Here is a 57,671-nt window from a genome sequence, read left to right as displayed (position 1 = left end):
CCTGATGCCGCGAGTACGGTCTGGCCGAAGTGCAAAGTGGCACCGTACGGCACGGCGTCGTAGACGGACCGGGGCACGGACATCCCGTTATGCGTGAGGTCACGGTAGACGGCCGGGTCCTGGACGGCCGTTCACTACGACGGCCGGGGGGCGTCCCAGGAGCTTCAGCCCGTACCCCTCATACATCGCGGCGACCTGGCTGGCGGGCATCTGAGCGCAGCTGGTGCCGCTGAGGAGGTCGAGCCCCCTGTGGAGCAGGGGATATGGCGGCCATGAGGCGGCTGAGACGATCACGTCCAGAGGGATCCTGCCGCAGTCGTTGCTCGCTGACACGACGGAGTGTTTGTCCGGGCGGGAGACGATGCCCGGTCCTTCTGTCCAGGGTCCGGGAAGTGCTGCGCCGGCGTACAGGTTTTTGGTGAGGTTGCCGGGATCACGGCACGTTGTTGCGGAACTCCCAGGTCTGCAGGTCGGTCGACCGGTACATGGAGACTGACTGGAAGCGGTAGTCCGAGTAGTGATTCTCACCGAAGAAGTAGTAATATTCGCCGACCTTGATCACGCCGCCGTCATGGCCGCGGACTTCTTGGCCGGCGATGTCTGTGAAGTGTGTCCCGTTGACGACAGCAATCATGGCGGCCTCGGCTTTGCCGGAAGTCCCCAACGGCAATATCAGTCCGATGCATGCGGCGATGAGGAATCTGAGTAAAGCATGCAGTGTCCTGCGCATGGCTATGCCCCTCCGCACGATATCCATGACGGGCGCATGACGCAGGATCGCTTCAACTGCCGCCCTGGTAGGCGCAATGTCGCATACACCCCGTCGGTACGCCAGTTGGCACCGACGTTCGGCAACCGCCGGCCGGTACAACCGGGCGGAGCCGGCGCGTGTCTCAACCGGGCTGAGCCAGCGCCTGCCTCTCAGCCCAATCTGACGTCCTGGTCCGGCGTTCGCTGCTCGGTGTTCCGGATAAAGCGGATGGCGTTGTCGACGCAAGTTGATTGCGTCCTGTCCCCCGTTCAGTCCAGCCAATCGTCAGCAAGCCCCCGGGGGAGCAGTCTGCATGAACATCTGTTATTCCGTGTGAAGCTTCAGGGATTGGTGGTGTGCTGATGAGGCGGAGTTCCATGCGTCGACTGCTGGCCGCGACTTTTTTGACTGTCTGCGCGGTCGGAGTGGGTGCGCCCACGGCCAGTGCTGCAGGCAGTGCTGACCTGTCCATCAAGATCGAGGGTCCGCAGCCGGGTCCACCGCCTGCTCCGGCCTACGGGACGAGTGTCACCTATCAGGTGACAGTGACAAACGATGGCCCGGACACCGCGACTGGCTGGTCGTTTTACCTACCGGTGATTGTTCGCGCGTACAGTGGGACACCTCAGGAGACAGCTAACGGCCTCGGGTTCGCTCCGCGCACCATGGACAGCCGCTGCAGCTATCCAGTCGGAGCAGGCTCCGCCGGCGTCCCGAGCGATGTTCTGTCGGCCGTCACCTGTGCCGGCGGTGCTTTGGCCCCCGGTGCGAGTACCACCTTCACCATCAGTGGAGACCAATTGTTCGAGATGAGCAGGACGGTCACCCTGGTCTCAGGAAACGAGACCGATCCCAATAACGCGAACAACACCGCTTCTTCCACGAACGTCGTACCGGTTCCGATGATTGATCCGGCCCTCGGAGCCGGCGCTGCTGCTGCCTCTCTGGCCGTTGTCGGAGTGTCTTCCTACCGTCGGCGCCGTGGCACCGGAAGAGCGTGAGCGTTGAGGGCTGGTCAGTGATGCGCATACCCGGAATCCCCTCACGGCCTCGGCGGTGAGGGGATTCCGGTCGTCACGGGCAACCCCCTGTTCGGCTACCGCTCGTCGATGGTGCCGAGGCTGTCGTCTAACGACAGAGATCGCTCAGACTGCGCGTCTTTGTTTTCTTCCCGCGCGTGACGGCCACGCCGCTGGGTCTGCTGCCATTTTTCCCCAGTCTCAGCGCCCCCGGACCGTTGCGCCTGCTCCCGCTTCTTGCCGACTTGGTGGGCGTCGTCCTTGTCCTTGTTCATCACATGACTCCTTCGGTTCAGAAGGCGGATTCAGTTCAGGTTCCCACCCGTCCCTGGCAGCCGCATCTTCGATGCGGCTGCCCCTCTGTGACAGTCCGTCGACCCCCTTACACCCCCAGGTATCGCGGTTGACTGACCGGCCACGTGCTGCGTCACGGACCGTCAGCACGGCAAACCGAAAGGAAGCGCATGGCCCCCGCAAAGAAGTTCCTCGCCCGTATGAGTATCCGCTCTACGATGATCGCCGCACTCGCCGTCACCGGCTTGCAGCCAGCCAGCGCCACCGCCAGCTCGACCGTGGGCCCCCCTGGCCCCACACCGGCTGCCACCTCCGCGCCCAGCCGGCCGGCCGCTCTGGCCGACGTGGTCGGCAACGACTGGCGGATCGACAGACTCACGACCGCCGCCGCCACCTGGGACACCGTCACGAACGCCCATATCCGCATGCCCCCCAACGGCCAGGTCTACGGCAGCCTGGGCTGCAACAGCTTCTTCTCGCACGTCACCATGAACGGCACTCAGCTGACCTTCGGGGAACTGACCACAACCAGAATGCTCTGCGCGCAGAATGAACGCGCGTTCGAAGTGGCACTCAGTAACATCTTGAGCCACCACACCTTCACGGCCCAGGCGGATGGCGGAAAACTGACACTCGTCGCCGACAACGGCAACCTCATCCATCTCAGCCGCGGTCCTCTCGCGCACGTGACCGGAGTCCAGTGGCAGGTGAACACCCTCACCACTCATGGGGTGTCCCGACGCCCCATCACTTCAGCACATATCTCCATCAACACAGGGGCCCACCAGGCCCGCGGCGATCTCGGCTGCATGACTGCATTCAGCGCACCGGTGACCGCCCGCGGCGAACAGATCACCTTCGGACGTCTGTCGACCAGCGACGTACCCTGCAAGGGGCCGGACCGGACCTTCAGGAATGCGCTTCACGGCACTCTGCACGAACACACCTTCACCACCGAGTTGCACAACGGCAATCTGACACTCACCGGCACCGACGGCGACCGCATCATTCTCAACCCAAGCGCCTGACGGGAGCCGATCGTACGGTGGTGGTCACGTCCGATGTTGCCTGCCCGTGGCCCCATCCTGTGCACCCGCCGGTTCCGCCGCCGGCCCTGTCGACCCGAAGGAGGCGTGAGCGATGTCGAAACTCGGCAACCTCGGCGCTCGACTGCACCGCGGCGAGATCAGCTACGACTTCGTCGGCAAACGCAACAACTGGTACAGCATCTCGTTTCTGATCACCATCACGGCCATCGTCGGCCTGGTCGTCAACGGCCTCAATTTAGGCATTGAGTTCCAGGGCGGCGCGGTCTTCACCACACCGAACAATATGAGCGTCTCCGTGGCCCAGGCGAAGGAGTACGCGCACACCGCCTCCGGCCAGGAGGCGATCGTGCAGAAGCTCGGCAACGGCAGCCTGCGCATCCAGATCGCCGGCATCGACACCTCCAAGTCCGACCAGATCAAGAACACCCTGGCCAAGGACCTGAAGATCGACTCCAACAAGCTCGCCGCCGACCTGGTCGGCCCGAGCTGGGGTGAGCAGATCGCCAACAAGGCCTGGGAGGGCCTCGGGATCTTCATGGTCCTCGTGGTGATCTACCTGGCGATCGCCTTCGAGTGGCGCATGGCCGTCGCCGCCCTCGTCGCGCTGATCCACGACATCACGATCACGACCGGTATCTACGCCCTGGTCGGCTTCGAGGTCACCCCCGGCACGGTCATCGGTCTGCTGACCATCCTCGGTTACTCGCTCTACGACACGGTCGTCGTCTTCGACAGCCTCAAGGAGCAGACCAAGGACATCACCAAGCAGACCCGCTGGACCTACGCCGACATCGCCAACAAGTCCATCAACGGCACCCTGGTGCGGTCCATCAACACCACGGTCGTCGCGCTGCTGCCGGTGGCGGGCCTGCTGTTCATCGGCGGTGGCTTCCTCGGCGCCGGCACGCTGAACGACATCTCCCTGTCGCTGTTCGTCGGTCTCGCGGCCGGTGCCTACTCGTCGATCTTCATCGCCACGCCGCTCGTCGCGGACCTCAAGGAGCGCGAGCCGCAGATGAAGGCCCTGCGCAAGCGGGTGCTGGCCAAGCGGGCGCAGGCCGCGGCCGAGGAAAGCGCCGCCACTGATGGAGTTGCCAGGGATGAGAGTCCCGATGACACCGCTCCCGCTCTCGCAGGGCGCCGAGTGCCATCCATGGCCCGCGGGCGAGGCCGTCGCCGAGCCCCCCGTAAGCACCGATGACTGGCATGGGCCAAGTCGCCGCTCAGGACGAACGCGCCTTCAGTTGTTTGTCATAGGGAGGCCGGAAGGCCGCAAAAAGAACACCCCCTCACTCGTTCGGATTGCCAGGCCGTCATGCACAGCGTGCATGACGCTCTCGTAAGGGTGTCTCTTCCCGCTCGCATGCAAAGCTCCAACGCGCCAAGCAGTCGAAGGCAGAGAAGAGCAGGTGGCATCACCACAGCGCCCCGGATCACTGGGGCGCCTGGGGGCATGAGCAGCTATCCGCTACTGGTCGGTTGCACGCGCCCGGCGGCGGTCGGCCATCCGCTCTTGGCAGCTGTGCAAGACCTCCGCAATAGGTCGGGCCACTGACTGGTGAAAGCGTCCACATCCACGTGACGCCCGCCGGGGAGCCCGATCCACGATCTCATTCCGACAAGGAGAAACGCCTCTCTATGCGCACTTACACCGCCGCTGCTGTCTCCGCCGCGGCCGTAGTCGGGGCTCTGCTGTCAACGACCCCCGCAGCGGCCGACGAACCCCCAACCGGTGCGAAGAACGTGCCCCTCACCGTCCTGGTGCTCACAAGTGCCCACGCCGGCATCAATCCCGCGTCCTCGCCGGACAGGGCCGCGCTCCTGGGCTGCCATCCCACGTGGGCTGCAGGGCATCACCAGCCCAAGCAAGCCTGCGCGACGCTCACGTCCGTCGCCGGGGACTTCAAGAGGCTCAACGTCAATCCTGACGCCATGTGCCCCAAGATCTACCGGCCGGTGAAGGTAACTGCCCAAGGGTGGTGGAAGGAAAAGAAGGTCTCCTACGAGAAGACGTTCACGAACTCCTGTGAACTGCAGGCAGCCACGGGCGCCGTCTTCGACTTCTGACTCTTCCTGCCCGGGAAACGCCGCTGGGGGCCGCCGGCGTTCAGACAGTTCCGCGGTCCTTCCTCTGCTGGAGCCCTTGATACGGGTCGTCAGGGCAGGGCCGCCATCGGAGCGGCCGACGACGAGTGCGGCCCCGGGTACTGCTCTCGGAGTCAGAAGCGCATGCTGGAGAGTGACATACATGAACCGATTCGCCTGACGGAGGCGGATATGCCATGTCCTCTCACTCTCGCCATCGTTCCCGGCGCATCGCGGCCACGGCACTGACCATCGTTTCCACTGGTGGCGTGGCCGCCGGCGCCGCGCAGGCTACGGCAGACGCGCAGGCGTCAGCAGTTCTTCGCACCTGCACGGTGAACGACCTCTACTTGTCGATGGGCCGTAAGGAAGTCGCAGCGGGGTCACTGTACTGGCCGATCACATTCACCAACACGAGCACCACTCGCTGTGCTTTACGCGGGTATCCGGGCGTCAGTGTCCTCGACACCGCGCATCGCCAGATCGGCCTGGCCGCTTCCGCCAGCGGGAGGCCATACACGACTGTCGTTCTCGCTCCGGCTCGATCCGCTGCGGCAGTCATCCGCACCAGCAATGGTCCCCTCGGCGGACCTTGTCTCACCACCGGCATCTATCTGCGGGTCTATCCGCCTGCCTCGTACCAGGCAGTCCTCGTTCCGGCCCCGTGGAAGATATGCTCCGCGCTCTTCCAGGTGGGCCCGGTCAATATTCGTGGCACCTTCTGACTACCGCTTGCCAGGTTGTGCCCGATGTCCGCGTGCAGCAGCGGAGCAGTGAGGGGGTGCTTGCGAACACGGCATGCGGGGCGCGTTGCGGAAGCGCTCCGCAGCGTTCCGGCTTACGGGCCCCGCAGTAGGGGTGCGGTTGACCAGCAAAGGTGACCCAGTTGGTCAGGGTCAGGGAGGCTTCGAGCCGTCAGGTGGAGCGGCTACCAGTCTCCCAGACCCTCAGGCAGCCCTTACCTCCCCTCGCGTGCCCGGTCCTGACGAGCCCGCTCGTCCCGGGCACGCCGGTCGGCTTCCTCCCGGGCCCGGCGGTCGGCCTCTTCCTTGGCCTTGCGGTCGGCCTCTTCCTTGGCCTTGCGGTCGGCCTCTTCCTTGGCCTTGCGGTCGGCCTCTTCCTTGGCCTTGCGGTCGGCCTCTTCCTTGGCCTTGCGGTCGGCCTCTTCCTTGGCCTTGCGGTCCGCCTCTTCCTTGGCCTTGCGGTCCGCCTCTTCCTTGGCCTTGCGGTCCGCCTCTTCCTTGGCCTTGCGGTCCGCCTCTTCCTTGGCCTTGCGGTCCGCCTCCTCCTTGGCCTTGCGGTCCGCCTCCTCCTTGGCCTTGCGGTCCGCCTCCTCCTTGGCCTTGCGGTCCGCCTCCTCCTTGGCCTTACGGTCCGCCTCCTCCTTGGCCTTACGGTCCGCCTCCTCCTTGGCCTTACGGTCCGCCTCCTCCTTGGCCTTACGGTCCGCCTCCTCCTTGGCCTTACGGTCCGCCTCCTCCTTGGCCTTACGGTCCGCCTCCTCCTTGGCCTTACGGTCCGCCTCCTCCTTGGCCTTACGGTCCGCCTCCTCCTTGGCCTTACGGTCCGCCTCCTCCTTGGCCTTACGGTCCGCCTCCTCCTTGGCCTTGGCGTCAGCCTCCTCCTTGGCCTTGGCGTCAGCCTCCTCCTTGGCCTTGGCGTCATCGTCCGTACCGGACTGCTCGGACGTCGGCTTCGACTCTATTGGGCCGGAGTTTTCATCTCCGGGCTTCGGCTGCTCAGGCGTCGATCGCTTCGGTCGCGTACTGGTTTCGATGGGATCAGAGGAATGCCCTACCAGTGTCTTCCTGGCTCCGTCGACCAGGTACACGGCGCCGTTCTTATCCGTTTGATATTTGTGTTCTGCGCCTTGACCGATGGACTGTCTCACGCCATCGAGTTCTGCTTGGGCCGTGGCCGCCGATGAATCGCTGGGAGCCTTCAGGAAGGCCTTCACTCCATTGATGGCCTTAGTGAGCTTTTCCAGTTGCACCGGCGCATCAGGGCCGCCTATCGTCGAGCTTACTTTGGCGAGATCATCCAGCTTCAGCTCATTCAGCACCCTGTTTGCCTCTGAGGTTGCGTTCTGATCACCCGGGTGCGACTTGACTTGATTCAGGACATCCTGAATATTCCGAATCGTAAATCCCAGGCTATTCTTGAACTGCCGGTTTTCCTTGGCGATAATTCCTTCGACGGTAAGGCCGGTCCGCACCTGATCCGCAACCGCTTGGCGCGCCTCCTCGGGCGTCTTAGACGGGTTGTGGAATTGCATGATCTTCACGGCGTCGCCGAGAAAACCGTCCTTCTGGGCCTGCTCCATGATCTTCGACACCTCGGCGGCCGAGCGCGGCTGCCGATCAGCAGGAGTCTTCCACATGAATGGGACATCGTACGAGATGTGGAAATTCCCGGTGCCAGTGTCGAAGAACTGGGTCTTGTTGTGCAGACCGAGAATATTCGTTTCGAGTGTGGGATTCATTCGCCCGCTGCCCACAATATCGAGCGTCCCAGTCTCTCTATTGAGGGTCACCTGAGAACTGGCAGTCAAGCCGCTGATCGTGGCACCGTAGCTTTTATCAGCACTAGTGAACGTAAGCTTGCCATCATACGCGACGCGGAGGCCGTCTACCGCAAGACCATCCTTCGATGAATACTTTATGTTAGACCCGACGCTCAGTCCTTCGAGCTTGACGGAACCGTATTCCTTGGATGTCGCGGTCGCTGTCGGCTTGATCCCGGCGTGCCCATTGAAGGTGAATCCGTCCGCCGCCGTGTAATTAAGCTTACCGTTGACGTCCAGCCCTGAGAGCTCAATACTGTCGCCGCCCTTGCTGAGCTTTACCTTTGCGTTGGCGCTGTCGAATTCGACTCCCTCGAATGTGAAGCCGTCAGTCGGTGAATACTTGAGCTTGGCCCCTGTCCTCATTCCATCGATCTCGGCCGTGTAGTCTTTGTAGGTCAGCTTCGCCTTTCCGCTGAGCTCGAAATTGCCACCTGCTTCAAGCCCCTTCTTCTCGGACCACTTGAAGTCCGCGCCAAGCTTCAACCCTTCGGCTTCGATGCTGGTTCCATTGGCGAAGTGCAGCCCCAGCTTCGGGTCGACACCACCATGGCCAGCAATTTCAATTCCGTTTTCCTTCGTCCATTTAATGCTGCCGCCCGCCTCAAGGAAGCGGCCCTCGACGCTGAGCCCCCCGCTCACAGGCACGGTCAGGTGTGGCTTCGCGTTGAAATGGCCTTCAAGCTCTGTGAACCCTTGCGCCTGAGACCACTTGAACGAGCCTCCGCCTTCCATCCCATCGGCCGAGAAGCCGTAACCACCCGGCTTGGTCAACTTGAGGCTTACGTCTCCTCCCAGGCTGCCTTCCAACTGCAGTCCGTCCTTGGGCGACCAAGCTATGGCTCCCCCGGCTTTCAGCCCCTTGACCTCCAGACCGTTGCCTTCGTTGTCAGTCGCTTTGAACTGTGGGGCGGCCCCGAAATTCGCCTTGAGTTCCTTTAGCCCATCCTTCACTGACCAGTCGACCTTGGCCCCACCGCTCAACCCCTGGACTTCGACCTTGCCCACCTTGGGGTTGGATACCTGTATGTTGGCCGGGAATTGTACTTCACCCTTAATCCCCGCGATATTGCCCGAGGCGTCATATACAACATGAGCGTTTTTGGTCACCACCAAATTTGCCTTCAGAGTATAGTCGCCGAGCTTCCATTCAATCGGCCGAAGCTTGGTCTCGACCTGAACGCCATCCGGAGTGGGTTTGACCGTCACACTCGTGGACTGACCCTTGTTTTCGGTTGACGCACCGTTGCCGCCCGTGGGTGAATTCGAAGCAGCCGTAGCAGCCGCAAGGGCAGGCGACGCGCCTGCCGCACCGATACCGAGCACAAGCCCCAGTGAAATAGCAGCGTATCGGCCTGCCACCATCGTGGATACCTTACGAACCTTCTTATGGCGTGCCTCAGCCATCGCATCCTCCTGGAAAAAGAGAGTCAGGTGACCTCCGGGCAACGGGCAGCCACCTGAGCTACGTTGAGTGTGACGAGCATCCGTTCGTCATGTCGCGGCCTCGGCTCTGAGCTTCGCTTTCCCTTTCTGTCCGCCGAGGGTTCCGTTCTCCGCGCGGATGAGACCCGCCTTCGGCGTTCCTGTTACGCAGGTTTCGCAGTCACGTGTGTGACCTTTTCCACACTCTTTCGCCGCGGACCAGCCCTTCCGCGGCATGGGCCGGTCGCACTGCTGCGCGCGTTTGAGTGAACTATTCGTGATCACCTTGCGTCGCGGTGAACTGCCTCACGTTGAAACGCATGGCTTACCTCGTGAAGTGTCAGGGCTACTTGGATATCGAGCATGCGCTGCGGATCCTGCCAGCCCGGGCCGAGAACGACGGTAATCCGGCTCAACCTCTGGGCAGCGGTGTTGATGTGGATGTGCAGCTTTCTCGCAGTCCGACTCAGTTTTTGGCCGCTGTCCAGGTAAGCGCGCAAAGTGTCGCGCAGCGCCGTGCCTCGGCGTGCGTCATACCTGAGCAGAGGGCCTATCGTCGCGTCGACGAAGGGCGCGAGTTCGGGCTTTCCCTTGAGCAGCAACCCGATGAACCCCAGCCCCTCGGCCACCGCCGCTTCGGCGGTCCGTCCCAGCGCGAGCAAGACCCTGCCGCAGGAGAGAGCCTCTTGGTAGGCACCATGAACGTGCTGGAGTGACGTCACCGGCCCCGCCGCGCCGGCGGTGACCGGGTGACCGATGGCGCGACGCAGTTCCACGACGACTCGGTCGGCGACTGCCTGCGGATCCTGCCCCGGAAGCATGATGATCAGCCAGCCGTGTCGTTGTGTGGTCAGCCCCCTGTTTCGATGCGCATACGCGGCAGCCCAGGGCCAGGAGCGTTCCGACTTCTCTTTCACGACATGTACGGCGACGAGCACATGCGGGGACGCCAGATCTCGCCCCAGGCGCTGTGCCCGTGCGCACAGGTGCTCGGTGTTTTCGGGCGGAGCGGCCAGCAGGTCTTCAAGAAGGTCGCCGGCGACTCCGTTCTCGGCCTCGGCCGCCGCGCGCTGAGCCAACAGCAGCGTGACCAACATGGTGGCGGGGCTCATGCCGACGTCAGACATCGCGTGTTCCTTTGCTGCATGTGTGATCGCGGTACACATCGCTGTCTCTACGACGCCGTAACCGGCCGCGTGTTACGCCCGAGGGCGGACATGTGATCTGTGGCACACGACTGTGCAGCCGTCAGGTGGGCGAGCGGGACCTGGCCGGGCAGCGCCCAGCGAGAAATCGCCGGCGGATCGGATTCCAGGGCGGAACGGGGATCACGTGGGCCCGGCGGGCGGCCGCCTTGGTGGACCTTTGGTGGTGGCGCGCGTCCTAGTGATCTGGGAACCCGGATCACTGAGTGGACGGTGCGCGTCTCCAGGCACGCATGACGGGTCGTCCAGTGGCGAAACCCCGGGTAGGGACTTCCAGCGTTCGCGGAGGCTGTAGCAGCTTGGAGCGGAGGCCGCTCACGGATTGAGCCGGATGAGCTGTTGATCTTCTGGAGCCGACACTGCCGGCAAAGGCTGGTTGCCGGTCCCAGGGACCGGCAACCAGCGAGGAGATCACCGATCGGCAGAGGCTCGCCGTCGGCGTACGTACATCACGCCGCCGACTGTCATCAGGCCCACGGCTCCCGCACTTACGGCCGACCGCCATAACTCGTCGGTGTGCGGGGTGGCTTCGAGCGTTCTGGTGTGGTCGGTCCCGCCCTCCTCGGTCAAGTCGGCGTATCCGCCGGCAAGGCCCTTGTGGTCGTACTCAGAGCCCGGCAGCTTGTCGCCGTACCGCTTGTTCACCAGCTTCTGGTACTCGCTGAGGGGAAGGCGGGTTCGGCCGCGCAGGCCGGCACGTGCCTCGTTGTTCAGCGGTTCGACCATGCCGCTGTCGGTGAGCTGGTACCAAGCGTTGATCTGTGGCTCGGTGAACGTGCGGGTATGCGGATTGCCGCGTTCCGCGAGGGTGATCTCTCTGTCCCCGTCACGGATGCCGGACAACTGCCAGCCTCCGCTCCCGGCGGACGGGCCGCCGGCGTTCTCGCTCCGGCCGGTCGGCGAGAGGAGTACCGATGCCTTCTGACCGTCGTCGGCAGTGACGCGGGAGGCCAGGAACGAGAGCCGCAGGGGCTCTTGACGGGCGCTCTTGGTCTCCCCCTCGACGAACTGGGGGCTTATCTCGTAGATCGGCACAAGCCTCTTGAGATCGAATATGGGTGCTGTGCCAGTTGTCTCCCGGTTCTGCGCAGGGCCGCCTCCCTGCGCGCCACCGTCCGCTGCCCCCATGGTCTTTGCCCGCTTGTCCGCGGCGAGGAATCGCGAAACGGTCTCCTTGACCTTCTCGGTCTGAAGGACCTTTCGGGCCGACTGGTATCCAGCGATCCGGTCACCGCTGTCGGCGGCATGCGCCGGGGTGACGGACAGCGCGGCGAGGGCCGTTGCGGCGAGGACACCGCCGCAAGCGACCGCGTGCTTGGAGCGTCGCATGATCTGCATGGTCGGTCGTCCTCTTTCAGTTGTGGATGTTGATACGGGAGTGGGTCCATTCGAACTGGCTATTGTTCGCGTACTTGTTGTAGTCCCACCACGTGTATGTCTGGGTGTTGGGCCATGGGTCTCCAACGGCGATCATCTGGCTGTGTGGGTCGTAGCCGTAGATGACGTTGATGTGGCCACCGCCGCTGCGCCAGCCGATCCTGACGGCGAACGGACGGCCGGCCTGGATCTGTCGAGTGGCTTGGGAGAAGGAAATCCGGCTGACACTGTCGCCGCTGTCGGCGATGCCCATCCTCGCCAGTCCGTTCGCCATGTCATCGAGCGTGGCGGGCCGGTTGTTGCAGTCCAGCCATCGACCGGATGCGGCCAGTTGGCAGAATTCGTGCTGGTCGTAGCCGGTAAAGCCCCAGAACTTCGCGATGGTCAGTCCGGAGGCGTCCCAGCACCACTGGCTTTCGACCTGCTTCTGCATCTTGATGGGGACAGTCTTCTGCCCGGTGGCAGGAGACTGAGGGCTGGTGCTGCCGCAGGCCGGCAGGCTGTTGGTGTTCTCGACGATGAAGGCGTCGGCGATGTAGTACGAACCTGCGCGCACCCACCGGGAGTCGTTCTCGATCCTGGTGCCGGTGGTGCGGCAGGTCATCAGAATCTGGTCGCCGGGAGAGGAGTGGCCGACGATCCGGGAAGAAGTCGAGGGTTGCGCACGATGGTTGATGTAGCGGTAATTGCCCTGACCGCTGTACACCGTTCCCGTGACCGCTGCGTGCGCTTGGGCCCCAAGGATCAGGCAGAGGGCAGCGCCGAGTGCGGCGGCGACGGTGGCTATGAGCGCTCTTATGCCGTTGGATAAGCGAATCCTGTGCACGATGCTCCATTCAAGAAGACGAGAACCCAATGACGGCGTACCGACGAAACGGGTCTTCGCATCGAGACATGACGGCACACCGAGGGATGGGTTGCGTGTGGACATCTTCTCAGAGAAGCGCGGCTGCTACGGCCCCAATATCCAGGCCATCGCGGTAGGTTGCTCGGGCGGTAGTTGCTGATGCGCAATCAAATACATGTCGTACAAAGGATTCTGGCGGCACGTCAGGTCCTGTGCTTCCCAGCGTCACCCACGGACCGATTTCCCGATGTGTGATCTTGTCTACACCCGGCGATGACGCACTGCGGCTCCCACGTCCGTCAAATGGTTACTGATGAGTTGTCGAATCTGATGGGCAGAGTCATCGATTTGCCGCGATACGGACTTCCCGCACGGTTGCTGTTCCGTCCCCGGCGGTGGCTGGACGAGGCTTGGGCTGGGTCGGGGAAATCTGACACCGTGGCCCGCGTGGTGGATGATGACGATCGATTGCCAACTGGCCGCGACTGTCTCCACCTCAACCGAATATTCGACTGCGACTCATAAGACTCAAGTCACCTGTAGGCGGGTAAACATGCGTTGCATTTTATGTCATTTAAATTCCTGGGGGTGTGGCCATTCAGACTCCCTCATCGCATCCCCTGACGGCATTCCTGTGCGGACCATCGTCACCGAGTCGGCCGATGTACTGCCTGCCCTTCTGGACAGTGATCTGTGCGGTGAAGGCACTGTCGTTTTCTCCCCCTCACGCGACACTCCATCCAGCGTCGGAAAAACCATCATTGCTCCTTACACTGGATCGCTCAGTGCACCGGGCGACGAAATGGTGGTAGGTGAGATCTGCGTAGTGAAGGTCCAGGAGTACGAACTGACTCCCTACCTCGCGACAGCCAGCCCGACCTTCGTACGGATCAACAATGAGGACGATTTCTACACCTTCCTGGAGCACGCGGACCACGCACACCAGCACGGTGCTTTCCTGCCGGCTCTGCTCCACCCCATGGTGCGGCTGGCTGACTTGTGCGCCCTGGGCGGCGCTCACACGTGTGGCGGTCCGTCCCAGCGATTGTTCGTCCGCGCCACCGGTCAGGCCAGCACCACCCCCTGGGGCATGCCCCTCGGCTCCGTCACGGATGGTCTGGCCTCTTTGACGGCGACATGGTCTGCCTTCCGTCGGCCCTCCGGATCCGGTTGCCCGGGCTGCCTCAGCCAAGCCGTGCCCGCGCCCCTCCTGCGCATCGCCCACCAGCAGCGTCCATGGCTCTCCCGATACCTCCAAGCCCTGGACGCACTGCGTACAGCGGCCGAGCGAGGACTGAGCCCGCTGAAGGTCTCCGGCTTCCCCCACCGCCTGACCGCCGGGGCGGACGACTACCTGCCCGCCCTCGACCTCATGCCCGCCGGGGCGGAGATGCCCCTACTGCTGTTCAGCGCCGACGTGGCGGTCCTCCACGACACGCACAGCCACCAGCAATTCGAACTGGGGACCGGCACCGCACGGCTCATTGAGCTACTCATGATTCATGGAGACAGCGATGCGGCGGTCTACGCGGCCACACAGCACCTCGGACTCGAGCGCCATGCCGCCCACGCTGCGCTGGCCCAGGTGAGAGCAGGTCTGGTCGGCTTCGGCATACAACTGTCCACTGCACGCGGCAGCGAGGACGCGTCATGCCCTCCCTCCAGGCAGGGGTCTGCCTTCGCCCACGGCGTGAACGCGAGTTGCTGGCTGGCTTCAGCAGGCATGGGGACGTCGAACCATTCGCTGCAACCGGTGCCGGGCCCCCGGTCTCAGAGTGATGGTTGATCAGCCAACAGGTAGGTCGCCCTCGTCGGACACAGAGAAGAACCCGTCATAGGCATCGAGCGTGGCGATGTCTGGGGCTCCGTTTCACCCCGGTGCGACCGCTACAGTGACGCTGATCATCCATGGTGCGGCCGTGGTGGCCGGGGAAGGGGAGCGCGTGTCGCTCGTGCAGCTGAACGGGTTGGACGACCTGTTCACCCGTCGCGTGGATGAGCACGAGGTCCAGTTCGTCCGCCCTGCCGGCACCGACCGGCCCATCTGGGCCGTGTACGACGCCCGCCGGTATTTGGGCACCCTGAACGCCGAGCATGACGGCGAGGGGGGCCCGATGTGGCGAGTGCTGGCCACCCGGGAGGGACACGCCAGCCTCGATGACGCGGTTCGGGCCCTCCGGCGGCCGGCGTCATGGCCGCGTGAGCGCGAGGAGGTGGCCCGCTGGGCCCGCCGGCTCAGCGAGGACGACTCGCTGCTGGCGGTCGACCTGCGGACCGAAGAACCGGGCAACGCACGCATGGTGCGGATCGCCGTGGTGGCGGCCAAGGACGGGACTGTGGTCTTCGACGAGCACGTGCAGCCGCAGCCTCGCGTCGGGCCCGCGATGCGAGACGCTCACCGGGTCGCGCCCGAACGCAATGCCCAGGCACCGGCCTTCGGCGCACTGCTGCCCCTTCTCGGGGACGTGCTCGGGGGGAGCACGCTGGTGTCGTACGACGCCGATGCCGACCGGGCTGTCTTGAAGCGCGAATTGATTCGCCACTACGGCGATCAGGCCCCGGCCGAGGAGTGGCTGGCCCGGTACCGGTGGGAGGACGCGTGGGAGCCTTGCTCTGTGTGGCGGGGACTGTGGTCGGCCAAGCTCGGAGCCTATTGTGCCCCGCCGCTGGGTGACCCTCAGGACGCGGCTGCCAACTGTCTGCTCTTACTCGCGAAGCTCGAAGAGATGAGTGCAGCAGTACCAGAGCCCCCTTGGTGAGTTTTCCCTCGGCCATCGGCGAGGACGAACGAGGCCGGAGCCGTCCTCCAGGTCAGTAGAGCCGGCCCGTCCCGGCAATCGCGTACATGACATAGTCTTTTTCGCGGTCTCTGCTTGGGCGCAATCCAGCAGGTGTGCATTTTCCACACATGCTTGCCGACAAGAACAGGCCTTATTCCTATAGCCTCGTGCGGCCGCAGCGGCGAGACTGCGATGACGGATATGAAATCGCCTACCTGAGGCCCATTATCAGTGACGAGTCTCACGGAGCTTGAGCCTGGCCGTGCAGCCGATCTTTGGCTGACAGAAGAGCGCGCAGCGACTGAAGTTCGGATAGAGCCATCGACTCGGGACATGGCAGGTTCCCGCCATGATGCCTCAGGCCGCTCTCTGCTGAGCCGCACCGGATCACGTTCGATCGCGCAGCGGCCGCGGGCAGCCTCAAATGAGGCGAGATCAATTCCTGTGGCGCACGTTCTCGGCGCTTCTTGAAGGCAAGGCAAACGCAGCACATGCTGATTCAGGGTGTTCGTTCCCCCGCAGATTCAAGCAAATCAATGCTCGCAGTGATGCCTGCCTTCCTGGTACCGCATGGAAATGCCTTCCATGCCAGCCAACGGGTCCTGCATCGGATTCGACTGCCATCAGGCAAACACATATACCAGAGAGGTGAATATGACTGCTTCCAGGAAGAGGCATGCCCGGCACCGCTTAGAGGGGCAGGCCAGGAGGGGAAGCCTGCATATGAAAAGCAAGAGCACCGTCTCTGCGATGCTCGCCACACTGGCCGTAACTGGCGGCCTTCAGTTGGCAAACGCCACCATAAGTTCAGCCGATGTCAATCACAGCGCCCTGAACGGATACCTTCATATACCGCTCACCGTCCGAAGGGCCGGCGCCAGCACTATCACCTGGGGAGTCAGCCCCGAGGTTCCCGCCAGTATTCGGAATGACATAAGGAAGGCGCTGAGCTCGTGGTCAGTGGCCATGAACAACCCTCAGTTGTTCCGGGAGGCCAAGCCGGGGGAACAGGTTGGCTTCCAATTCAGTATGGCCAATCTCGGGCATAACGGCCCAGCAAAGATCCTTGGCAGCTCTCCTTACGTCGGATGCTCCGGAGCGGCGCTGCGTGGTTGTCTCACAGCAAAGCTTGACAATGTGCTGACCGGTATGACCGAAGATCAAGCTGTCTCGGTCATCGCGCATGAATTCGGGCATGCTCTCAATTTGAACCATTCCGTCAATGGGCGCACTGAAGAGATCATGCTCTCTGGCGTGGGAGACAAACCGTCGGTCCGGCCCACCTCCGACGAAGCCATCATGGCGAACCACTTCAACAACGGTCTCCTCGGAAACCCCCGGCCAAACGACCCGAATTGGCCCCGTCCAGAATTCGGAAATCAGCGCGGGTGGGATCCAAAGACCCAGTCATGGTTACCGTACGCGGAATGGTATGCCACATACGCGTCAACTCCGCACCTCACCAGTGACGGATGGTACGGCTACGACCCGAGTACCCATTCGTACGTGCCGCGTACAGATTGGAACAGGAAGTACCGGTCACCTCAGGACGGCCCGGGGACGAAGGGTACGGGGCAGGAACCCAAGGCCCCGACTGAGCCGGCGCCCGGGGACGAGGGGAAGAACGGCTACCAAGACACACGCTTCTACGCCCAGACCGCCGATGGCGCGTGGCATCCCTTCACTCCCGGGGCCCCCACCAAGGACTACGTCGGTTTCACCGGCTACGGCATGAAGAGCGGCGTCTGGCAGGAGATCAAGGATCCTGGGGGCTATGTACGGCGCGCGGAGCAGCCGTCAAAGGCCGGGGAGAACGAGTACGACAAGACCCAGTTCTACGGCCAGACCGCTGATGGTGCGTGGCATTCCCTCACAGCTGGGGCCTCCACCACGGGCTACAGCGACGTCAAGGGCTACGGCATGGCGAACGGCGACTGGCAGGAGATCAAGGACCCCCGGAACTACATCGCCGACCACAAACCGGCAACCGAGGAGCAGAAGGCAGCGGACGAAACCCGAGCCCAAGCTCAGGTAGAGGCCGACGCCAAGGCGAAGGAAGAGGCGGACCGCAAGGCGCAGGAGGAGGCCGACCGCAAGGCGAAGGAGGAAGCGGACCGCAAGGCCAAGGAAGAGGCCGACCGCAAGGCCAAGGAGGAAGCGGACCGCAAGGCCAAGGAAGAGGCCGACCGCAAGGCCAAGGAAGAAGCCGACCGCAAGGCCAAGGAAGAAGCCGACCGCAAGGCCAAGGAAGAAGCCGACCGCAAGGCCAAGGAAGAAGCCGACCGCAAGGCCAAGGAAGAAGCCGACCGCAAGGCCAAGGAAGAAGCCGACCGCAAGGCCAAGGAAGAAGCCGACCGCAAGGCCAAGGAAGAAGCCGACCGCAAGGCCAAGGAAGAAGCCGACCGCAAGGCCAAGGAAGAAGCCGACCGCAAGGCCAAGGAAGAAGCCGACCGCAAGGCCAAGGAAGAAGCCGACCGCAAGGCCAAGGAAGAAGCCGACCGCAAGGCCAAGGAAGAAGCCGACCGGCAGGCTCGCGAGGAAGCGGACCGGCAGGCTCGCGAGGAAGCGGACCGGCAGGCTCGCGAGGAAGCGGACCGGCAGGCTCGCGAGGAAGCGGACCGCAGAGCCCGTGAGGAGGCGGACCGGCGGGCTGAGGAGCACCGCCGGGAGGAGCGCCGGTAACCCGGTATTGCCGCGTACGAGAAGCCGGTAACACGCCCGAGCGGGCGCGTTCCGGCTTCTCTTCGTCTTCGCGCGGAGGAGGCTCCCCATACCTCTCACCCGTCCGGATCACCTGATCGTCACCCCGAGAAGGGGTGGCCCTCTGGTGTGGAGATGTTCCTCCGAGAACGGATCGGTGAGTCAGGCAGATGAAGAAGTGCGTTTCCACGCGATTGCTCACAGTGGTGCTCGCCGCCAGCGCGGTGGGACTGTCGGGGACTGTCCGCGCCGCGGCGGCCGTTCCCGACTGGGCGGCCGCCTCGGCGGCAACGGACGCCATTTCGGTCAAGGGTGTCCTGGGAAAGAGGACTGATCCGCCACACGACGGGCGGGATCGGGCGGAAGCCGAAAGGAGGAAGCGGGAGGAACTCCAGAGGCAGCAACAGGAGCAACGGAGGCAGGCGCAAGAAGAGCGGCGGAGGCAGCAGCAGGAGGAGGAGATCGAGGCGAAGCGAGAGGCCGAGATCAAGCGGCAGCAGAACGAGGCCGAAGAGGAGCAGGCGAAGAACATCCGGCGGAAACGAGAGATCGAGGAAACCGACCGCACGTCGGCCAGGGAGGTGACCAACGAGCGGCTGGAGGACCTGGGGGCGCGTCAGGAGCTGCGCGACGAGGACGGCCTCGACATCACGCGGCGGAATGAGACCGAACAAAGGACGAGGGAGGAGCGGCAGAAAACGGCAGAGGAAGAGGGCATTGCCGCTTGTGAGTCGTTTGACCCGATCACCTGCCCCAGATTGCCTGGCGAGTGAGTGTCCGCGGAGGTTGCCGCGGCGGGGCCGGACCGTCACCGCCGCGCTCCTGGCCTGACTTGGCTGATGTTCCTCCCGTTCGAGAGGGCTGACCGTACCGGTGGAGCCACACTGTGTCCCATGTCACACACATTTGGGCTGATATCGTCGTAATAGTCTGCTCGTACCGGTGTCATATAGACAGGCGGGTGCAGGCCACTACTTCGCACCTACATGACACATGGAAAAGTGTGGTCTCCCCCGCCTCCCTGATCCCTCCGCGTTCGATTACGAGAAGGAGTTGATTGACCTGAGTGAGGAGCCGTCGAGTGACTCCGGGGCGCCCGGCGACGGCGGGGAGGCTGGTGAGCGGCGCCCGGCCCACGGACACCGGTTGAGGCGGACGTCCCCCCAGCCGAAGAGACACCGCTCCTTATGGAAGGAGCTGCCCATCCTCATTGTCGTCGCCCTCGTGCTGGCACTGCTGGTCAAGACGTTTGGGGTGCAGGCATTCTCGATCCCCTCGGCGTCGATGCAGAACACGCTCCACGTGGGGGACCGCGTCCTGGTCGACAAGTTCACGCCGTGGTTCGGCTCCGAACCGGAGCGGGGTGAGGTCGTCGTCTTCCACGATCCGAACAACTGGCTGGCGGACGAGCCGACGCGGAAACCCAATCCCGTCCAGAAGGTCCTGGGCTGGATCGGCCTGATGCCGTCGGCGCAGGAGAAGGACCTCATCAAACGAGTGATCGGTATTGGCGGCGACACCGTCGAGTGCAGGGGACCAGGGCCACTGCGGATCAACGGCCACGCGCTGAAGGAGCCGTATGTGTATCCCGGCAACACCCCATGCAGCGTCGACGACTTGGGCGGCCAGTTCAGGGTGAAGGTCCCCCTGGGATACGTCTGGGTCATGGGTGACCACCGCCAGGACTCCCGCGACTCGCGCTACAACCAGTTCGACAGCGACCGCGGCATGGTCCCTGTGAGGAATGTCGTCGGCCGTGCCATTGTCATCGGCTGGCCGATCAGCCGATGGGACACCCTGCCCATCCCGGGCGCCTTCGACAAGGTCTGAGCGCCCGGCCCGTGACGGTCGCGCCGCGCCGGCGCCGGGCGGAGAGTGGCCGATCACGAACGCCGAGGCGCCCTCACTTCATCGTCCCGCCTGTGCACGGGGCACCCGGTTCGGGCGTCTGCCTCCCCTGGGCATACGCCGCGAAGAACGTCTCGACGTTCGGATCGCTCGCGCTCGTCACCGTGCGCTGGTGCCCCCAAGCGGTGAGCATGATGGGGTCCTTCTGATGCTCGTACGGACTCATCATCGTGTACGGCGTCTTCCTCACCTTTGCCGCCAGCGCCGTGACGTCTGCCTTGGACGCCTTGCTGTTGTACGTCACCCAGACCGCGCCGTGCTCGAGCGAGTGCACGGCGTTTTCGTTCCGCACCGGTTCCGTGTAGACCTCGCCGTTGCAGTCCAGCCACACGGGGTTGTGCGGGCCCCCGACGGGTGGGTCGGTCGGGTACGTGACGGTACCGGTGACGTGGTTGCGTGCCAGTGGCCCCAGCCAGGTCTTGACGCCGTCGGCACTGACGGACCATCCGGTGGTCCCGGAGTCGCCTGCCGCATGATCGGAGCCGGACTCGTGGCGCAGGGTGATCTGCGCGTGTCCGTGCCGTTCCTGTGGGGGCTGCAACGAGTGCGTCCGCGGAGCGAGTTCACCGGCGGACGCATCCGCGCTGACGGCGAACATGAATCCCGCCGACACAGAAGCTGCCACGGCGCCGACTCTCAGCACCCAATTCCACCTCCAGACCAGCCCTCCACACGGCTTCATGTGGCATACCATCGCTTCATCCTCCTTGCATGCCGGAATAACAGTGCCGACTCCATGCCCATATAGAGGCTCCGGAATTCTTCGAGAATACCCTGTCACTCCCCGAAGAATAGGCATGCAGAATCCGCTTTACGGCTTCAGCCCGATCTCCCGCCGAGGGAAAATGGCATGATATTTATTCCTCCGGGAATAGGCGGTCAAGGTCGCTCCGTCTTGAGCTCTCTCGCCTTGAGGCCTATCTGCCAGCGGTAGAAGCTCATGGCCAGCGCGTAGTCCAAGCCGGCCCGGCCGTCCAGGAACCCTCGCTTGTAGAGGTAGGCGTACACGAAGGACACGAGCGGCTTGAGGGGTGCCTTGTGAAAGAGCTGTCCCTGCCGGGACTTGGCCTGCCGGGTGGACTCCTTCACCTCCGGGTGGTGCTCCAGCCACGCCTCCCAGTCGGAGTAGCGGTTGTGCCGGTCGAACCAGGTGCGCACGGGGTCGAGGTCCTCGTGCTCGATCGGCGACTTCAGCCTCCGTACAGCCTCGGAGCTGTCCTCCGCCACCGGCTGGTAGTGGCCCTCCTGCTCACCCATGCCTGGCGCGTCCAGGTCGTCGAGCACCGGGAAATGACACCGTGTCCGGTCCATGAGGGCCCGTTTGACGATGGTGTAGCCGTGCCGCAGGCGGCGGCCCGCGAACCAGTAGTCCAAGGGGATATCGAACGCCGCGGCCTTCACCGGCCTGGAGAAGACGTACCGCAGCTCTGCCAGCAGCGCGAGGCTCACTCGTTCATCGCCGTCGAGGAAGAGCACCCATCGAGTCCGGGACCGCACGTTGTCCAGGCACCACTGCTTCTTCTTCGGATACGCGCCGTCCCACGCGTAGGAGACGACCTCGGCGCCCAGCGTTGCCGCGATCGAGCAGGTGTCGTCGGTGCTGTGGGAGTCGACGACGACCACGGCCTCGAAGTGATCGATGACGGACCGAATGGCCGCGGCGATGTTCTCGGCCTCGTTCTTGGTGGGTATGACCACCGTGATGGGCAGTTTCGTCACCCGTGCTTCCTTTCTCCGCCGCTTTCGGTCGCGGCTGTCGCTGTTCCCCGCCTCTGCGGTCGGTCGCGCCGAGGGCTCGTCCAGGCCGCGCGAGGGCGGCCTGGACGAGCGGTTTTCCTCCCTGGGTGGGGAGGTCAGGGGAGGGCGTAGCCGAGCAGGGATTCCCTGGTGTAGGGGCCCTCACAGTCGGACCGGGGAGACACGAAGTGGTCGCCGTTGCCGGGGATGTAACAGCGGTAGAGGGGGAGGGTTCCCGGTACCTGGCTGGTGTGGATGTAGCCGACCGGGCCCAGCGGGCGCTGGCCTTCGCACCCGGGGTCCCGAGTGAGCAGGGAGCCCTTGCCTCCTGCCTGGCATTCGTAGAGCCTGACCGTGCCGGGCTGCTGGCCGGCGTCGAGGTGCCAGGTCGCTTCGAGGGTGTATCCGGGCGGCAGGGGCCGGGAGGTCGCGACGTGGCTGCCGAGGGCGGGGTTGTAGCCACGGCGCAGCGGACCGCTGGGTGGCGAAGCGATGAGGGTGACGGGCGCGGACCGGCTGGTGTTGGTGCCGTCGCTCGCGGTGATCCGGTAGGTGTAGGTCGCCCCCGGGGTGACGTGGGTGTCGGTGAAGGTCAGCTGCGGGCGCTTCCAGAACAGCGATGAGGCGGTGACGGTGTGCAGGGGTGTGTGGGAGCCGTTGCGGTAGATCCGGTAGGTCAGATCGCTGTCGTCCAGGTCGAGGCTGGACGTCCAGCTCAGGTCGATCTGGCCGGGCCGTGTGCTGCTGGCGCTGGCCTGGGGGGCCGATGGGGCCGTGGTGTCGGGGCCGCTGGAGAAGCGGGTCAGGCCCTGCTGCGGCTTGTTGTTGACGGTGGTGAACTCGCCGCCGACCCACAGGTAGTCGGTGCCGTTCTTCGAGGCGGTGGTCAGCACGCGCGGCCCGATGTGCTCGCCGATGCCGTCGTTGGTGTCGGGGAACCAGCTCAGCAGTGCCGGGTTGTTGACCGATTCGGCGAGCAGGTGCTGGCGGTCGTTCCGCAGCTGCGGGAATTCGCCCATGCTGCTGCAGTCGTGCGCGTGTGAGGCGGAGTACAGGACGCCCTTGTAGACCTCGACCGCCTGGGTCGCGCCCGCGCAGGTGTCCCGCCAGCGCTGATTGAAGTCGGTGAGGTTGAAGGCGGTCCGGCCCTCGTCGGTGCCGCCGACGTCTTCGCCGCCTGTGTAGAAGCCGGTGGCGTCGGTGGTGATGTCCTTCACCACGGCCTTGGCGTCGATGAAGCCCGCGGGGTAGGTCTTGGTCAGGGCGCCGGTCGTGCTGTTGACCACGGCCAGGGCGTGGGAGTCGGCACCATTGAGATGGAAGAAGTCGCCGCCGAGGATGACGTTCTTCCCGTCAGGCGTGACCTTGAGTGTCCGCCCGACCTCGTCGGCATCGGCCGTCCACGGACGCAACGCACCCGAGGTCGTCACGGAAGCGAAGTAACGGCGCGCCTGACCAGCCACCTTCGTGAAGTCACCACCGAGATACACCGCATCCCCAGTGACATCCAGCGCCCGCACCGTCGCATTCACCGACACCTTGAAACCGGCCTTCGGCGCACACCTGCGAATATCGATCGCCGCGACATTACTGGTCTTCACACCATTGACCGCACCAAAGCGCCCACCCGCATACAACGTCCCGCCATCCGGCGACACCGCCAGCGCCCGCACCGTCGCCAGCCCCGAACCCACCGTAAAAGACAACCGGCACGACGTCGGCACACCCGTCGCCGCATCCAGCGCCACAAAATTCACCGCCGGACGCTCACCACTCCCAGCCGCCGCACCCGGCGGCCGCACCGCCGAGAACGTCCCCCCAGCGAACACCACCCCACCCGCCTGAGCCATCGCCCACACGATCCCGTTCGTCTGCCACGCCGGCAACGCACCCGCCGACAACCCGACCGGCGCGGTCACCGCCACAGCCGACGGCACCCCCACCCCGGCCAACCCACCCGCAGCCAACGACAAGACAGCCCCACACACCCCAACCAACCGTAATCGCATAAACCTTCCCAACCCCTTTTCCGATGTCATGCCACTGACGTCACGGTCAGAGCGGCTTTCACTTCGTGTCATTTCTTTCCCGCTGCTTCGAGTAATGGCTTGTACTGGGGGCAGAGCTGCGTGATGGCGTCCTTTGCCCCGGTGATCTCACCGCTCCGAATGGCTCCGACGGCCGCGTCGCGGTCGTGTTTGGCGGTACGGGCGATGCGGTCGCAGGTGTCCTGGCCGGCTTCCAGGATGGCTGCCGGGTCGATTCCCTTGGGGACCCGGTTGGTGAGGTACTTCTTCTGCTTCTTGGTGAACGTGCCGGTGGCGGGCGTGAGTTCGGCCTTGGGCACGGTGGGGCCCGGCGGGAGCTTGTCCGCGTCCTTCGCCGGGGACTTCGGCGTCGCCGAGGCTGTCGCCGAGGGGCTCTGGGCCGCCCGGTCGTGGTGGGCGTTCCCGCTGCCGCATCCGGCTGCCAGCAGCACCGCGGCCGCCACGCCCGCACATGCCGCGCTCACACGGCCGGTCATGGGACGCCTCGTGGGCTTGGTCTTCATCGTGACACTCCGTGGGTTCCGAGGCTGTAGTGCTGTGCGACCTGAGCAGGGGACAGCACGCTTGGGTAGATGGCTGTCTCGTCGATCTGCCCGGTGAAGTAGGGGCTTGAGGGGGCGGTCGGCCATTGCTTGACGGAGTCGCCGCCCACGTGCCAGTAGCCGGTGTAGTCCATGAGGCTGGGCGCGGCGGTGTTGGTGGCTTGCAGGTGGCCGTCCACGTACAGCCGCATCCCCTGGGGGCTCTGGGTGGCCACGACGTGGTGCCAGGTTCCGTTGTTCAGGCCTGGGCCGCTGCTGAGCGTCGGGTTGTTGACGACGCCGAAAACGACACGGCCGTCGTCGGTCAGGTAGACGTGGTCGTCGTAAAGGACGCTCGGCCGTTCCTGCCGGTCGCCGAAGCCGACCAGTTTGCCGCCCGACGTGGTGGTCGTTTTGAACCAGGTCTCGATGGAGAACGTCTTGGGGCGGCTTATGGGGCGTTCACTGTAGGTGTAGTCGCCGGCCGTGTCCTCCGGTGCGGTCGGTTGCTTGGGGTCCACGCCCCGGTAGCCGATGGCGGCATGGGAGCCCGGTACGGCGCCGGGGGTGATCCCGCAGGCGGGGGCGCCTCGGTGGACGCCGCCGTTGTCGGTGCCGGAGGAGTCCGCGGCGAACGAGCCGGACGTTTCTTCGAAACGCCAGTAGAGGCTGGCCCCGTCGGCGACGACCCGCCGGGCGTACCGGTTCGCGGTCCTGGCCGCGGTGACCTTGACGGGCTGGGACATGACGCTGGTGTTGGTGCCGTCGCTGGCGGTGATCCGGTAGGTGTAGGTCGCCCCCGGGGTGACGTGGGTGTCGGTGAAGGTCAGCTGCGGGCGCTTCCACCGCAGGGAGGTCCCGGTGACGGTGTGCAGGGGTGTGTGGGAGCCGTTGCGGTAGATCCGGTAGGTCAGCGCGCTGTCATCCAGGTCGAGGCTCGACCGCCAGTGCACGTCGATCCGGCCGGGCGTGGTGCTGCCGGCACTGACCTGGGGGGCCGAGGGCGCCGTGGTGTCGGCGCCGCTGGAGAAGCGGGTCAGGCCCTGCTGCGGTGTGTCGTTGACGGTGGTGAACTCGCCGCCGACCCACAGGTAGTCGGTGCCGTTCTTCGAGGCGGTGGTCAGCACGCGCGGCCCGATCTGTTCCCCGATCCCGTCATTGGTGTTCGGCGACCAGCCCAGCAGTTTCGGATCGTTCACCGATTCGGCCAGCAGGTGCTTGCGTGGCCCTCGGGGAAACTCGCCCATGAGATGGCAGTCCTGGGCATGGGAGGCGGAATAGAGCACACCCTTGTAGACCTCGACCGCCTGGGTAGCGCCGAAGCAGTCGTCCCGCCAGCGCATCGTGAAGTCCTTGAGGCTGAAGGCGGTCCTGCCGTCGAACCAGCCTTCGTTGGCGATGTAGAAGCCGGTGGCGTCGGTGGTGATGTCCTTCACCCGGGTGTCCGGCTCCCAGCCCGACGTTCCCTTCGCCATGGCGTGCGGGAAGAAGCCGAGTGGGTAGGTCTTGGTCAGGGCGCCGGTCGTGCTGTTGACCACGGCCAGGGCGTGGGAGTCGGCACCATTGAGATGGAAGAAGTCGCCGCCGAGGATGACGTTCTTCCCGTCAGGCGTGACCTTGAGTGTCCGCCCGACCTCGTCGGCATCGGCCGTCCACGGACGCAACGCACCCGAGGTCGTCACGGAAGCGAAGTAACGGCGCGCCTGACCAGCCACCTTCGTGAAGTCACCACCGAGATACACCGCATCCCCAGTGACATCCAGCGCCCGCACCGTCGCATTCACCGACACCTTGAAACCGGCCTTCGGCGCACACCTGCGAATATCGATCGCCGCGACATTACTGGTCTTCACACCATTGACCGCACCAAAGCGCCCACCCGCATACAACGTCCCGCCATCCGGCGACACCGCCAGCGCCCGCACCGTCGCCAGCCCCGAACCCACCGTAAAAGACAACCGGCACGACGTCGGCACACCCGTCGCCGCATCCAGCGCCACAAAATTCACCGCCGGACGCTCACCACTCCCAGCCGCCGCACCCGGCGGCCGCACCGCCGAGAACGTCCCCCCAGCGAACACCACCCCACCCGCCTGAGCCATCGCCCACACGATCCCGTTCGTCTGCCACGCCGGCAACGCACCCGCCGACAACCCGACCGGCGCGGTCACCGCCACAGCCGACGGCACCCCCACCCCGGCCAACCCACCCGCAGCCAACGACAAAACAGCCCCACACACCCCAACCAACCGTAATCGCATAAACCTTCCCAACCCCTTGGTCATAACTGGCCACTGCGGTAAATCTCTTGGCTATCTGTCGATACGCACCAAGGTGCCTGCCAATTCATCTTCGAGCAGCGATATATCCGCCTCCACCATGATCCGGGCCAGGTCCGGCCACAGAACGCGAGGCTTCCAGCCCAGCGTTCGCTCCGCCTTCGACGGGTCTCCGATGAGCGCGTCGACCTCGCTCGGCCGCTGGTACTTGGGATCGAAGCGGACGTGGTCGGTCCACTCGAGTCCGGCTACGGCGAAGGCGACTTCCAGGAACTGCCGTACGGTGCCGGCCGTGCCGGTCGCCACGACGTAGTCGTCCGGCTTGTCGTGCTGGAGCATCCGCCACATCGCCTCGACGTACTCAGGGGCGTACCCCCAGTCCCTTACGGCGTCGAGGTTCCCCAGGTAGAGGTGGTCCTGCAGGCCTGCCCGGATCCGGGCCACGGCTCGGGTGATCTTGCGGGTGACGAAGGTCTCGCCGCGACGGGGCGACTCGTGATTGAAGAGGATGCCGTTGACGGCGAACAGGTCGTAGGCCTCGCGGTAGTTGACCGTTGCCCAGTAGCCGAAGACCTTGGCGCAGCCGTAGGGGCTGCGGGGGTGGAACGGGGTGAGCTCGTTCTGCGGGGGCGGGGTGGAGCCGAACATCTCCGAGGAGGATGCCTGGTAGATCCGGGTGTCGATGCCGCTCGCCCGGATCGCCTCCAGCAGCCGGAGGGAGCCGACGCCGGTGACGTCCGCGGTGTAGAGCGGGGTGTCGAAGGAGACCCGGACATGGGACTGGGCGCCGAGGTTGTAGACCTCGTCGGGGCGCAGGTCGCGTAAGAGGTTCACCAGTACCACGCCGTCGGAGAGGTCGGCGTGGTGCAGCACGAGCCGGCGGTCGGGCTCCTGCGGACCTTGGTAGAGGTGGTCGAGCCGGTCGGTGTTGATGGAGGACGAGCGGCGGATGAGGCCGTGCACGGTGTAGCCCTTGGACAGCAGCAGTTCAGCGAGGTAGGAGCCGTCCTGTCCGGTGATTCCGGTGATCAGCGCGGTTTTGGTCATGGTGATGCGCCCCTCGGGGTGTGTTGCGTGGTTCCTGGTGTGCGGCGACGCGCGGTCGGCGCCCTGGCACAATCCGGAGCCATGGGTTCTATGACGCGAGTGAACGAGTTACTGCCGGACGGGTCCCGGATATTCGTGGCGGGCCACCGCGGCCTGGTCGGATCCGCCCTCGCCCGCCGCCTGGCGGCCGAGGGCTATGAAGTGGTCACCGTCGGCCGTGACCGGCTGGACCTGCGCGACGCTGCGCGCACGGAGGCGTACCTGCGGGACACGCGTCCTTGGGCGGTGGTGCTCGCCGCGGCGAAGGTAGGCGGCATTCTGGCGAACAGCACATATCCGGTGCCGTTCATCGAGGACAATTTGCGGATCCAGCTGAGTGTGATCGGCGGCGCTCACGCAGCGGGGGTACACCGACTGCTGTTCCTGGGGTCCTCCTGCATCTATCCCAAGCACGCGTCCCAGCCCATCCATGAAGACGCGCTGCTGACGGGCCCCCTGGAACCGACGAACGAACCGTATGCCCTTGCCAAGATCGCCGGAATCACGCAGGTGCGAGCCTATCGGCGGCAGTACGGCGCCTCCTTCATCTCCGCCATGCCGACAAACCTCTACGGGCCTGGTGACAACTTCGATTTGGAGACCTCGCACGTCCTGCCGGCGCTGATCCGCCGGTTCCACGAGGCGAAACGCGACGGTGCGAGCGAGGTGGTGCTGTGGGGCAGCGGCACCCCGCGCCGTGAGTTCCTCCACGTCGACGATCTGGCCGCCGCCTGCACGGTGCTGCTGCGCGCCTACGACGCGGATGAGCCGGTCAACGTCGGCTGCGGCGAGGACCTGACCATTCGTGACCTCGCACAGACCGTGGGGGACGTGGTCGGCTATCGGGGTTCCCTCACCTTCGACCCCAGTAAGCCCGATGGCACGCCCCGCAAGCTTCTCGACGTCTCGCGCATCACCTCGCTGGGCTGGCAGCCGAAGATCGCGCTGCGCGACGGGATAGCGGCTGTCTATGAGGACTGGCGGAAGACCGCCGAAGCCTGATCGTATGGCGTGCCCCCGCCACGCCACCGGCGTGAGATCCCCCGCGGGGGCCGCATCCGATGCGTCCGGCGGGTGGGCCGCGGTGGCGCCAGAGACCAGCGCGGCACGGCCTGGGGTTTTGGCAGTGAGCGGGCGGTGCCCGGCCCCCGCCGCGGGACGGGCACCTGAGTGGAGCGCCACGTCAGTACGCTCCGCGGCCGTCGACGACCGCCCGGAAGGTGCGGGCCATGACATCCAGGTCGCCGCCGAGCGACCAGTTGTCCGCGTAGCGCAGGTCCAGCGCCACGGTCTCGTCCCACGACAGGTCTGAGCGCCCGCTGACCTGCCACAGCCCGGTCATGCCGGGTTTTACCGCCAGCCGGCGGGCCTCAAGCTGGTCGTAGCGCGCCGCCTCGTCCGGCAGCGGCGGGCGCGGGCCCACCAGTGACATCTCGCCGCGCGCCACGTTCAGCAGTTGGGGCAGCTCGTCCAGCGAAGTGCGCCGCAACCATCGCCCCACCCGCGTCACCCGCGGGTCCTGGCGGATCTTGAACAATGGTCCGTCCTGTTCATTCGCCGCGGCGAGTTGCTGGCGCCGCTGTTCCGCGTCCGCCACCATCGTGCGGAACTTCCACATGGTGAAGGGCGCGCCCCACTGCCCGGTCCGGGTCTGCCGGTGCAGTACCGGACCGGGAGAATCCAGCCGTATCGCCAGAGCGATGGCCCCGCACAACGGGGCGAGGAGCAGGAGACCCAGGACGGCGCCCGCCCGGTCGAGCACCGCCTTCGCCGCTGGCTGGGCTCCGCGCCGCGCCGGTGGTGCTACATGCAGCAGTGACAGCCCCGCCACGGTGTCGGTCCGGAGCCTGTGCGCCGCCACGTCCGTCAGTCCCGGTGCCAGGGCCATACGCAGCCCGCCGTCATGCAGGGCCCATGAAAGGCGGCGCAGCCGCTCCCCGTTCAGCAGCGGTCCCGGCGCCACCAGCACCAGTCGCACGCCCAGTCGTTCGGCGGCCATGAGTACGGGCACCCCGTCGTCGCTCCAGACTTCCGGCCGCGTGGTGCCGAGCCGGGCCACGACCGGAGCCCCCGCCACAGGGTGGCCATCGCCCACCGGGACGACCCCCGTGACCACATACGGGTGGTGGGTACGCGCGGCCAGATGCTCGACCACCTCGTCCGCCGCGCTCGGCTCACCGACCACCACCACCCGGTGCAGCGCCCGCGCCTCACGCCGCGACGCGGTCAGATGCCGATGCGTCGCCTTCCGGCACAGCGCCGTCACCACCGGCGCCACGGCCAGCGCCAGCAGGGCCGGCGCCGGCTGGGATCCCTCGCCCGTGAGTACCCGTACCACCGCCAGCAGCCCGAGCAGGGTCAGCCAGTCCCGCAGCACGGGCAGGCCGCCCCGCGATTCGCCCAACTCCTGGGAGGTGTACCGCCCGTGCGACGCCCTTACGCCCAGCCAGGCTGCCGCCGCGGTCCCTGCGGCGAGCGCCGCGTGAGCCTGTTCCGTGGCAGTGAACACGCCGAGGACAGGTAGGCCGGCGCCCGTCGTGTCCGCGGCCAGTGTCATCGGCAGATAACACCGTGTCTTCGCGTTATGGGGCAGACGGGCGCCGTTGGCTAATCGAGGGCGTTCTGTCCCTGATTCCACGTGGGACGTGCTCAAACGCCGCATGGACTCCCCTGGCACATTGAGTGGTTTGCGATCGTGCAGCGCGCCGGCCCGTCCTTGTGTTGCTTGAGTGACGGGAGTTGCGATGTGTGACGGCAGTGACGGTAAGGCCATGTCATGGCCCTGAGGGGCCGTAGGATAACGCTTTCACGGTGGGAGCGCTCCTGGCCGGCAAGCGATGAGCCGGCCGCGAGGGCACCCCCGGAGGTCCGTGGGTCGAGGCGAACGTTGGCCCCCGGCGGCACCTCACGCTCGGCCTGCCGCCCCGGCGGTTCCCTCACGGGGCGGAACGCCGTACGTCACGCGACTCCGCTTATCTTCCCAGGTCGTTCGGGAGGATCGCTCAAGACCTCCTTCAGGTCGTGGCATCCCGGGTGTGGTGCGGAGACGGCGATTCCCGGCGCGCTGACAGAGCGCACATGGCAGCCCGCCGTCCGGCCGGAACGAGTGGATGCGGCGGCCTTGGCGCCACAGCTCCCGTCCGGCAGCGGTCGAAGCCCAGGGGATGTGAACTTGGACACTCACCTTGCAGCAAGCGCTTTCCGCAAGGTCGGCCTCCCGGACACCGCGCTGTTCCCTCAAGGGGCGTGGTCGTCGAGTCCCGGTATCGGCGCCCTGCGCGAGGCCCGTCCGCGTGTTCTCCGCCCGCGCCGCGAACGTGAGTGGCATGGCGGCGAGGCGCGTGCGACGTTACCCCTACCAGGCGGCCGTTGATGAGCTGAACCACACGCTCATCACTGAGTTCGCGAAAGAGGTGCAATCATGCGCGCCATGCTCTTACGTACGCCCCGGAGATCAGCCGTCGCCATCTGCCTCGGGCTATTACTTCCGTTACTGGCCGGAGCCCATGCCAAAGCCACGCCGGTCGCGATTACCAACGGAACCCAGTTCACCGATACCGCGGGCAAGGTGGTCCGCGGTCACGACGGCGGGGTGATCAAGGTGGGCCCGTACTACTACTGGTTCGGCGAGAACCCCTATTCCAACAACCGCTTCCACTACATCTCCGTGTACCGCTCGACCGATCTGCGTGCCTGGCAGTTCCGCAACAACGTGCTGAGCCAGGCCTCGGCTCCCCAGGTGGAGAATCTTCAGCGGCCCAAGGTCATCTACAACGCCCGGACCCACCAATACGTGCTGTTCATGCGCAAGGAGAACCATCCAGCGCCCCTGACCGAGGATCAGATCGCCATCGCCACGTCGGCCACGGTGGACGGCAGATACACCTACCGGGGCAGCTTCCGGCCCCTCGGGTACAGGTCCTTCGACATGAGCGTCTTCCGTGACACCGACGGCACGGCGTACGTGATCTCGACGACCAACCACCAGAAGGACCTCACCGTCTTCCGTATGACGGCCGACTATCTGAGGGTCGCCGCCCGGGTGACCACTCTCCACAACGTCAACCGGGAAGCGGCGACCCTGTTCAAGCGTAACGGCGTCTATTTCCTTCTGACTTCCGGTGTCACCGGCTGGCAGCCCAACCAGACGACATACACGACCGCGACACACATCGCCGGTCCGTGGCGGCCCATGGCCAACCTGGGTGACAGCATCACCTACGGCTCGCAGCCCTCGTTCGTCCTGCCGATCCAGGGTCGCACCACGACCTCGTACCTCTACATGGGCGACCGGCACGGGAACGCCTGGGGTGGCGGGATCAAGGACGGCGAGTACGTCTGGCTGCCCCTGCGGTTCGGGCCCGACAGGACGCTGTCCATGCCCTGGTACCCGCGGGTCTCCATCAACACATCGACCGGTGTGGCGTACGGCGTGGGTTCCGGGTACGCCTACGACGAGCTGGTGGCCAGGCACAGCGGACAGTGCTTGACCGCGCGCTGGTCCATGGCCGACGGGGCCGGGGTGACACAGCGGGCCTGTGGCACAGCCGCGAACCCGACCCAGCACTGGCAGGTGCTCCGGCTCGGGAACGGCTCTTACCGGCTCGTCGCCCGGTACAACCACAAGTGCCTCACCGTGCCGTCGTCATCCACCGCCAACGGGCAACGGGTGACACAGCGGACCTGCGGCACCGGCACCGACCAGCAATGGCGCTTCACCAAGTTTCCCAACGGATACCGCATCACGGCCGGGCACAGCGGCAGATGTCTGACCATCGTCTACAACCCCGCAGTCCCCGGCCCGCAGGCCGTCCAGTACACCTGCAAGGGCACAGCCAACCAGCGGTGGCAACTGGCGCGCGCGCCCTACTGACCGGCCACGGCCCCATCCGTCCTGTGCCCGGCGCGCCGGCGCCCAATGCCCCGGCTGCACACCTTCACGGTCGCCGGCCAGCACGACACCGCCTTCCGGCAAACGGAAAGGCCCTGCCCGGCGGGCGCACTCTGAGATGCTGCCAGCCACCCATCTCACACCTGAACCGGCGTTCGGCATTGTCCGGCCTGGGTCCTGTCGTCCAATGCCCGCCTGCCGCACTGCGGGCTGACGGCCGGAATTGGACGAGGGGGCCCAGGGGAGAACGCCCGGCCCGACTCTTCAACCGGAGCATCACCATGTTGACCAAGTGCGTTCTGAAATCCGTTCACTCCGCCCAGGCGCCCGTGCGGCCCGGCGCCCTCTGCGCCTCCGCCGCCGACTGGGGCCTGCTTCTCGTCAGGCTGACCTTCGGCCTCTTGATGGCCGCCCATGGGGCCCAGAAGGTCTTCGGCCTCTTCGGCGGGCAGGGCCTGACGGCGACGGGCAAGGGCTTCGCCGCGCTGGGCTATCACCCGGGCAAGCTGTTCGCCCTGGTCGGGGGGCTGTCCGAATTACTCGGAGGCCTCGGACTGGCCCTCGGGCTGCTGACTCCACTCGCCGCCGCCGCGTTGATCGGGGTCATGATCAACGCCATGGCCACGGTCACCGGCGCCCGCGGCCTGTGGGAGATGAACGGAGGCGTGGAATACAGCGTGTGCATCACCGTGGTCTCTCTCGCTGTCGCGGCCATCGGTCCTGGCCGGCTGGCAGCGGACCGGTTCTTCCACTGGGGTGCCGGCGGGTGGAAGCAGGCTGCCTTCGCCCTCGGTCTCGGCGGCGTCGCCGCCGCGATCGCCCTCAGTCTCTGAACGAACTGTGAGCCATCACCGCTCCGAAGGAGCAGTGAGTCCCGGACATACCTTTCCGCAGGCTGTGGGGAACATCCACATTGCTCAGCGGAGCCAAGGCGGCAGACTGGGACGCAGATCAAGGGCCGGCCTTCCGTGAGCCCATGTTCCCGCCCAGGTAGGACGATGCCCCCTGACTCAGCGCGATGTGGCGGTAATGGAAGGGCCGGAACCTCATGCCCGGCCATCGCCTGCTGCCCGGACCATGGCATGACCAACCGAACACCGCTGTCTCGTGAAGGGCGCTATGTTCTCCCGGAACGGTCGTCATCGCCGACCCGGCCACACTGCCGATCGCCCCGTCTCAGCCGACGCCATCGGCTCCGTGGCGGCAGGGGACGAGTTCGTGAAGGAAGCGTCACTGACCGCTCGCCGCCTGACCGTCCGGGTCAAACACGGCAAGGGGCATCGGACGCTGCTGGACAAGGTGAGCTTCACGGTTCCCGCCAAAGCCCTGATCGCGGTGATCGGTCCTTCTGGCTCCGGGAAGTCCACCCTGCTCCGCGCCCTCACCGGCCACCAGCTCAATGCCAGGGGCGAGGTCCACTACGGAAGCCAGAACCTTCATGAGCGATTCGCCGCACTGCGTCAGCGTATGGGGATCGTTCCGCAGTACGACGTCATCCACCCACAGCTCACGGTGCGGTCCGCGCTCCACTATGCCGCGCGACTTCGCTTCCCCCGGGACACGGGGCCGGCGGAACGCGAACGCCGGATCGACGAAGTGCTGACCGAACTCAGGCTCGACCGTCACGCCGGCCAACGCATCAACGCGCTCTCGGGCGGGCAGCGCAAACGCGTCTCGGTCGCGCTGGAACTCCTGACCAGACCCTCGTTCTTGTTCCTGGACGAGCCGACCTCCGGCCTGGACCCAGGTACAGGCCGTGATGTCATGCAGGTGTTGAGGGGGCTGGCGGACGACGGGCGCACGGTGCTGGTGGTCACGCACTCCGTCGCGGAGTTGGAGTTGTGCGACAAAGTACTGGTCCTGGCACCGGGCGGATCCCTGGCCTACTTCGGTCCCCCGGCCGAGGCACTGGCCTTCTTCGGCCGAACCACATGGGCCGACGTCTTCTCCGCTTTCGAGAAACAGCGTGGGCACGACTGGTCTCACAAGTGGCGCGCACACCAGCTGCGCACAACTGTGACACTCCCCCGGCAAACGGCGTCCACGGCCGCTGAGACCGTTTCCACTGCGAAGGCAGCCCGTTGGACGGCTCAAGTGTCCAGTCTGGTGCGTCGGCAGCTGGCGGTGATGGCTTCCGACCGGAGATTCGTCGGGTTGATGATCCTCCTGCCCGTTGTCCTGGGGCTGGCGAGCACTGTCATACCCGCCGTCCATGGCCTTCGCGGGAGTCCCGGCGGCACACCAAACCCTGGGGCCGGCACGATCCTGGCTTCCCTTGCCGTAAGCGTCTGTTTCATGGGTGCGGCGAATTCCGTTCGGGAACTGGTCAAAGAACGAGCGATCTATGAACGAGAGCGGGCCGCCGGCCTGTCGAGATCCGCTTACCTTGTGTCGAAGGTAAGCGTGTTGGGTCTGATATCCGCTCTTCAAGGGATCACCTTGTGCCTGATTGGTCTCCTCCCCCGAGCGCTGCCGTCCGAGGGAATCGTTGTTGAACGCGCTCCGGCCATTGAACTGACCTTCGGCATCACGGTGCTCGGATTCACTTCCATGATGTGTGGTCTAGTCATCTCGGCACTGGTGAGGAGCGCCGAAGCCGCCATGCCTCTGCTGGTGCTGTTCTCTGTTTTTCAATATCTGTTCTCAGGCATCACTTTCCATCTCTTCAATAATCCAGGAATCGAACAAGTGGCCTGGCTGGCGCCCGCACGCTGGGCCATCGCGGCGGACGGTGTGACACTCCATCTCGGTCGGCTACTCGGCCCCATGGACAGCTCGGCGCCCTCGGCCACCGATCCCCTGTGGCATCCCACGCTCGCACAGTGGCTGATCGATACCGGCGTGCTGTTGAGCATGACCTTGGCTTGCTACGCGCTCACCATGCGACTGCTGCGCCGGCATGAGCCCGCCGCGGTGCGAAAGCGCTGAGAAGCGCGTCCGGTCATGGTCTACGGCTGCCTCGGCAGCCCCCTGCGGGTGACAGCGCCAATGCCTGCGCGACCATCATCACTTCCTCCTTCACCCGCGTCAGCCGGTGAACTTCTTCCGCATCGAGACGAATCACCTCCTCGATGACGGCAGGGGAAAGCCCCAACCGCTTGAGCTCGTAGTGTGAGCTGCGCTTGTACCGCAGCATGTAAATCTCGCCCTCTACCTGACGGCGAGCCTGGCGGGCAAGAAGAAGAGGATGAGACACCAATAACCATTGATCGCGGCAATGAGTGGGAAGTAATTCCCACAGCCACTTGAATGCCGTTTTTTCCCATTCCGGAAAACCAGGCTTAGTGACTTCCTCCGGCCACGGATGCAGGCTTCTGCTCCTGCTGAGACTTGACACGGCAGCCTCCCGGTGATTCCGGCCCGAGCATCTCCGTTCAGCATGCATGACCCGGCTTCCGCCTGCTCGGCGAGCCGCGCCGGTCACCCCTGCGGGTGAAGCGTTCAGTAGCAAGGGCTTTGAGGGGGTACCTACGGCAGGTCTCTTTCCCCGTAGAAACAAGGAGCGGACGTTGCCAAGACTCACCAAGGCGGCTGTTGTCCTCGCCGCGGCTGCCCTCAGCATGTCGCTGCCGACGAACGCGTCGGCATCAACCGACCCCTATTGGCTGCGAGCGCAGGGACAGTTCGCACCGCCCACAGCGTTCATCCCGTCCCGTGCGGTCACCTACGACATGGCTCTGGTGCCAGCCGCCGCGTCCATCGAGGTCGACGAGTTCGCCGAAGACACGTCGACCCTCCTCGGGCTGGGGGTAAAGGGCTTAAAGCCGAACCACATGTACGGGGCGCACGTGCACACGAAACCGTGTGGATCAAGTCCTGATGCCTCCGGCCCTCACTATCAGAACCAACAGGACCCGCACCAACCCTCCGTCGATTCCGCCTACGCGAACTCGAGCAACGAGGCGTGGCTGGACTTCAAAACCGACCGCAAGGGGAGAGCCGTCGCCTTTTCCCACCACAACTGGCGCTTCCGCCCCGGCGGGACGGGATCGGTAGTGATCCACGAACACGGGACGTCTACCGAACCCGGCTCAGCAGGAAACGCCGGCGCGCGGGTTGCCTGTTTCACGGTCGCGTTCGGCTGACTCACAGGGAGGGTGCCTGCTGTCATGCGGGCACCCTCCCGCCGCGTCGTACCGGCGCCCATGGACCGGGCTTCCCAGCGCACCGCAACAGGAACTCATCATCCATGACCCGAGCTTCGATCACTTCGGTCACTGACCCGCGGCATCAGGGTGGACTCCGCTGTGGTTGCGGCACGTGCGGTCCCATGGGTTACTGCCCCTGCGCCTGTCAACCATGCGAAAGGTGCGGCTCATGGACTTACGCGGCGATCGGAAGCCAGTCGGCCTCTTCACCGTGCTGATCTTGTTGATGGCCGTTCTCGCGCTGCCCTTCCGGATGCAGCAGGCCCGTGCGGACGATGGGATGACCGACCTTTCCGGACAGAAGTACGGCCTGTTCGTCCACTACGTGCCGGGCCTCACCGTGAACTCCAACGGCACCGCCGTGACCGACCCCAACTCCCTCGCGAACAGCTTCGACGCGACGCGGTTCGCCAATGATCTGGCCGACGCGAAGGTGCAGTACGTCATCTTCACCGCTTGGCACTCCAAGATGGTGGCCCTGTGGCCGAGCCAGGCGATGCTCAAGTGGGGCCTGCCGGCTCACCGTGTCCAACGCGACCTCATCGGAGACATGATCACTGCGGTCAAGGCCAAAGGCATCCATGTCTACCTGTACACCCATCCCCGCGACGGCATGGAGTTCACTGCCGCCGACCGGCAGAAGACCGGCTGGGGCGTACAACCCCCGCCGCCCGGAAAGGGCTGGGACCCGGGCCCCGATTTTGACCGGCCGAAGTGGAATTCTTTCATCAACGACGTCTACCAGGAGTTGATGCAACGTTACGGCGACCGGATCGATGGCCTATACATGGATGAGGGCAGCCCCGCAGCCGACAGCCAGACCGTGGTCGACTACCCCCGGTTGCGGAGCACCATCAAGGCGGTCAGCCCGCACGCCGTCCTCATTCAGAATGATCACGGCAGCCTGTACGGCATGGACAAAGGCAGCAAGGAGTACGGGGGCTGGGCTGAGCTCTCGCAGCCCAACGAGAACTTGTGGCCTGGCTCCGCCGAGCCGGTAGCGGCGATCTTCACCGAAACCTGGTGGGCGCAACGCTCCCACAGCACGCTCCGGTACTCCGCGCGGAGCATGTTCCGCTATACGGTCCTGCAGGCGGCGACCAACACGGATGGCGGCGGCATCGCCTGGGGAGCGGGCCCCTATGCCGGCGGAGGCTGGGAACCCGGCGTCATGACGACACTGCGGCAGGTCGGCGCCTGGATTGACCAGATCAAGCCGTCGATCCTGGGCACCCGGCCCAGCACTTCCTATCCCGTCGAACCGGGAACCCGCATCATCGACCAGCCCTGGGGCGTGGCGACCAAGTCGCCCGACGACCGCACCGAATACATTCACGTGCTCAAGCCCCCGCGCGGACGGACCCTCACTCTGCCGCTGCCCCGGGACGGCAAGGTCTTCGGAGCGGCCTCGCTGGTGAAGGACGGCACCCCAGTGGCCCTCAGCCAGGACATCCGCGGGGTGAGACTCACCATCCCAGGGTCTTGGGACGCCAACGACACCGCGATCAAACTGACTGTCGCGAGCCGATCGGGCCCCGTAGCGCTGTACCGGTGCTACAACGGCGGCGACCACATGGACACCACCGACCGCACCTGCGAGTCACCCCGCTACGCCCTGGACGGACCCCTCGGATACCTCTACCCCACCCAGATCCCGGGCACCGTACCTCTCTACCGCTGCTACAACGGCGGCGACCACATGGACACCACCGACCCCAACTGCGAAACCCCCGCCTACGCCAAAGACGGCCCCATCGGATACCTGTACGCCACCCAACTCCCGGGCACCGTGCCCCTTTACCGGTGCTACAACGGCGGCGACCACATGGACACCACCGACCCCAACTGCGAAACCCCCGCCTACGCCAAAGACGGCCCCATCGGATACATCATCGCGCGAACCGTCCCTTTGTTCCGGTGCTATAACGGCAGTGATCATATGGAGACCACCGACCGCACCTGCGAGTCACCCCGCTACGCCTTGGACGGCGCGGTCGGTTACCTCTACCCCACCCAGATCCCGGGCACCGTTCCTCTCTACCGCTGCTACAACGGCGGCGACCACATGGAGACTACGGACCGCACCTGCGAGTCACCCAGCTACGCCCTGGACGGACCCCTCGGATACCTCTACCCCACCCAGATCCCGGGCACCGTACCTCTCTACCGCTGCTACAACGGCGGCGACCACATGGACACCACCGACCCCAACTGCGAAACCCCCGCCTACGCCAAAGACGGCCCCATCGGATACATCATGACCTGAGAACCACGCCGCTCAGCCGACCGGCGGCTCACCCTGAGGCCTATCGGCTCGTTCTCGGAGCAGGGCCGCCCGCCGGGCGAGGAAGCCCGCCGCGCCATCGGTCACCGAGCGATGCAACGCGCTGATGGTGGTGGTCGCCGACCGGAGTACGGCCACTTCCCCCGCCATGAACAGGCCGTCCGCCAGCTGACGCTCCTCATCGACGCGCACCGGCGCGCCAGCGGCGTCTGTCGTGACCCCCTTACTGGCGACCCGTAGCCGCGCGGTCAGCCGCTGCCGTTCCGCCCAGCACAGGCCTTCGGGGATGATCCGGCCGGATGGCGCCGTTTCGTGTTCCTCCTGGCGGGCCTGGGGATCCTGACTGAATGGGCTCGGGACGCATCGGGTGACGGTCAGGGGGCCGGTCCTCATCAGCGCGGTCCGGGACGCGGCCTGGACACGCTGTTGAAAGAGCGGCCGGATCGCCCGGAGCGTCACCGCCTCCTCAGTGAACAGATAGGCGGTTCCGAGAAGGACGCCGACGGCGGCTCCACGTGCGGTGAGCGGCGTGGCGAGCGCGGCGATCATCGCCGCCGAGCGCTCGTTGTGGATGCCGCCCGCGAAGAACACTTCCAGGTGCCGCGCCGCGTCCTCTCCCGCGGCGGACAGGAAATCCTCCAGCACCGCGAGTTGGGCCTCCCACAACGGGAAACTGGCCCACCGCCCGACGTGGCCGCCGGACTCGGAGCCCTGAAAGACGAACCTGCGGGCCCCTGCCGCCAGGCAGACCCGCAGGTCCTTCGGCCCGGGCACCTGCAGGAACGTCCGGATTCCGACGCGCTCCAGTGCCTCTGCCTGAGACGGCCGCCCGCCGGCGATGACCGCATGCGTGGGCTTCGACTGTCGTACGGCGTCGAACTGGGCGCTTTCGATGTACCCCGGCGCGCAGCCGAGCAGGCCGACGCCCCACGGCCTTCCGTCCATGGCGGCGCGCGTCTCCTCCAGCATCGTCCGAGACCGTTCCCCGTCGGCGAGGGCCAGCGCCATGAAGGGCAGACCGCCTTCGTCGGCGACGGCGTCGGCGAATCGTGCCTGATCGCTGACCGTGGCCATCGGTCCTTGAGCGATCGGCAGCCGGGTACCGAGCGCACGGCTCATCGGGGAGCCTTCGAGCAGTGCCCGGGCCGGCATGTCGTCCCGTACGGCGTCGCGCACGGAGTCTTTCAGGGCTTGGACCGCACGTCCGACGTCGCCCCAGCGTTCAGCGAAGCGGGCGGCCAGGAAACCGTCCTGACCCACGGGCAGCGGCTGCGTGCGCGGGTCTCCGCAACCCAGCATCGCCGCCACCGTCTCCGGATCACCGGCTGGGACACTCGGTCCGCCGGGGTGGCACAGCAGGCGATGTCCGGAGACGACCAGGGTTTCCGAACCGTCCATGGCCCGCAGCGCCTCGGCAGCCGCTTCAGCCGGAGTCGACTCGGCCAGGAGGGCCAGCTGGCTGTCCACGACGACCCCGGCCGCCCCGCCGGCCACGCTTGCCGCCGCTGTACGCGGACCGATACCGCCGCAGACCCAGATCGGTATGTCCAGGCGGAGTTGCTGTAATAGGACACAGCTGCTCAGCTCCCCGACTCTGCCCCCGCTCTCGGCGCCACGCGCGATCAGGCCGCCCGCTCCGGCGCGGACGGCTTCCAGCGCTTGCTCCAGGTCCGTGACCTCGACCAGCACTCTGTACCGCGGAGGGACATCCTCGACCTGCCACAGGGAACCGACTCCGAGCACCACCGTGTGCGGACCGGCCTCGCTCCGCGGGCCGGGCCTCCCCGTCGCGAGGTCCGCGGGTTTCATCCGGCAGCGTGGCCCGACGCGCACCCCGAACGGGCCGGGTGCCGAGCGCCGAAGGCGTAGCAGCGCCTTTCTGGCTCTTTGGTCGCCGGTTCCGAGATCGAGCACTCCGAGGCCGCCGGCCCGGCTGACCGCTTCGACCAGCCCCGCGTCGGGCTCCTCGAAAGGGGTTATTCCAATGATCATTTCCAGGGCGGGGGTCGCGGATATCATGACTCTCCGGTTAAACGCGAGGCAGTATGCCGTGAAGTCTCGGCCGTGCGATGGTTATTACCACGCCAGGCTGACGAGTGGGGTGCCGTCCGGCATGAGATCACAGTGAGCGGACGCGGCATGCGCCGGGAAGTATTCCCGCCTTGAGTGATCCGTCGCGGACCCCGAGATGCTGATGGAAAGGCGGGGAACTCCGAGTCTCTCTGGCATTCCACCGACTCATGGCCAAATCACCGAAGGTGTCGACGAGTTGATGCGCTATCGCCTGCGAAAATCCCGCATTCCGGCAGCCGGTCAAGATCACCACACCTTTTAGCCCTGTGAACGCCTCGGGCCCCAGACGCTCTGGAAGGCCGCCCGGCCTCTGCCCAGCATCATCACCATGAGCGACAATCCGATAACATAGAGTGGTCACAAATCTGATAAAACGGTGTCAACTTCCCAGGGGGAGTCCCGACACCTCCACGCCCACGGGAGACCCCATGCGCAAACGGATGCTCAATGCAGCGACCGCCACGACTCTCGCTGTCGCCGCCACGCTGCTCGGCACCACCACCGCCAGCGCCGAACAACACACCAGGGGCGACAGGCATTACTGCGCCCGAGAGGGCGGCGAGTATCACACCTATGTCCCATTGGCCGGCCAGGTCGGAGCAGGGCAGCCGCTGGGTGGCAGCCAAGGCCTCTGCGCCTTCTGGGACGAGGGGCACCAGACAAAGATCACCGTCACCGCCGAGGCACTCAACGCGCACAAGGCCACGCTGGCCGAGCTCGCCTACAACCACCCGCCCAAGCCCAACTCCCCGCAGGGGGTGCTGGGCCAGCCCGCACATGACTACTGCACCCAGCTCGGCGGCACCTGGAACATGGAGGGAAAGGTCGGCTACTGGGTCGTCAAGGGTCAGGAGAGCAAGGCGAATTTCGCGAACACCACAGACTTATGCGTTTTCCCGGACATGTCGGCGATCGACACGTGGGGCCTGCTCTACCACGCGCAAGGTGTCATCCGCGGCCAGGATCTCACGAGCAAGTGGCACGCGGCCCACGCCTGCCCTCCGGGGGAGACACCCGGCTCGGACAACGCCGATGACGAGGCAGGAGACTCCGACGACGACGCGTACACCGATCACGGCAGTCAAGCCATCGCCGTGGCCGAAGCCGATTGGTAAGACACCGACGACGGCGTCGGCCTCGGGCGGTTCACACTGAGAGCGCCCTCGGCAGTACTGCAGGCGGCTGGGAGGCCGCTGGCGCTTCACGCTCCTTGGGTACATGGGCGGGCGTCGGTGGACCTCCCTTTGCCACCGTAATCCCCGCTCCGCGCGTGCCGGTCGCGACAGCCGCTTTTCTGATCGCCGCCTATCCGGCACCGCCTGTTCCCCCAAGGCGGTGTCGAACGGGTTCGAAGGCTTTGGCAAACTCTGTCGCTGGCACAGCACTTACGAAGAGAGCAGAGCGGCATGGCTGGTGGGGGATTTGTCAAGCTTCCGAACGGAAACGTGGTGGTCGCGTTATGGCTGCCACGTCCGGACTTGAATTCGAACGAAGTCGTCCCTGAGCCGTTACGGGTCCGTGTGCTCGCGCACGCCCCGAACCGCACGCGGGCCCTGACCCGGCTGCGCAATCTGGGGCTGAAGGCGGTCTACCTCCGGGGAAACCCTGAGCCTCCGACAGACGACGAGGTGACGGCCGTACTTCACCACCCCGACGGCGCAGTATGGCGGGCCGATCCTGACGACCGCTCGGAACCCTGGCATCCCATCAGCACCCTCCTGAGCCTCAGGTCGCGGACCGCGGGCTCAGCCGGATCCAGCCCGGTCGCGGCCTTAGTCCCGCCACCGGCCGATATCTGGACGTGGGAGGACATACTCGCGAGCTGGGCGGCAGCGATCGGCCCGCGGGCCGGGGAGGCCATGGGGCGCGGAAGGCACCTGGCGGAATCCGGACACCACGACGACGGGTGTGAGGAACGGCGCTGACGCACGGCCTTGAGGGGCGGGTCAGTGGTCGTGATCGTCGCGGCGGCCCCTGAAAAGCACGACGCCAGCCACGTCGGAGGTGTCGCCGCGCCCGGCGGAAGGGGGCCGACCGTCGAGGCGTACTGCGGTCTGCCGGGAGACTTCCACCGGGCGCTGAACCCAAGATAGAGGCCCACTCGGCTTATCGGACGGATCAATGGTGTGGGCGCATTCGTTTGAGTTCGCACCCATTCGTGGGGGTGGTGGCGGGATCGCGTCCGCCCTCTCAGCAGATCAAGGGCCTGCCCACGGCGCGGCCTTGGTGAATACCGAGTCCAACCGAGGCCGACGAGGCATGCGACGCCTCACCTTCTCCCGCACACGAACTCGTGGCGTGCGAGGCCGTGATCCAAGGGAAGCTGGCCGGGACAGGACCTCCCGCTGTCACGTTCGGGGTGGTCCGCCCGAAGTGAGCTTCCCATAGACGATGAACCGGCCTGTGCTCCCATACCGGGGTGTACACGTCGTGAGAGTGATCAGGCGGTCCTTCGGGTTGGCGCCGCGGCCCTGGTCAGGCCGGAGGACCTGGACGCTGTCGGGTGTGACACGCTCCGTGCTCGTGACGGTATAGGTGTAACGCCCGGTAGAGGCCGTAACGATGATCTTGTCACCAGGTTTGACGAGATCAGGGAGCTCGGCGAAGGGCTCGAACCCCGAGTAGGAGGAGCGGTGCCCGGCGACCGCGTAGTTGCCGATCTGCCCCGGGCCGGCGGTACCGGCGTAGTGCCCCAAGCCCTTGCCCAGTTGCTGGTCGGCGGTGCCGTTGTAGACGGGGTAGGCCCAGTGATCGCCGAGGGCCGGGATGCGCATCACCGCGTTGGCATCCGAGCTGCTCTCGGCGCTGCTCTCCTGCGAGGGGGGCGAGGAGGCGCTGTGCGTCACCTCGGGATGGTGAGTCAGCTCGCGCTCGACCCGGGCAGTGCGTGCCTGCTCGACCTGGCTGGGCTGGGGGCTCGTGCCCCAGACCAACCAGGCCGCGTAGCCGCCCAGGAGCAGTCCAGCCGTGACCGCGAAACCAGCCAACGCCACGAGGAACGTGCGCCGCACGCGCGCCCGCCGTGGAACGCTGGTCACTGATGGGCCTCCGCCTTCTGGTGGTCGCTCATGTGCATCCGGGCCAGGTAAAGGGCCGCTGCGGTAGGCCCTGCGATCAACAGCACCGGGAGGACACTGTGGGTGAACCATAGGCAGGTCCCGGTGAGCGCCACCGCGAACAGCAAGTCCGGCCAGTTGGAACGCGCGGCTTGACGCCAGGTGATGCGGCTGCCCTTCTTGGGCGTGACGAGAAACACCGAAGAACCGAACAGGGACTTGAAGGAGGCCCGCAGGCCAGTGAAGAACATCGAGCCGAACAGCAGCGCCGAGTGGAGGAGGTAGGAGCCGAGTTGATCGGGCCGCATGGTCTTGCGGAGGCTGAGGATGTCATTGAGCATCGGGGCGAGGATGAACGCCACGGTCGGGATCAGCATCCATAACGGCCAGCGCACTGAGTAGCTCACCGCCGGCAGCACGATGACGTTGATGACCACGTAAAGGCTGAAGAGACTGGTCAGCGGGAGACTATACGTGAACAGGACGATGTCCAGCTTTTCGAACCAGCTCATCGGGCTGGACACGATCCGCCGTGTGTACTTCTTGATGAACTCCATGTTGCCCTGAGTCCACTTGTTGTGGCGCTGCTTGAACGCCATGTACGAGACGGGAAACTCCTCCTCGCACATGATGTCCGGTGCGAAGACAGTCAGGTATCCCGCTGTACGGGCCTCGATACTGAAGCAGAGGTCCTCTGCGACCAGGTGCGGGAAGCCACCGGCCGCCTGGTAGCAGGCCGCGCTGACCATGGCTCCGTGACCGAGCAGGGACAAGAACCCGAACCGGTTCTTGACGCACTGATAGGCGAGCCAGTGTGTGGCCACTCCGCGATGGAAGCGGCTCATGAACCGGTTCCGGTTCCGCGTCGCCACGTGGTTGGCCTGTACGATCCCCGCGTTCGGGAAGTGCTGGAAGTAGTCCAGGCAACGGGTGACGAAATTCGGGGGGATGATCTCGTCACTGTCAAGGATGACGAAGTAGTCGAAGTCGGCTCGGCGTAGGTAGTTGTTCAGGTTGCCCGCTTTGAAACCGACTCGGTCAGCGCGTCGGACGACTTCAACGCCGTGCTCCGCTGCGAAGGCGTCCACCGCGCGACGGTATGTGTCCGTCTTGGAATCGTCCAGGATCACCGTTCGCACCCCCGGGGCGTCCTGTCGCATGGACGCCTCCAGCGACTCCCCGCAGAAGTCGTCACAGGTGCAGTACACCAGCACCGTGCGCGGCCAGTCGCCGGGTTCTCGTGAACAGGCCGGGATCTGCGGCAGCAGCCGTTCACGTTGGCGGTGGAAGGCAGCGGTGTACACGAGGTCCTTGGTGCCGTTGAGCCAGAAATAGCCGATGAACAAGCCACTCGCTACGACTGTCACACCGATACTGGTGGATTGTGTGAACGCTCGTCGTACCTCCGGCTCGATCGACCAGATGAACGCCGCGAAGAGGCCCAGCCATAAGCCCAGAATCGCGACGTACAGGCCTGGATGGCGGGTCATCGCAGCCGCGGGCTCTTCTTTGACGGGTGACACCCGTGTCTCCGTCATGACCGAGCCGCTTTGGTGCCGCGGAGCCCATGGGCGGCCTCGGGCCGCGACCGGAACATTCCAGTCACGGCCCGAGGTGCGCGATGAGCGGCGAGGCCGTCGGTGCCGACGGGTAAGTCACACCAGCCGGCGTCCAGGAGTGCTGATCTCGGGGTGTTTGGCGGACGGTCAGACAGACGCATGCGCCTGTGCTGCCGGGCGGGATCCACCTGCTGAGACCGCCAATCCGAGTTCGTACGGCGGCCTGAACAATTCAGCCTCACGACCTCGCCAGCCCTCTCAGTTGTGCCCGTGCCGGTACTGAAGCGCAGTCAGCCCCAGTAAGCCGCTCACCACAAGAACTGCGGCGATCAACGTGAACCATCCCAGGCCTAGCGACATCCCCAGAACGGACACACCGGCACCGGTCACCGCAAGCTGCGAACCGTTGTCGTACAACGTGACCTCCTCAATGCGTGGAACTTGTCTTAAAGTCCCTTTAAATACGCATAGTAGGTCGCTTGGCGCGTGCGCCCTCTCAAGGCCACCCATCCGGGAGTCCGCCTGCTCCGTTCAGCCCAATCAATCCGCGAAGAAGGTCTCTTGCCACAGCAGATACTTCTTGAAGGAAGTCAGGCCGCGGGAGTCCCTGCTTTGAGTTGGGCTCATTCACGGCGCATGCAGCGAAGTCATGGACATGCGCGTCCGCCAAGTCCTTCAGCAGCTGCCAATCGCCGACGACTCCTGTGGGCCCCGGCTCCGGCCTGGTTGGCCCGCCGCACCCTGAGCTTTGAGGAGGCAGGGGCCCTTCCGCTGTAAGCCTTCGGATCGCCGGCCGGGACGTGCTCGGCGCCGAGGGCGAGCTGTCACTTCGGAGCGTGTCGCAGGTGGGCCATGTCATCGAGTCCGGGAACCTCGGTCCATGGGTCCCGTACCCCTCGACCGAGTATGAGGGGTACGGGACCCTGCGGAGGAAGGAGGGCTCAAGACCTCGTCCCACTAGGGAAGAGTCTCTCCGGTCGGATGTATGACGCGGAGATCGCCTAATGGGCGCCGTTCGGCCCCACGCGTTTTTTGGGGGGGGCGTCCGGGTTTGCGATTTCTCTCCGCCGTGTTCAATGCGGCAGCACGAAGGAGTGCGGGCCGAGCTGGGGAGGTGCATCAGCTCGGCCCGCACGTATAGGACGCACATAGGTCAACGATGAACCAGCGAGCGGGTCACACCGTTTTCGGTACATCGTCAACCTTAGCTGCCCATGGGCCCGGCAGCGAGGCGCAGCAGAGGCAGTGGATCACGGGGCGCCCGTCTCAGCCTCGATGCTCGATCCGCTCCCGGTCGGCCTTCTCCCGCTCGGCCCGGTCCCGGTCGGCCCGCTCCTGCTCGGCCCGGTCCCGGTCAGCCTTCTCCCGCTCGGCCGTGTCCCGGTCGGCCCGCTCCTGCTCGGCCTTCTCGCGCTCGGCCTTCTCCTGCTCGGCCTTGTCCCGGTCGGCCCGCTCCTGCTCGGCCTTCTCCCGGTCGGCCTTCTCCTGCTCGGCCTTGTCCCGGTCGGCCCGCTCCTGCTCGGCCTTCTCCCGGTCGGCCTTCTCCCGGTCGGCCTTCTCCCGGTCGGCCTTCTCCCGCTCGGCCCGGTCCCGGTCAGCCTTCTCCCGGTCGGCGCTCTGTTCCTCGGCGCTGGCTCGTTGCTCCTGGCCTGCGCCGCGCAAGTAGCCCGTCGGATCCTTGATCTCGTGCCAGACGCCGTTCTTGTCCATTCCGTAACCTACGAAGTGGCCGTAGCCGGCAGTCGCCGAACCGGGTTCGAGACTGTGCCAGGAACCGTCCTTCCCCTGGCCATAAAACTGCGTCTGCCGGTACTGCTGCCTCGTGTTGGGGTTCGGCTGTCCCGTGTTGGGGGTCGGCTGCCCCGTGTTGGTCGGGACCGACCGCCTGCCTTCGTTCGCCCGCTGCCAGGACTGCGGGTAGTACCGCTTCCTCACCGCTGCGATCTCGGCACCACTGGGCGCCTGTGGCGCATGGTCCGTAATGATCGGCCGCATGATTTCATCAGGGTTTCCCGGGTTATACCCGTTCGCCCCGCCAGCAGAGTGCCATAGGCCAAGAGCATGACCGATTTCGTGGACGGCTACGGAAATCTGCTTGGAGAATTGAGGCGAATTCTCAGCACGCACCCGGCCGTCGAAAAGATCGGGGTCGAACCCGATGTCGCCGTGCTGGCATGCACTGCCATAACAGTTGCTCAGCGTAGCCAGGCCCAGGATCTTGCCCTGCTGCGAAGTGCGCCCCAAATACCGCTTTCCAAAGATCAACGTGGGGTGTTGCCCGGGTCCAGCCGGCCTGAGCAAACTATTGCCCCCGATGCTGGTCTTGGCATTCCAGATACTCACAGCCCGAGCAACGGCTTTCTGCGTGACGCCGTCGACGCCTCTCTGAAAGCTGTAATAAATGACGGGAGTCTGCTTGGAGCCCGACGGCTGGAGATAGATTCTCCATGGGTTCACGTCGGCCGAACTTTGGGTGGCATTCGCTATTTGGAGGGCGCCGGTTACCGCCAGGGTGGCCGCCGTGGCAGAGAGGACGCGCTTTCCTCTTATTCGATGTGTCTTCCCAGGCTGCGTCTCCAGGCGGTGCCGACCATGCCGCTTCCTCGAACTCGTCATCTTTCCTTCTCTGTTGCCGTGCTCGCGTCATGCCGCCTTCGGACGCACCGGGCTGGCCCCGAATGTTTTGGATCAGCCCGTGATGGCAGACGCCGCCGGGCCATCGTCGTAGTAGTGCGGGTCAGGTTGGCATCTGCCGGTTGAACTGGAGGTGACACGGCCTCGCCCAAGCGCATGGCATTCCAACGACTCTTAAGCGCAGCCTAGGGTCACGTCTCCACGGAAATGCGGTCCTGATCTGCGGGGCCAAGTCTCGCCCCCTCGTGCGAACTTCACCATGTGGAGACATGCCACATCTGCCGGCCACCCGATATCCAGGGTTCACACGTCCCGTCCGATCAGGCGGGCGCTCGGCGATCAAGGGGACGCGGCGCCGCCACGTCCCGCTCACCAGGGGGCCGGCGACGCCTGAGCTCAAGGGGCCTTGAACTCGCGGTCGAGCACAAGGGCGCCATGGTGGAGAACGGCTGGGGAGTTCGGTCTCGATGGAGTCAGTAGGGGGCGCCTGCCACGCGCCACTGCTGGTTGGCACTGCGCTCACAGGTTGCCTGGACGGCTCGCGCCCCATTCGTCATCGAGGCACCGGCTATGGTCAGGCACTTGCCGCTGCGTCGGGAGGACAGCTCGAAGTAGCCGCCGGCGACCCGGGTGAACCGCCACTGCTGGTTCGTTCCGGTGCCACACGTCTGCTGGGCGGCCGGCAGCCCATCCGCGGTGGACCGCCACGGCGCGGTAAGACACTTGTGGCTGTGCCGGACGATGAGACGGTAGTAGTCGGGCGCTACCCGCAGAAGCTGCCAGTGCTGGTTCGGATCGGCAGCGGTGCCGCAAGTCTGTTGCTTCACCCATGTGCCATTGTCATTGGACGCCCCCGGCACGCTGAGACACATGTTGCTGTGCCGGACCCGCAGCACGTTGTACGCATGCCCCCCGCCGATGCCGCGCACCACACCGGTCGAGGTGTCGATGGAGACCCACGGATACCAGCGCAGGGAGATCGACCTGCGGGAGGGGAACCGCAACGGCAGCCAGACGTACTCGGAAGCGCTCAGGCTAGGTCCCCAGGTCCTCGCATGACGGTCTCCCAGGTAAAGGTACGAGGTGGTGGTGCTGCCCTGGACCTGCAGGACGGAGGAAGACTGCGAGCCGTAGGCGATGCTGTCACCGTAGTCGGCCATCGCGCTCCAAGGGCCGGCGATGCTGGTCGCTGTCGTGTACTTGGCCTGGTTGGGGAACCAGCCGGTCACGCCGGAGGCGACCAGAAAATAGACACCGTTGCGCTTGAACATCGCCGTTCCCTCCCGTTTGACGCCGGGCAGGGTAGCCACTTTCCCGGCCACCCTGAGGTAGTCGGGAGTCAGCCGGAAGATGGTGAGGTCCGTCTGGTCATGGGTGGTCGAGATCAGATAGGCCTTACCGTCATCATCGCGGAATGCGGTCATGTCGTACGACTTAATCCCCAACGGACGGAAACTGCCCCGATAGGCATAGTCCCCGTCCACTGTGCGCGACACGGCAATCGCTACTCTGCCCTTCTGGGCTTCGTTGGCGTCCGGCTTGGACCCCTTGCGCATCCACATCACGTATTGCTTGGTCCGGGCGTTATAGAGCACCTTGGGGCGCCAGAGGGAGGCATCGGCCGCATGCAGTTCGGGAGCGGATGCCTCGGTGAGTACATTGTGACGAAATTCCCAGGCGTGCAAGTCTGCTGAGCGATACACAGAGATGTATCGAAAGTGGTTGTTCGGATACGGATTTTCGCCGAACCAATAATAGTACCCACCCACTTTGATCATGCTTCCGTCGTGCGCGTGCACCACCTTGCCACCGGTGTCGGTGAACTGGACGCCGTTGGTCACCGTGACCGTCGCAGGACTGGCATCGCCTACGAACTGCAGCGATAACAACAGAGCGACTGAAGCCGCGAAGAATATCCTCAGGGAGTTGTACGCTTTTCTGGCCATGGGATACAGCCCCTTCATTCCCCTCGAAGCCTCGCGCGCCGCGGATACCGCAAAGACCTCCGCCTCTGATGGCTGCGGTGTCAGACACTACGAAAGCCGACGCCACTTCTAGATTGAGCGCGCGTCGAGTTCTGTCAAGTCCGGGCCGTACCCGGCCGCAGGCCATGCGCTCACCAGATGTTCTCCGCCGGAACGTCACAGACGAAGCTGCGTGTGCGTCGCGGTGGCAGCGTCAGACTTCGCCGAACCGTGGGGGCCGCCACCCCGGTACCGGCATCCGCTCGCTGGCGAAGTTGAGCAGCCGCCATCCAGGACCCGCGTCGTACTGCATCAACAGGGGCACCGAGGAGCATGGTTCGTCCGAGCGCCCAGCGCCGGTGGGCGCAGTCGACACCAGCCTGACGAGCATCATGTAGGGCGCCACCAAGTCTGGATTCGCCTGCATGCCCCATGCCTCCCGGTCCAGGGCCAGGGGAGTGCTGCGGCTGACCTGCGCATGAGCGAACGGCTCCCAGAATTCGTGCCGCACCTCGTCCTCGGCGAACGCCTCGACCACGGCTTCGGGGTGGCCGTCCACCCGTCCGTGTGCGAGGAGCGGCGATAACCAGGCCTGTGTCCAGCAGCGTCGCAGTGTCGGATGCGTCACCCGCCATGCCGCCCGCATGTCCCGGTCGATCCAATAAGCAACGGCGAACGCCCAGGCGGCGTTCATCACGGGTGTCTGTGCCACGTACATCGCGTAGTCGTGGTCGGGTTTCATGACATCAATTTCTTGGCTGAGAGCTGTGCACCTCTGGGACCGGGAAGGGCGCCCGCATAAGCCAGCGTGCGGCAGCCTCCCGGAGGGTGGAGCCCCTGGCAAGACAAGACGATGACCGCAACGCCGACGCCAGGTCTGCCGCGCCGGCGAACGGCGCATATGAACAAGAGGCAGTCGTGATGCGGCCGGACGACAGGACGCGTGGGTGCGCCCCCCCCAGAGAAGACGGCCGCCCTCTGTCTGAAAGGCAGTCTTCTCGGGCCCGGCTCAGTTGCTTCGGTCATGAGCGGCCGCTGCTTCTCCTTCCCCCGTTTGACGAGCGGTGCACGGCCTGCGCAGCCCACACGATGCCGCTCACGTCCACCATGTAATGCGATGATCACCGGAGTCCAGTCGGCCAACGAAAACCATGACAGGCAACAGTCCACAAAACGAAAGTCCTGCCAGGCGCCCGACGGCGTACCACGGCTGTGCCGCTGTCAGACGGCTGCGACCGGGACCCGGACGACCTGCGGGGCAGCGCGGTGCGTGCGCTGGTGTGTGCACGAACAGACCCATCGGCATGGCCTCTGACCGGGGACAGACCGGACAGCAGCGATCATGACGCCGGCGCGGTCGGTCACTGTACCGAGGCGGTCGTCCAGGACGGGACCCCTCGTGCCGGGGCACTGATCGTGGTAGCCCGCGCGGCATGGGTGGCAACGACCTCGTTCGCACGTGCACCACCGGTGAAAGCCGCTGGGATGTGCTTCCTCAATGCGGCGCAGCACGGGTGTCCAGGCATGCGAGCGCACCCAGGCAGCCTCTTGCTGGCTCATGGGAGAGGGCACGGACAAAGGGATCGGCTCACAGAGGGCGAGGATCGAGGAACTGAACGATCGCAGCCAAGTGGTCATGTCGTCTCCGAAATAGGCGGAATCGACGATCAGGCTAGAGGGTGGAAAGCCGATGCAATGAAAACCGAGGCGCGAACATTATGTGTCCGGCAGGGAAGCCACGCTTCGAGTCGGGGCGTACCGGTGGTGACGCCGGCGTGGCCGGGCTGCTTGGACGGCGCTCCTACCAGCAGAAACGCCGGGAAGAAGGCATCCGAGAGGCGTTCCATAGGGTTTTCACTCACCCGGAACAGGGGGGTCGTCATGGAATGGATGCGCCCCCCGATCGAGGTCCGCCGCGAATGGGTGATTGCCGGGCACACAATGAGGAGTTCCGAATGTCGGCCTGTATTCGGGAGCGGCTGGTAAGTTGGCGCTTGGGGCATTGCATACCGGCACGAAATTACCCCGCCGCCAGTTGTCAACGTGAGTTGCACGAACACATGCCTCACTCTGCGGCAGGGGCTTAACACACCGTAGCGACGGCCAGGATGCGCCTGTGGCCGCTTCCACCATCAAAGCGGCCGTGGCGAAAGAAGCTCTGATGAACGGAATTCCCACGTGCACATCCGCCGAAGCCCCGATGTCAGACCGCTGCCATGGACCATTCGGCAGCAGCCGCGAGGTCATGACGTGCCTGAAGCCCGCCCGGTTCGTCGTTGCCCGGCACATCGATTTTCCGCTCCCCGTCTGCGCCGAACATCTGGGGCACGCACTCCTCTTGGCTCGCAATGTGCTGTGGCCGCCCCGCATCTCGCTGGTCGGGCAGTAGCGTCATCTGCCAAGTCGGGCTGGGCCGACAGAGTGTATCGCCTGCGCCAATCGAGTGACGTATCATCATACGTTCCCTGTTGCGCTCTCTCTTGATATGAGCGCCGACACGCTGCCGGGCTGAGGCGCGGACCCATCGCGGGTGACGGCACCTTCCTCAGACCAAGGAGTAGCGATGTCCTCCCTACAGCCTCCCTGCCGCCGACCGACCGGCCCACCTCGGAGGAACCGCGTGGCCCGCGGTTGGGAACCGGTGATTCACCCTGTCAGCGAACAGCAGGACGTGCGGCATCCCCGCACCGCGGGGCCCCGTCGGGACGAGTGAAGGACGCTTGGAGCGGCTGATGTGTCCGGGGGACCAGTGTTTGTCCCGAGACGGGGTCCCGGTCGACGCAGGACGATGCCCAGGCCCTCCAGCCCCATGTGAGACGGCCGTGCCAGGGCCCCCGCCGGCATCGCGGTGCGGCCCGCGGCCACACCGGTACGTATCCCTGAAGGGAAACCAATGAAGATCGTTGTCATGGGACAGGGCTATGTCGGTCTGCCCCTGGCCATGGCTGCCGTTGAGGCCGGGCACGATGTGATCGGTCTCGAACTCGACGAGCAGCGCTGCAGTCAACTGCGCTCCGGCACCTCGTACATCGAGGATGTTCCCGACAAGGCCCTCCAAACGGCCCTGAAGACCGGACGCTATCGGCCGACCGGCGACGAGGAGCGCCTGGCCGGCTTCGACGTCGCTGTCATCGCCGTGCCGACACCGCTCAAAGAACGGCTGCCGGACCTGACCGCCGTCCGGTTGGCCGCGGAAATGCTGGCGCGGTATGTGCACCGGGGCTGCACGGTCATTCTGGAATCCACCACGCATCCCGGAACCACGCGCCAGATCGTGCTGCCTCTCCTCGAAGTCCGCTCCCGGCTGCGGGCAGGAGTCGGCTTCCACCTCGGGTTCAGCCCGGAGCGCATCGATCCGGGCAACGAGGAGTGGACGTTCGCCAACACCCCGAAGATCGTTTCCGGGCTGACCGAGGAATGCCGCGAGCGGGTGCGAGAGTTCTACGCCGGCATCACGCAGAACGTGGTGCCGGCGGACAGCCTCGAAGAGGCAGAGCTCGCCAAGGTGTTCGAGAACACCTTCCGCCATGTCAACATCGCCCTGGTCAACGAGTTCTCCCGGGTAGCTCATACGCTGGGTGTCGACGTCTGGCGCACCCTTGACCTGGCCGGTTCCAAGCCCTTCGGGTTCACGAAGTTCACGCCCGGCCCCGGGGTCGGCGGGCACTGCCTGCCGGTGGACCCGGTGTTCCTGAGCCATCACGTCAGGACGAAGTACGGAGAGCCGTTCCGGCTGGTCGAGCTGGCTCAGGACATCAACGAGGCACAACCCAGCTACGTGGTCGCCCGTCTCCAGAACGCCCTGAACATCCGGCACGGCAAGGCGCTCAAGGATTCCCGCGTCCTGGCGCTGGGACTCGCGTACAAACCCGGCGTCGCCGACTCCCGCCAGTCCCCCGCAGTCGAGGTGGTCACGGAGCTGAAGCAGAAAGGCGCTCAGGTCGACACCATGGACCCGCATGCCACCGGTACGGTCCGCGGCCCCCTCGCCCCCCTGCCGTACCAGACGTATGACGCGGTCGTGCTGCTCACCGCGCACCAAGAGTTCGACCTCGCCCAGATCGCCGCGGAGGCCCCGTACGTGCTGGACACGCGGGGTGTCATGCCGGATGCACCGCACATCGAACGGCTCTGAGAGCCGGACCAATTAGGAGAGAGCATGTACAACGGGCTGGCCCACACAGGCCTGGGCGCAATGGTATTGACGTTCGCCGCCGCGGTGATCAGCGCCGTGGGGGTCGTGCTGCGCTACTTCTTCACCAGAGGCCAGGGATGACCCTGACGGTCGCCGTCCTCATTCCCGCGCACAATGAAGAAGCGACGATCGGGGAGCTGGTCCGGGCCGTCCTGGACCAGCCCTACCCCATCGCCCAGCTCATCGTCGTAGCCGACTCGTGCACGGACCGCACCGCTGACGTCGCCCGTCTGGCGGGGTCGACGCTCGTGCTGGAGACGACGTTCAAGGACAAGGCGGCCAACCAGAACGCCGCCCTGCCGCACATCACGGCGGATGTGATCGTCGGTTTCGACGGTGACTCCCGCCCCGAGCCGGACTGCATCAGCCTGATGGTGGCGGACCTGGAAAGGGGCTACGACGCCACCTGCTCGTCGATCCTGCCCCTCCAGGACACCGGTTTCTTCATCGAAGCACGGCGATTCGCCTACAGCCTCGGCAGTCAGTGGTGGCGGCTCAGTCAGCGCCGGGTAGGCCGCATCCAAGTCCTCACCGGCGCCTCGTACGCCTTCCGCACCGAGGTCGTACGAGCCGTCGGCGGTTTCCCCAACGGCCTGATCAGCGCCGACATGGACATCACCTGGAAGCTCCACGAGCACGGGTACAAGACCTGGTACACGGACAAGGCCCTGACTCTCACCATCGACCCGGCGACGTGGAAGGAGTACAAGGCGCAGATGCCCCGCTGGGCGGCCGGCTACTTCCAGAACGTCGCCCGCTACCGGCGCCTGATGCTCAACTGGCGGTCGGTGCTCGTCGTGGGAACCGCCGTGTTCGACCTGGTGACGCTGTGGTGGTGGTTGCTGGTCGTGCTGTACAACCTCATCACTTGGCGGCATCTTTCCATGTTCCATTACATGGGCTACTGGTTCCTCGCCCATACGGTGCTGACCATGTACTTGGTATCGCGCGTCGTCGGCTGGAAGAAGGCACTTCTCGGGTTTTGGCCGTACACCATTTTGAACTTCTACAACAAATATCTGTATACCAGATCATTGTTCCGCGAATGGCTGCTCGGACGGCACTACGCCTGCGTGGATGAGGAAACTCAGGCCCTCACCCCGCAAGGCTGGCGCTCCCACAGCGAGTTGGACGACGGCGACCTGATCGCCGCGTACGACACCGAAACGGACACGCTCGGCTGGGAACGGGCCACGTTCTTCCGGTACGACGTCACCGAGCGGCTCCTCGCCGTCGAGCAGTTGTCGAGCAGCCAGCGCCTGACCGAGAGGCACCGGGTGCTGGTGTGGACCGAGCAACATGGCATGCATGTGCGGTTCGCCAAGCACGTCGGCAAGGACTGCAAGGTCCCCATCGCGGCACCCTGGGCGCCGCAGCGGGCCGAGGGGCATGGCAGGGAACTGGCCGCCCTGCTCGGCTGGTTCATCGCCGGGGGCTGGTACGACGGCGACGAAGCCGTCATCAGCCGGCCCGGGACAGCGGACCCGGACTCGTGCCAGACGATCCGGGACCTGCTGCGCTCCGCGGGCGCGGCATGGTGCGAGCTGCGTGGCGACGGATCCGGCGGCGCCTCGCCGCACCCCGACGATCACGGGCGGACCGAATTCGTCATCAATGGCGCCGTCGCCCAATGGCTCGCCTCGGTCGTACCCGCCGGAACGCTGACGTACGACGTCGTCTTCCGGTGGCCGCAGGCCGAGTGCCTCGTGCTTCTCGACGCGCTGGTCGACGGTTGCGGCACCCGGCGCGGGGGTCATGGGTTCGCTCTCGTACGCGAGGATCGCGCCGAGGCGGAGACACTTCAGTGCCTCGCGATCCGATGCGGACTGCATGCCAAGGTCCGGCAGCGCCGGGGCGATGGCGCCTGGCTGGTGAACGTCAATGCCAAGCGCTGGGTGCGCCTACGCGCGAGGAAGGACGAAAGCCCGGGCTCCCTTCCACGCCAGAGTTACAGCGGCGTCGTGTGGTGTCCGACCGTCCGGACGGGCTTCTGGCTGGCGCGCCGCAAGGGCATGCCGTTCATCACGGGCAACTCATGGACCGGACGTACCGGCCGCAAGACCGTCATCACCCCGATGACAGCGCGCCGCCGCTTGGTATTCGGATACGTCGGCGCTGTGGCAGGCGCCGCCGCCGCCGGGGCGGGCGGCTGGATCGGCAGCACACCACTGCTGGGTGCCGGGGTGGCGGCCGCCGCCGTCATTCCGCTGTCCTTGGTCCGTCCGCGGCGGGACAGGATTCTGCGCCCCACCGATGAATCGCATGTGCCGGATGTCCTCTCCGTCGGCTCCGGTAATCGCGTCACGGCCGGCACATGATGCGCATTCCGGCCGGACCGAACCGCGGGGCGGCGTCCACGGAATCCACCATTGCCCCGGCAGCAGCGCGTCTTCACCCGGACACCCGGAAAAAAGCTCCCGCTCATCAGATATACGGATGACGCGTTGTATAAGGCGAGCGCGTCGTCCGGCCGGACTTGGCGGCAACTGCTGTACGGTATCGGCGTCCTTCATGACCCTGGTCCCGCTGTTTGAGGTCCCCACAGGTCCGATCAGCGTCTAAATGACCTGGGCAGTTCCACCGATCCGAAAATGAGGATGACCCCGAAAAGCAGGATGACCGCGATCGCCACGATCAGCAGGCCCCGGGGCTCCAGCCCGCTGCGGTGGTTAACTCTTGCGGCTTCATTTCACGGGAGCCCGGTATGCCTGCGGGTGCTCGGATGACCGCCACGGGCAACCAGGCCACGTCCCCGCGCCGCCCGCGACAGCACACGGCTGAGCCGCCTCGCCGACCCTCCTCCCGTGGCGGCCGTCCGGTGCGGCCGCGCGGACGTGGCACGCTGCGCAAGGCACTGCTGTACTCGCTGTCTCTGGCGATACTCGGCGTATCCGCTCTGGGCTGGACCTATCTGAGGCTGAGCAGCGACATCGGCACCTTCGACGGGAAAGGCCTGGCCAGCAACCGCCCTGAGGGCGCCAGGGGTGAGAACATCCTGATCATCGGGTCGGACGCACGCACCGATGGCAACAGGGCGCTGGCGGGCGGCAGTAAAAGCGACACCGGCCGTTCCGACACCACACTGCTGCTGCACATCCATGCCGACCGCCGGCATGCGACAGCGGTCTCGATCCCCCGGGACACCCTGGTCACCGTCCCGCCGTGCAGACTTCCCGACGGCACATGGACGAAG

General features: G+C 65.4%; 41 protein-coding genes and 2 pseudogenes (1 of these 43 cut by a window edge). 22 read left to right on the top strand and 21 right to left on the bottom strand.

Annotation, left to right across the window (positions count from 1 at the left end; genetic code table 11):
• Positions 1 to 433: 433 nt before the first annotated feature.
• Complete coding sequence (locus DBP14_RS35830; RefSeq protein WP_129312413.1) at positions 434 to 730, bottom strand: hypothetical protein; 297 nt, start codon at positions 728 to 730, stop codon at positions 434 to 436.
• A 398-nt stretch (positions 731 to 1,128) separates the two neighbouring features.
• Between DBP14_RS35830 and DBP14_RS35825 the strand changes: the two genes are divergently transcribed.
• Positions 1,129 to 1,752 (top strand): DUF11 domain-containing protein, encoded by a 624-nt coding sequence (locus DBP14_RS35825; protein ID WP_164992587.1) that lies wholly within the window; start codon positions 1,129 to 1,131, stop codon positions 1,750 to 1,752.
• 95 nt (positions 1,753 to 1,847) lie between these two features.
• Here DBP14_RS35825 and DBP14_RS35820 read toward each other — a convergent pair whose 3' ends face one another.
• Positions 1,848 to 2,045, bottom strand: coding sequence for a hypothetical protein (locus tag DBP14_RS35820; protein ID WP_129312411.1), 198 nt, complete (start codon positions 2,043 to 2,045; stop codon positions 1,848 to 1,850).
• A gap of 189 nt (positions 2,046 to 2,234) precedes the next feature.
• Between DBP14_RS35820 and DBP14_RS35815 the strand changes: the two genes are divergently transcribed.
• The 4 genes from DBP14_RS35815 to DBP14_RS35800 all read left to right on the top strand — a co-directional run bounded on the left by DBP14_RS35815 (position 2,235) and on the right by DBP14_RS35800 (position 5,923).
• Positions 2,235 to 3,092 (top strand): META domain-containing protein, encoded by an 858-nt coding sequence (locus tag DBP14_RS35815; protein WP_129312410.1) that lies wholly within the window; start codon positions 2,235 to 2,237, stop codon positions 3,090 to 3,092.
• 112 nt (positions 3,093 to 3,204) lie between these two features.
• The gene (gene secF, locus DBP14_RS35810) at positions 3,205 to 4,314 is read left to right on the top strand and encodes a protein translocase subunit SecF (protein WP_129312409.1); all 1,110 of its coding nucleotides are present in this window, start codon (positions 3,205 to 3,207) and stop codon (positions 4,312 to 4,314) included.
• Between the two features lie 437 nt (positions 4,315 to 4,751).
• Positions 4,752 to 5,180: an SSI family serine proteinase inhibitor gene (locus tag DBP14_RS35805; protein ID WP_129312408.1), complete on the top strand. Its 429-nt coding sequence runs from the start codon at positions 4,752 to 4,754 to the stop codon at positions 5,178 to 5,180.
• Between the two features lie 215 nt (positions 5,181 to 5,395).
• Complete coding sequence (locus DBP14_RS35800; protein WP_129312407.1) at positions 5,396 to 5,923, top strand: DUF4232 domain-containing protein; 528 nt, start codon at positions 5,396 to 5,398, stop codon at positions 5,921 to 5,923.
• Positions 5,924 to 6,156: 233 nt separating this feature from the next.
• Here DBP14_RS35800 and DBP14_RS35795 read toward each other — a convergent pair whose 3' ends face one another.
• From DBP14_RS35795 to DBP14_RS35780, 4 genes are all read right to left on the bottom strand, one after another.
• Complete coding sequence (locus tag DBP14_RS35795) at positions 6,157 to 9,168, bottom strand: cell envelope integrity protein TolA (RefSeq protein ID WP_129312406.1); 3,012 nt, start codon at positions 9,166 to 9,168, stop codon at positions 6,157 to 6,159.
• A gap of 299 nt (positions 9,169 to 9,467) precedes the next feature.
• A complete protein-coding gene (locus DBP14_RS35790; protein WP_164992586.1) occupies positions 9,468 to 10,313 on the bottom strand; it encodes a helix-turn-helix domain-containing protein in 846 nt (281 codons plus the stop codon).
• Positions 10,314 to 10,802: 489 nt separating this feature from the next.
• On the bottom strand, positions 10,803 to 11,720 hold the full coding sequence (locus tag DBP14_RS35785; RefSeq protein WP_129312404.1) for a hypothetical protein: 918 nt from the start codon (positions 11,718 to 11,720) through the stop codon (positions 10,803 to 10,805).
• 25 nt (positions 11,721 to 11,745) lie between these two features.
• Positions 11,746 to 12,699 carry a papain-like cysteine protease family protein gene (locus tag DBP14_RS35780; protein WP_129312403.1) on the bottom strand — a complete coding sequence of 318 codons (954 nt, stop codon included), beginning with the start codon at positions 12,697 to 12,699 and terminating at the stop codon, positions 11,746 to 11,748.
• Positions 12,700 to 13,069: 370 nt separating this feature from the next.
• On the opposite strand from DBP14_RS35780, the gene mpaB reads away from it, so the two are divergent.
• From mpaB to lepB, 5 genes are all read left to right on the top strand, one after another.
• A complete protein-coding gene (gene mpaB, locus DBP14_RS35775) occupies positions 13,070 to 14,401 on the top strand; it encodes a daptide biosynthesis RiPP recognition protein (RefSeq protein WP_347239691.1) in 1,332 nt (443 codons plus the stop codon).
• A gap of 106 nt (positions 14,402 to 14,507) precedes the next feature.
• Positions 14,508 to 15,374 carry a 3'-5' exonuclease gene (locus tag DBP14_RS35770; RefSeq protein WP_129312401.1) on the top strand — a complete coding sequence of 289 codons (867 nt, stop codon included), beginning with the start codon at positions 14,508 to 14,510 and terminating at the stop codon, positions 15,372 to 15,374.
• Positions 15,375 to 16,118: 744 nt separating this feature from the next.
• Complete coding sequence (locus DBP14_RS37205; RefSeq protein WP_241741407.1) at positions 16,119 to 18,077, top strand: hypothetical protein; 1,959 nt, start codon at positions 16,119 to 16,121, stop codon at positions 18,075 to 18,077.
• A gap of 188 nt (positions 18,078 to 18,265) precedes the next feature.
• Entirely contained in the window at positions 18,266 to 18,868 is a 603-nt protein-coding gene (locus DBP14_RS37200) for a hypothetical protein (RefSeq protein ID WP_241741405.1), read from the top strand.
• Positions 18,869 to 19,148: 280 nt separating this feature from the next.
• Positions 19,149 to 19,925: a signal peptidase I gene (gene lepB / locus DBP14_RS35760; protein ID WP_241741403.1), complete on the top strand. Its 777-nt coding sequence runs from the start codon at positions 19,149 to 19,151 to the stop codon at positions 19,923 to 19,925.
• 73 nt (positions 19,926 to 19,998) lie between these two features.
• On the opposite strand, the gene DBP14_RS35755 is transcribed toward lepB, so the two are convergent.
• The 6 genes and pseudogenes from DBP14_RS35755 to gmd all read right to left on the bottom strand — a co-directional run bounded on the left by DBP14_RS35755 (position 19,999) and on the right by gmd (position 27,635).
• A complete protein-coding gene (locus DBP14_RS35755; RefSeq protein WP_241741402.1) occupies positions 19,999 to 20,628 on the bottom strand; it encodes a DUF3105 domain-containing protein in 630 nt (209 codons plus the stop codon).
• A gap of 254 nt (positions 20,629 to 20,882) precedes the next feature.
• The gene (locus tag DBP14_RS35750; protein WP_129312398.1) at positions 20,883 to 21,722 is read right to left on the bottom strand and encodes a glycosyltransferase family 2 protein; all 840 of its coding nucleotides are present in this window, start codon (positions 21,720 to 21,722) and stop codon (positions 20,883 to 20,885) included.
• A 521-nt stretch (positions 21,723 to 22,243) separates the two neighbouring features.
• A pseudogene (locus DBP14_RS35745) lies at positions 22,244 to 23,749 on the bottom strand (hypothetical protein); the annotation flags it as partial.
• Between the two features lie 68 nt (positions 23,750 to 23,817).
• Positions 23,818 to 24,291, bottom strand: a complete 474-nt coding sequence (locus tag DBP14_RS35740) for a hypothetical protein (protein WP_129312396.1) — start codon at positions 24,289 to 24,291, stop codon at positions 23,818 to 23,820.
• Entirely contained in the window at positions 24,288 to 26,570 is a 2,283-nt protein-coding gene (locus DBP14_RS35735; RefSeq protein ID WP_241741417.1) for a LamG-like jellyroll fold domain-containing protein, read from the bottom strand. The genes DBP14_RS35740 and DBP14_RS35735 overlap by 4 nt, the downstream gene beginning before the upstream one ends.
• A 51-nt stretch (positions 26,571 to 26,621) precedes the next feature.
• Positions 26,622 to 27,635 carry a GDP-mannose 4,6-dehydratase gene (gmd, locus tag DBP14_RS35730; protein ID WP_129312394.1) on the bottom strand — a complete coding sequence of 338 codons (1,014 nt, stop codon included), beginning with the start codon at positions 27,633 to 27,635 and terminating at the stop codon, positions 26,622 to 26,624.
• A gap of 90 nt (positions 27,636 to 27,725) precedes the next feature.
• Between gmd and DBP14_RS35725 the strand changes: the two genes are divergently transcribed.
• Complete coding sequence (locus tag DBP14_RS35725; protein WP_129312440.1) at positions 27,726 to 28,676, top strand: GDP-L-fucose synthase; 951 nt, start codon at positions 27,726 to 27,728, stop codon at positions 28,674 to 28,676.
• Positions 28,677 to 28,857: 181 nt separating this feature from the next.
• Here the strand turns inward: DBP14_RS35725 and DBP14_RS35720 are convergent, their stop codons facing one another.
• The gene (locus DBP14_RS35720; RefSeq protein ID WP_129312393.1) at positions 28,858 to 30,231 is read right to left on the bottom strand and encodes a sugar transferase; all 1,374 of its coding nucleotides are present in this window, start codon (positions 30,229 to 30,231) and stop codon (positions 28,858 to 28,860) included.
• An 873-nt stretch (positions 30,232 to 31,104) separates the two neighbouring features.
• On the opposite strand from DBP14_RS35720, the gene DBP14_RS35715 reads away from it, so the two are divergent.
• From DBP14_RS35715 to DBP14_RS35705, 3 genes are all read left to right on the top strand, one after another.
• Positions 31,105 to 32,547: an RICIN domain-containing protein gene (locus tag DBP14_RS35715; RefSeq protein WP_129312392.1), complete on the top strand. Its 1,443-nt coding sequence runs from the start codon at positions 31,105 to 31,107 to the stop codon at positions 32,545 to 32,547.
• A 299-nt stretch (positions 32,548 to 32,846) separates the two neighbouring features.
• Positions 32,847 to 33,398, top strand: a complete 552-nt coding sequence (locus tag DBP14_RS35710; RefSeq protein WP_129312391.1) for a DoxX family membrane protein — start codon at positions 32,847 to 32,849, stop codon at positions 33,396 to 33,398.
• Positions 33,399 to 33,762: 364 nt separating this feature from the next.
• Positions 33,763 to 35,493, top strand: a complete 1,731-nt coding sequence (locus tag DBP14_RS35705) for an ATP-binding cassette domain-containing protein (protein WP_347239690.1) — start codon at positions 33,763 to 33,765, stop codon at positions 35,491 to 35,493.
• 13 nt (positions 35,494 to 35,506) lie between these two features.
• Here DBP14_RS35705 and DBP14_RS35700 read toward each other — a convergent pair whose 3' ends face one another.
• The gene (locus tag DBP14_RS35700; RefSeq protein WP_129312389.1) at positions 35,507 to 35,902 is read right to left on the bottom strand and encodes a hypothetical protein; all 396 of its coding nucleotides are present in this window, start codon (positions 35,900 to 35,902) and stop codon (positions 35,507 to 35,509) included.
• A gap of 172 nt (positions 35,903 to 36,074) precedes the next feature.
• Between DBP14_RS35700 and DBP14_RS35695 the strand changes: the two genes are divergently transcribed.
• Both DBP14_RS35695 and DBP14_RS35690 read left to right on the top strand, forming a co-directional pair.
• On the top strand, positions 36,075 to 36,650 hold the full coding sequence (locus tag DBP14_RS35695) for a superoxide dismutase family protein (protein WP_241741401.1): 576 nt from the start codon (positions 36,075 to 36,077) through the stop codon (positions 36,648 to 36,650).
• Positions 36,651 to 36,882: 232 nt separating this feature from the next.
• On the top strand, positions 36,883 to 38,979 hold the full coding sequence (locus DBP14_RS35690) for an alpha-L-fucosidase (RefSeq protein ID WP_241741414.1): 2,097 nt from the start codon (positions 36,883 to 36,885) through the stop codon (positions 38,977 to 38,979).
• Between the two features lie 12 nt (positions 38,980 to 38,991).
• Here the strand turns inward: DBP14_RS35690 and DBP14_RS35685 are convergent, their stop codons facing one another.
• Positions 38,992 to 41,016 (bottom strand): nitronate monooxygenase, encoded by a 2,025-nt coding sequence (locus tag DBP14_RS35685; RefSeq protein ID WP_347239689.1) that lies wholly within the window; start codon positions 41,014 to 41,016, stop codon positions 38,992 to 38,994.
• Between the two features lie 482 nt (positions 41,017 to 41,498).
• On the opposite strand from DBP14_RS35685, the gene DBP14_RS35680 reads away from it, so the two are divergent.
• Together DBP14_RS35680 and DBP14_RS37195 are read left to right on the top strand one after the other, a co-directional pair.
• Positions 41,499 to 42,185 (top strand): hypothetical protein, encoded by a 687-nt coding sequence (locus tag DBP14_RS35680; RefSeq protein WP_129312387.1) that lies wholly within the window; start codon positions 41,499 to 41,501, stop codon positions 42,183 to 42,185.
• A gap of 291 nt (positions 42,186 to 42,476) precedes the next feature.
• A pseudogene (locus tag DBP14_RS37195) lies at positions 42,477 to 42,791 on the top strand (hypothetical protein); the annotation flags it as partial.
• A gap of 627 nt (positions 42,792 to 43,418) precedes the next feature.
• Here DBP14_RS37195 and DBP14_RS35670 read toward each other — a convergent pair.
• From DBP14_RS35670 to DBP14_RS35650, 6 genes are all read right to left on the bottom strand, one after another.
• A complete protein-coding gene (locus DBP14_RS35670) occupies positions 43,419 to 44,108 on the bottom strand; it encodes a class E sortase (protein WP_164992584.1) in 690 nt (229 codons plus the stop codon).
• The gene (locus tag DBP14_RS35665) at positions 44,105 to 45,664 is read right to left on the bottom strand and encodes a glycosyltransferase (RefSeq protein WP_129312385.1); all 1,560 of its coding nucleotides are present in this window, start codon (positions 45,662 to 45,664) and stop codon (positions 44,105 to 44,107) included. Before DBP14_RS35665 ends, DBP14_RS35670 begins: the two co-directional genes overlap by 4 nt.
• Positions 45,665 to 45,943: 279 nt before the next feature.
• Positions 45,944 to 46,102: a hypothetical protein gene (locus DBP14_RS36325; protein WP_164992583.1), complete on the bottom strand. Its 159-nt coding sequence runs from the start codon at positions 46,100 to 46,102 to the stop codon at positions 45,944 to 45,946.
• 849 nt (positions 46,103 to 46,951) lie between these two features.
• Positions 46,952 to 47,680 (bottom strand): hypothetical protein, encoded by a 729-nt coding sequence (locus tag DBP14_RS37190; RefSeq protein WP_241741399.1) that lies wholly within the window; start codon positions 47,678 to 47,680, stop codon positions 46,952 to 46,954.
• A gap of 1,112 nt (positions 47,681 to 48,792) precedes the next feature.
• The gene (locus DBP14_RS35655) at positions 48,793 to 50,265 is read right to left on the bottom strand and encodes an RICIN domain-containing protein (protein WP_129312383.1); all 1,473 of its coding nucleotides are present in this window, start codon (positions 50,263 to 50,265) and stop codon (positions 48,793 to 48,795) included.
• Positions 50,266 to 50,497: 232 nt separating this feature from the next.
• The gene (locus DBP14_RS35650) at positions 50,498 to 51,025 is read right to left on the bottom strand and encodes a hypothetical protein (protein WP_129312382.1); all 528 of its coding nucleotides are present in this window, start codon (positions 51,023 to 51,025) and stop codon (positions 50,498 to 50,500) included.
• Positions 51,026 to 52,399: 1,374 nt separating this feature from the next.
• On the opposite strand from DBP14_RS35650, the gene DBP14_RS35645 reads away from it, so the two are divergent.
• The 4 genes from DBP14_RS35645 to DBP14_RS35630 all read left to right on the top strand — a co-directional run.
• Positions 52,400 to 52,672, top strand: a complete 273-nt coding sequence (locus DBP14_RS35645) for a hypothetical protein (RefSeq protein ID WP_241741397.1) — start codon at positions 52,400 to 52,402, stop codon at positions 52,670 to 52,672.
• A gap of 459 nt (positions 52,673 to 53,131) precedes the next feature.
• Positions 53,132 to 54,418, top strand: coding sequence for a nucleotide sugar dehydrogenase (locus DBP14_RS35640; RefSeq protein WP_347239688.1), 1,287 nt, complete (start codon positions 53,132 to 53,134; stop codon positions 54,416 to 54,418).
• 137 nt (positions 54,419 to 54,555) lie between these two features.
• Entirely contained in the window at positions 54,556 to 56,796 is a 2,241-nt protein-coding gene (locus DBP14_RS35635; protein ID WP_129312381.1) for a glycosyltransferase, read from the top strand.
• A gap of 404 nt (positions 56,797 to 57,200) precedes the next feature.
• A protein-coding gene (locus DBP14_RS35630; protein ID WP_129312380.1) for an LCP family protein crosses the window boundary here: on the top strand, positions 57,201 to 57,671 show its 5' end (the start). 1,068 nt of this gene lie beyond the right edge of the window; 471 of the gene's 1,539 nt are visible here — the first part of the coding sequence; the start codon lies at positions 57,201 to 57,203; its stop codon lies off the right edge, out of view.

Origin of the sequence: Streptomyces sp. L2 (assembly GCF_004124325.1) — a bacterium.
Classification (GTDB): Bacteria; Actinomycetota; Actinomycetes; order Streptomycetales; family Streptomycetaceae; genus Streptomyces.
Note: the sequence above shows the minus strand (reverse complement) of the source record. Positions and strands in the feature narration are given on the sequence as shown.

Coding starts and splice junctions, on each gene's coding strand:
- gmd (WP_129312394.1), bottom strand. CDS start 27,635: ATGACCAAAACCGCGCTGATCACCGGAATCACCGGACAGGACGGCTCC.
- DBP14_RS37190 (WP_241741399.1), bottom strand. CDS start 47,680: ATGCGGCCGATCATTACGGACCATGCGCCACAGGCGCCCAGTGGTGCC.
- DBP14_RS35740 (WP_129312396.1), bottom strand. CDS start 24,291: ATGAAGACCAAGCCCACGAGGCGTCCCATGACCGGCCGTGTGAGCGCG.
- DBP14_RS37205 (WP_241741407.1), top strand. CDS start 16,119: ATGAAAAGCAAGAGCACCGTCTCTGCGATGCTCGCCACACTGGCCGTA.
- DBP14_RS35825 (WP_164992587.1), top strand. CDS start 1,129: ATGCGTCGACTGCTGGCCGCGACTTTTTTGACTGTCTGCGCGGTCGGA.
- DBP14_RS35710 (WP_129312391.1), top strand. CDS start 32,847: ATGTTGACCAAGTGCGTTCTGAAATCCGTTCACTCCGCCCAGGCGCCC.
- DBP14_RS35790 (WP_164992586.1), bottom strand. CDS start 10,313: ATGTCTGACGTCGGCATGAGCCCCGCCACCATGTTGGTCACGCTGCTG.
- DBP14_RS35725 (WP_129312440.1), top strand. CDS start 27,726: ATGACGCGAGTGAACGAGTTACTGCCGGACGGGTCCCGGATATTCGTG.
- DBP14_RS35785 (WP_129312404.1), bottom strand. CDS start 11,720: ATGCGACGCTCCAAGCACGCGGTCGCTTGCGGCGGTGTCCTCGCCGCA.
- mpaB (WP_347239691.1), top strand. CDS start 13,070: ATGATGACGATCGATTGCCAACTGGCCGCGACTGTCTCCACCTCAACC.
- DBP14_RS35820 (WP_129312411.1), bottom strand. CDS start 2,045: ATGAACAAGGACAAGGACGACGCCCACCAAGTCGGCAAGAAGCGGGAG.
- DBP14_RS35635 (WP_129312381.1), top strand. CDS start 54,556: ATGACCCTGACGGTCGCCGTCCTCATTCCCGCGCACAATGAAGAAGCG.
- DBP14_RS35685 (WP_347239689.1), bottom strand. CDS start 41,016: ATGATATCCGCGACCCCCGCCCTGGAAATGATCATTGGAATAACCCCT.
- DBP14_RS37200 (WP_241741405.1), top strand. CDS start 18,266: ATGAAGAAGTGCGTTTCCACGCGATTGCTCACAGTGGTGCTCGCCGCC.
- DBP14_RS35795 (WP_129312406.1), bottom strand. CDS start 9,168: ATGGCTGAGGCACGCCATAAGAAGGTTCGTAAGGTATCCACGATGGTG.
- DBP14_RS35690 (WP_241741414.1), top strand. CDS start 36,883: ATGGACTTACGCGGCGATCGGAAGCCAGTCGGCCTCTTCACCGTGCTG.
- secF (WP_129312409.1), top strand. CDS start 3,205: ATGTCGAAACTCGGCAACCTCGGCGCTCGACTGCACCGCGGCGAGATC.
- DBP14_RS35655 (WP_129312383.1), bottom strand. CDS start 50,265: ATGGCCAGAAAAGCGTACAACTCCCTGAGGATATTCTTCGCGGCTTCA.
- DBP14_RS35815 (WP_129312410.1), top strand. CDS start 2,235: ATGGCCCCCGCAAAGAAGTTCCTCGCCCGTATGAGTATCCGCTCTACG.
- DBP14_RS35715 (WP_129312392.1), top strand. CDS start 31,105: ATGCTCTTACGTACGCCCCGGAGATCAGCCGTCGCCATCTGCCTCGGG.
- DBP14_RS35830 (WP_129312413.1), bottom strand. CDS start 730: ATGCGCAGGACACTGCATGCTTTACTCAGATTCCTCATCGCCGCATGC.
- DBP14_RS35720 (WP_129312393.1), bottom strand. CDS start 30,231: ATGACACTGGCCGCGGACACGACGGGCGCCGGCCTACCTGTCCTCGGC.
- DBP14_RS35650 (WP_129312382.1), bottom strand. CDS start 51,025: ATGAAACCCGACCACGACTACGCGATGTACGTGGCACAGACACCCGTG.
- DBP14_RS35735 (WP_241741417.1), bottom strand. CDS start 26,570: ATGCGATTACGGTTGGTTGGGGTGTGTGGGGCTGTTTTGTCGTTGGCT.
- DBP14_RS35680 (WP_129312387.1), top strand. CDS start 41,499: ATGCGCAAACGGATGCTCAATGCAGCGACCGCCACGACTCTCGCTGTC.
- DBP14_RS35800 (WP_129312407.1), top strand. CDS start 5,396: ATGTCCTCTCACTCTCGCCATCGTTCCCGGCGCATCGCGGCCACGGCA.
- DBP14_RS35780 (WP_129312403.1), bottom strand. CDS start 12,699: ATGTCCACACGCAACCCATCCCTCGGTGTGCCGTCATGTCTCGATGCG.
- DBP14_RS35665 (WP_129312385.1), bottom strand. CDS start 45,664: ATGACGGAGACACGGGTGTCACCCGTCAAAGAAGAGCCCGCGGCTGCG.
- DBP14_RS35805 (WP_129312408.1), top strand. CDS start 4,752: ATGCGCACTTACACCGCCGCTGCTGTCTCCGCCGCGGCCGTAGTCGGG.